Below are 55,662 nucleotides of genomic sequence, written 5' to 3'. Positions count from 1 at the left end.
CCTCCCGCACCCGCCCGGTCCAGTCCGCCCGTGTGTAGTCGACGACGGCCTCGGCGCCCAGGTCGCGCGCCAGGGCCCGTTTGGCCTCGCTGGAGGCGGCGGCCACGACCCGGGCTCCGGCCTCGACGGCCAACTGCACCAGCAGAGTGCCGGCCCCTCCGGCCGCCGACGAGACCAGGACCCACTCTCCTTCGCGGGGTGCTCCCAGCCGCCGCAGGCCGAGCGCGGTCACGCCGTCGTGCACCAGCGCGGCCGCCGTCTCGACGGCCAGCCCGTCGGGGACGGGCACGATCTCCTTCTCCCCCGCGACGACCCGTTCGGCGTATCCGGTGCCGGTGCGTACGGCCACACGCCGGCCGGTCCAGGCCGGGTCGACGCCGTCACCGACGGCCAGCACCTCTCCCGCCCCGCCGCCACCGGGCACATACGGCGGCGTGCGCGGGAAGATGTCCTGTCCCCACCCGGAGCGCAGCAGGGTGTCGAGGAAGATGACGTCGGCGGCGAGCATGCCGACGACGACCTGTCCGGGGCCGGGCACCGGATCGGGCAGGACCACCGGGGTCAGCACCTCGGGACCACCGAACGCGACGGCTTGGACGGCATGCATGAACAGCACCTCTCGTTGAGGACGGCGTCCCGGACAGCCTCCGACCTCAAGTCAGGTCGAGGTCAAGGGGAGTTGTCTGTTCTCCCCCTCGGGTCCGGGATTGACACCGCCGGTGCGTCAGTCCGGCCGAACCCGGTGTTGGCCCGGGCCCGCCGGGCGGTGCGAAGCTGTGGTCCCGGACCCGTCGGCATGTGACGAGAGGCATTCCCCGTGGACATCTTCAGTACGGCAGACGGTGCGGTCCGCGGGTTCCGGCCCTCCGAAGACGTCGTCGCCGTCCTCGGCATCCCCTATGCCGCCCCGCCGTTCGGTGCCGACCGCTTCCGGGAGCCGCGTCCGGTGACGCCGTGGAGCGGAGTGCGGGAGTGCGGGCGATTCGGTCCGGTCGCCCCGCAGTCGGCGGAACTCCCCGGGGCTCCGGTGTGGTCCCCCGGCGACGAGGACGTCCTCAGCGTCAACGTGTGGACACCGGCCTCGCGCAGTGGCCCCTTGCCGGTTCTGGTCTGGATACACGGCGGCGCCTACACCTTCGGCTCGTCGGCCCAGCCGGACTTCGACGGGTCGGTGCTGGCCCGCGCCGGACTGGTCGTGGTCACGCTCAACTACCGCATCGGTTTCGAGGGCTTCGGTCATGTCCCCGCGGACGGACGGACCGCCCGTCCGGACAACCGGGGGCTGCTCGACCAGGTGGCCGCTCTGCGGTGGGTGCGTGAGAACATCGCCGGCTTCGGCGGTGATCCCGGCAACGTCACCGTCGCCGGTCAGTCCTCCGGGGCGGCCTCGGTCGCCTGTCTGATGGTGATGGACCGGGCCCGCGGCCTGTTCCGCCGCGCCATCGCGCACAGCCCCGCCAGCCCCTGCTGCACGCGCGACATGGCGGCGGCCACCACCCGGGAGGTCGCTGCCGCCGCCGGCTGCCCGGCCACGTCGGCGGGCCTGCTGTCCGCCACTCCGCAGGCGCTGGTCGCCGCGGCCGACCGGGTGGTCGACGACTACCGGCGCGACCCCGCCTCCGGCTCCCGTCACTACGACCCCTCGCTCTACGCCCCCGTACTCGACGGCGACGTCCTGCCCACCGACCCGCTCACGGGAATGGCGGCCGGCGCGGCCCGGGACGTGGACCTGCTGGTCTGCCACACCACGCAGGAGTACTGGCTGCTGGACGCCGTCGGCAGCAGCGCCAAGGTCACCACGGAGCAACAACTCGCCCAATTCGCCGAAGACTTCGGCCTGCCCGACGGCCTGGTCGCCGGATACCGCGCCGCCATGCCGCAGGCTCCGGTCCTCGACGTCTACCTCGCCGTCTACGGCGACCTGCTGTTCGGCGAGTACAGCAACCGGCTCGCCGAACTCCACGCCCGGACCGGCGGCCGGACCTTCCTGTCCCGTTTCGACCGGCGGCGCACCGGCCCGCACGGTGTCGTGCGGGCCTGGCACTGTGCGGACGTTCCGTTCGCCTTCGGCAACCTGGACGACGAGCGCCTGTCCTTCCTCATCGGCGGCGCGCCCACCCCTGCCGACCGGGCACTGGCAGGCCGCATGGTGCGCGCCTGGGCCGGCTTCGCGGCCACCGGCGACCCGGGCTGGTCACCGGTGGGCGACTGCGCCACCGAGGTCAGGACGTGGACGGCCGACGGCGACACCGATGCCGACGACCGGTCCACCGACGGGATCAGGGCCCTGTGGGCCGAGGCCGACTTTCCGCTCCTTCGGCCGTGAGCGCGCCCGGGGCGGGCCCTTCTCCACGGCCGCCCGTCACCCGGCTCGGACGCGCGCCGTCCCCGGCAGTTCCAGGTGCTCGCCCTCGAACCGGGACCGTAGCGCGCGGTCGTGCGTGACCAGCACGATCGCGCCGGGAAACCCGGTCAGCGCCTCCTCCAGTTCCTCGACCAGCGCCGGTGACAGGTGGTTCGTCGGCTCGTCGAGCAGCAGGAGGTCGGCGGGCTCCGAGACCAGCCGGGCCAAATCCACGCGGCGGCGCTGTCCGTACGACAGCTCGCCGATGCGCAGGCGCAGTTCCGACGGGCGGAACAGCCCCAGGGCGAGCAGGGCGTCGGCGTGTTCGTCGGCGCAGCCCACGCGGCCCCGACCGAACGCCTCGGCCACCCTCCAGTCCGCCGGCCACGGCGTCTCCTCCTGGCGCAGATGACCCACCCGGGCCGGCACCCGCACCTCGCCCTCGTCCGGCCGTACTTCACCGGCGAGCAGCTTCAGCAGCGTCGTCTTGCCGGCGCCGTTGGGGCCGGTGACGAGGAGGCGTCCGCCGCGGCCGAGGCCGAGGGAGTCCAGGCACAGGCGATCCCCCACCCGCACGTGCGACAGGTGGACGACCGGCTGCTCCGGGGAAACGGTCCCGGTGCCCGCCGGGGGCTCTCCCGCCGCGGCGAGGCACGCCGTGAGGACGAGCGGGTCCGGCGGCGGTGCCACCGGGTTCCCGGTGAGCCGCTCGACCCGCTCACGGGCGTTGCGCACGCGGGACATCGCGCCGTGTGCGCGGCCTCGGGCCCGGAAGCCGCCGTGGCCGAAGTTGGCCGGCGACGCCTTGCGCGGGACGGCGTGGAGACGGACGGCGTGGCCGGCGGCCAGCCGCTCGTTGCGCGCCAGTTCGGAGCGCCACTCCTCGTACTCCTGGAGCCGGCGGCGACGCTCCGCCGCCTTCGCCGTGCGGTAGCCCCGGTAGCCGTCGCCGTAGCGGGTGACCCTTCCGGCCTCGGCCTCCAGGACGGTGGTGGTCAGGCGTTCCAGGAAGACCCGGTCGTGGGTGACCGCGAGCACCGTGCCGCGGTGTGCGCGCAGTTGGTTCTCCAGCCAGTGCACGGCCCGGTCGTCCAGGTCGTTCGTCGGCTCGTCCAGGAGCAGGATCTCCGGGCGGCCGGCGAGGACGCCCGCCAGCGCCAGCCGGGAGCGTTCGCCCCCGGAAAGGGTGCCGAGCCGGCGTTCCCGGCGGAGCGCGGGCAGTCCGAGGTGGTGCAGGGCGATGTCCACCCTGGAGTCGGCGTCGTAGCCGTCCCGGGCCTCGTAGCGTGCGAGCAGCGCGGCGTAGGCGGCGAGTGCCGCCGGGTCCTCGCCATTCCCGAGCCGCTGCTCGGCCCGGCGCAGTTCGGCCTCCAGCGCGCGCAGGTCGGCGAGGGCCAGGTCGACGGCGTCCTGGACGGTGGCGGTCGGGGGCAGGGGGATGGACTGCGGCAGGTAGCCGATCCCGCCGGCGGCGGTGACGGTCGTCGCGCCGCTGTCCGGGCGTTCCACACCCGCGGCGATCCTGAGGAGGGTGGACTTGCCGGCGCCGTTGTCACCGATCAGTCCGGCCTTCTCGCCCGGCTTCAGCGTGAAGGTGACCCGGTCCAGGACGGTGCGGCCGGGGTAGCGCTTGGTGACGTGGTCGAAGGTGAATTGTGAGGTGTGCAAGGCGGGGTCCCTCCTGGCCGTGTCCGTCGACGGTCCGGCCGGATCGGGGTGGGATGGCTGCGCGGCGGGGCGCGGCGACGGCGGAGCGGTGCTCCACGCCGTCGGCGCCGGTGATCTCACAGGGAACCCATGCGGAGGACGGTACGGCACGGCCCGCCCCTTGGCAAGACGATACGTCTCGCCTTGTTGATTGGACGGGTGGGCGGCGGGTGGGCAGCGGGCGCCCGCGGTCGTCGTGGGCGGGTCGGCCTACTCGGAGCGGGCGCGGGAACGCACTCGCGGCGCCCCGGACGGCTGCGTGCGGGTGAGGGCGACCGCGAGGACCGCGACTCCCATCACCGCGGACATCACGGTGAAGCCTGCCGCGAAGGTGGCGGCCTGCGCCGCCAGGCCCAGCGCGAGGGAGCCGAGTCCGGTGCCGGCGTCGTAGCCGATGTTCCACGCCACCGAGGCCGCGTGCCGGTTCTCCGTGCCCGCGAGGTCGAACGTCCGGACCAGGGTGAGGCTCTGGAGCCCTCCGTAGGCGGCTCCGAGCAGGAGCAGCCCGGTGAGCAGGGGAAGGGCGCTGGCGCTCGCCGAGCCGACGGCCACGGCGATCAGCGCCAGCCCTGCGCAGGCGGTGGCGGCCAGGAGGGCGGTGATCGGCCGCTGCGCGATGCGGTCGGCGAGTTCGCCGCAGCCCCAGCGGGCCACGGCGGCGGTGGCGGTGAGGGCGAGCAGCCCCGTGGCCGCGAGCGCGGGGCTGTCCGTGAACTGGGGCGCGAAGGTGAGCACCGCCCCGCCCGCCGCGGTGACCAGGAGCAGAACGGTGAGCGGGAGGAGGATGCGCCGCAGCACCGTGGTCGCGCGGCCGGGGTGCGGGGCGGGGCTCTCCTGGGCGGGCGGACCGTCCGTGCGGGCCTCGACGGTGCGGCCGAGGGACCGGGTCCAGGGCAGCGCCAGGACGGGGAGAACGCCGCAGGCGATGATCGCGGGCAGGGCGAAGGTCCCCATCAGCCAGGGGGCCGCCGGGGTGAGGACGACCTGGGGCAGCGCGACGGCGAGGCCGTAGAGGCCGATGGCCGCACCCTGACGGCCGCGCGGGGCCAGGGCGGCCGCGGCGGTGGCACCGCAGACGGTGACGATGCCGAAGCCCGCTCCGCGCAGTGCGGTCGTCACCAGGATGGGCACCAGGTGGTCGCTAAGGCTCTGCAGCAGGGCGGGCAGGCCGAGGAGGAGGGCGCCGAGGGCCAGGGTGCGGGGCCAGCCGATCGTGCGCAGCGTCGCCCTGACGCACAGTTGGGCCAGCACGGTGGCGCCCATCAGGACGGCCGTGACGAGTCCGGCACCGAACTCGTCGGCGCCCCCGGCGACGGCCCAGGCCGGTGAGACGGGCAGCAGGAGGGCGAGGCCCGCGAAGCAGAAGCCTCCCACCGTCAGGAGGTGGGGTATGCCCGGGGTCCGCAGGACGGATTCCGTCGCTCGTTCAGACATGGCTCTCGCAGACATGGATCTCGGCTGTCCTTGGTCGTCGGGGCTGTCGGGGCTGTCGGGGCGCACGCGGAACGCGACGCTCAGCCCGGGCCGGGCGGCAACTGGACGGTCATGACCAGGTGGCAGGCCGTGTCGCCCGCGCCGCGGTAGGTGTGGCTCACGTCGCCGTCGAAGGTGGCGGTCTGCCCCGCTTCGACGGCGTGCTCGACGCCGTCGACGACCAGGACCATGCGCCCCTCGGTGACGCTGACGGTTTCGACCACCCCGGCCTGGTGGGGGTGGCTCGGGTACCCCTCGCCGGGCTGGAGCTTCCAGCGCCAGACCTCGACGGGAGCCGGGCCGGAGGTCGTCAGCATCAGCCGGGCCTCGCTGCCCCGCGGCCCCGCCCACAGCGGCATCACGGTGTCGCCGGACACGACCCGGACGCGCTCCCGCGCCGGCCCCTCCATCAGGGCGGACACCGAGACCCCGAGGGTGTCGGCCAGCCTCACCAGGGTGGCGAAGTTCGGATTCCCCTGCGCCTTCTCCAGCGCGACCAGGGACCCCTTGCTGACCTTGGCGCGCCGGCCGAGTTCGTCCAGGGACAGTCCGGCGCGGGTGCGGGCCGCGCGGACGTTGTGCGCGAGCGTCCGCAGGGCCGCCTCGGTCTCGGCCATCGCTGTCGCCCTCCCGGGACCGGTCGGTGTGCTGCACCACACGGTCGCTCAGTTGACCCGCCGCGGTCGGTGCGATGTACGGTGCAGTCGTTCCACTGATGGTAGGGGATGCGCCGTCCCGTGACGGATGCGCCTCCCCGCCGCGACCGACTCCCGCGCCCGGAGGACCCTTCGATGTTCATCCAGCCCTGGGACGCCGCCCTGGACGATGCCGAGTGGCAGACCTCGATCGCCGACGGCCACGACTCCGGCCTGCTCGGCCTCAGGGCGACCACGCCCCCCTCGTCCCCGGCCGGGCCCGTACGGGCGGCGGTTGCTGCCCGGCGTCCGCGGCCTGCGCCGGGACGTGACCGGCATCCGGGCGAAGTAGGCGTACGACGCCCACAAGCCCGTCGAGCAGCGCGCCGGCACCGCCCGCGGGCTCACCGGGCGCGGTGAGGGACCCGACGTGCCCACCGCCGCGGCCCGGCAGCTCCGCCGCCTCGACCGCATCGGCCCCTGGCGGGCCTGACCCCGCACCCGCCCGCTCTTCCGGATCGGATCTCCTTCACCATGTGCACCTTCCGCCTCAGCCCCGCCGTCGCCGACGCCTTTCCCGGCACCCTCGTCGCCGTCGTCACCGCAACCGGTCTGCGCGGCCGCGAGCCCTGGCCCGCCACCGGCACCGCCCTGGAGGACCTGGAGCAGCGGCTCGCCGACGGCACCTGGGCCCCCGCCGACGAAAGCGACCCCCGTATCGAGGCATGGCACAGCGCCTACCGGAGCTTCGGCACCAACCCCCGTCGCGTCCGCCCCAGCGTGGACGCCCTCGGACGCCGCCTCGCGAAGAAGGGCTCCCTGCCCCGGATCAACCCGGCCGTCGACTCCTACAACTCCGTCTCCGTCCGTCACGGTCTTCCCGCCGGCGCCTTCGACCTCGACCACGTCACCGGTGACGTCGACATCCGTCACGCCGACGGCACGGAGACCTTCACGCCCCTCGGGGAACCGGGCACCGTCGAGCACCCGAGGGCGGGCGAGATCGTCTACATGGACACCACGGGGGTCCTCACCAGGCACTGGAACCACCGCGACGCCCACCGCACCCGCGTCACCGAGGACTCCGCGCGCGTCGCCTTCGTCCTCGAAACCCTCCGCGCCGCCTCCGACACCCACCTCGTCGAGACCGCCGCCGGTGAGCTGCGCGACCTGCTGATCCCGCACGCCGACCGGACCGAGGTGCACCTCCTCACCCCCGAGCGGCCGCACGCGGCCCTGTGAGCCGAGATCCTCCGGGGCCCTAGTAACTGTCGTACGTCGGCTCACCGTTGGTCCGGTAGACGCCGATGACGGTGCCGCCCTTCGTCGTCGAGACACGGACCGGCTCCAGCGCGGTGGGAACGGCTCCGCCGGCGAACAGCCGCTTGCCGGTCCCGATGATCACCGGGTGGATGGTCAGCCGGTACTCGTCGACGAGGTGGTGCCGCATGAGGGTCTGGGCCAGGTCACCACTGCCGACGACGAAGACGTCACCGCCGTCGGACGCCTTCAGCGCGCGTACGGCGTCGGCGGCGTCGCCCTCCAGCAGCGTGGAGTTCTGCCACTCGACGGACGTCAGGGTCCGGGAGGCCACGTACTTCCGCATGCCGTTCATCCGCGAGGTGAACGGATTGCCCGGATCGGCCGTCGGCCAGTAGGACGCGAAGATCTCATACGTCCTGCGGCCGAGCAGCATCGAGTCGCACTGCTCGTACCAGCCCGCGACGGCCGCACCCACCTCGTCGTCGTCGGCCGGCTTCTGCCAGCCACCGTGCTCGAAGCCTCCCTCGCCGTCCTCGTCCGGCCCGCCCGGCGCCTGCATGACGCCGTCCAGTGTCAGGAACGTGCAGACGATGATCCTGCGCATGGTGTGCTCCCTCCGTAGCGTGTACGAGGGGGCAGACCGCACGACCGCACGGAACTCATCGGTGGCCGGGCGCAAGCTCCCCGCTCTCCAGGCAACCTCCCCCGCCGTTCTCGAAGCGCTGGCCCGCACTCTCCGGCTCGACGAGGCCGAACGCGCCCACCTGCTCAACCTCGCCCATGCCGCGGACGGCTCGAACGTCCTCACGCGCCCGCCCCGCCGCACCCCGCAGTGGAAGGCGCACCGGAGCCTGCAGTGGGTCCTGGACGCCGTCACCGCCGGACCGGCCTTCGTCCGCAACGGCCGTATGGACGTGCTCGCCACGAACCGGCTGGCCCGCGCGCTGTACGACGACGTGTGCGCCACGCCGCACAACCAGGCGAACCCGGCCCGCTTCAACTTCCTCGACCCCGCCTCGCGCCGCTTCCACCCGGACCGGGACACGGCCGCCGACATCGCCGTGTCGATCCTGCGTACGGAGGCGGGCCGCAATCCGCACGACAAGGACCTCCACGACCTCGTCGGGGAGCTGTGCACCCGCAGTGACGACTTCCGCACCCGCTGGGGCGTCCACAACGTCCGCCACCACGGCACCGGGAGCAAGCTCTTCCACCACCACGCCGTCGGCGATCTCACGCTCGCCCACGAAGGGCCGGAGATGACCGCCGAACCGGGCCTCACCCTCACCGTCCAGACCGCCGAGCCGGGCTCGCACTCCGAGGAGTGCCTGCGTCTCCTCGCGACGTGGGCCGCCACCCGGGACGCCGTCGCGGCGGAAAAGTAGGTGCGCCCGGCACGGGGAGCCGTCAGGATGCCCGGTGTGACCGAGCTGCCGGGCGACGCCGTCCCCTCCCATGCCGTCCTCGACGCGTTCGGCGTCGAGGGGGTTCCTGTTCCGCTGCCGGGCGGGCAGGGGCGGAGCGTGCTCGTCGGCGGGGCCGTGTTCAAGCCCGCCGAGGGGTCCGACGACGAGGTCGAGTGGGCCGCCGCCCTGTTCGAGAGCCTGGCGCCGGACAGTGGCTTCCGGGTCCCGCTGCCGCTGCGGGCCGCGGACGGCCGGAGCGTCGTGGGGGGCTGGACGGCCAGTGAGTTCCTGACCGGCGAGCCCGGCCCGAGCGGGCACTGGGCCGGTGTGCTCGCGGCCGGCCGTGCCTTCCACGCCGCCCTTGGCGCGGTGCCCCGGCCCTCCTTCCTCAGCCGGGCCACGCATCCGTGGGCGGTGGGCGACCGGGTCGCGTGGGGCGAGCAGGACGTCGACGTGATCGATGATCTCGCCGCGTCGTTCTCGGTCCTGCGGGAGCTGCGGCGGCCGGTGCGGCAGGACGGCGCCCAGCTCGTTCACGGCGACCTCGCCGGCAATGTGCTCTTCGCCGAGGGCGAAGCGCCCGCGGTGATCGACTTCTCGCCGTTCTGGCGGCCTCCGGTGTTCGCGGAGGCCGTCGTGGTCGTGGACGGTCTGCTGTGGTTCGATCTTCCGCCCGGTCTGCTGACCGGTGGCGGCGGCACACCCGACTGGCAGCAGATGCTGATCCGCGCGCTGATCTTCCGGCTCGTGGCGCAGAGCGAACTGACGGGGCCGTCGGCACCGGCTCGGCCCGGTGAGCGGGAGCGGTACGCGAGGGCGGTCGACGCCGTGGTGCGGGCCGGCGACCCGGCCGGGCCGGCGGTCACGGTGCGCGACCGCCGGCTCCTCCGCCCGGGGCGCTGACGCCCCGGGACGGGGTCAGTTGGCGTTGACCAGGTCGTGGGCCGGCACCGTCACGGTCCGGGCGTCCGGCTTGCCGCCCAGCACGATCTTCCGCAGCGCGCTGTTGTTGCCGAGGTTGGTCTCCTTCAGCCGCTTCTCCGGGTTGGCCAGCACCTGGATGTAGTACGTGCCGTTGGGGACGTCCGTGATGTCGAAGGACTGGCCCGGCAGGTCCTGGGAGTAGGTGTCGCCGGAGCCGACGTCGAGCACCTCGCGGACGGAGATGGAGTTCTCCTCGCCGCAGGCGGTGGACAGGTCGGTGTTGAAGGGGTGCCAGTTGGCGTTCTTCACCGTGTAGTCGATGGCGTCGGTGTTGGCCAGGCAGAAGGCTTCCTTGCCGCTGCGCACGGCCTCCTTCTTGTCGGCCTTCAGCAGCCGGTAGCTGGCGAAGTCGGTGAAGTGCCAGTGCATGTGCCCGGGACGCGGGTCCCATTCCATGGTGCCGGTCGGGGTGTAGCCGACCTGCTTGCCCTTGGCGTCGTAGAAGTACTGGTAGGCGTCCATCTTGGCCTTGCCGGGCGTCCGGAAGCCGTCCACCACCAGTTGCGCCGGACCGGCGTTCCACACGTTGGCGCTGAAGGCGAGGTAGTCCTTGCCGGGGATGTCCTTCTCCCCGTCGGTGACGACGATGCCGTAGGCCGGCAGCGAGCGCAGGTCCGGCTTGGGGACGTCGGGGACGGAGGGGATGCCGGCGGGTCGCTTCGCCAGCGGCTGCAGTGCCAGGGCCTTGCGTGAGCCGTCGGTCTGCCCCCTCTTGTCGCCGACCGGCAGGGAACGCGCGGCCTGCTGCTTCTTCAGGGCCCACGGCAGGGCGGGCGGCGCCGCCTTGAGCGGCCCGTGGCCGGCGTTGTACGAGGGGCCGGCGCCGCTAGTGACCGGCGCGGCGGCCTGGGCGGGGGTCGGGGCGTGCCCGGGCCCGTGGCCCGCGTGCGCGGCCGGGGCCTGGTGGGCGGCCTCGTGACCGGCGTGCCCGCCCGCCGTCGCGGACCGGGCCGCCGCGGACTGGGCCGCCCACTCCTCGTCCTCGTAACTGCGTTCCACGACGGTCACCTTGACGGTGGCGGGCTTGTCGGCGATGCCGAAGAGGTCGCGGTACTTCTTGGCGACCCCGACCTTAGCGGTGTAGGTCCCGGCCGCCAGTGCGACGGGCTCGCTGTAGGAACCCCCGTAGGTGTTGGCCGCCCAGCCCTTCTCGACGCCCCACACCGAGCCGAGGGTGAACGGGTTGGTGGGGCAGCTCTCCGGATACTTCGAGGTGGCGGGCGCGTCGGGGCGTACCCGGCCGCTGGCGTTGTTCGGGCAGAAGTCCTCGGTACGGCCGAGGACCTTCTTGCCCGCCTTGTCGGTGATCGTGATCTCCGCGAAGCCGGGCAGCCCGGAGAAGTCCTTCACCGTGCCCTTCGGCAGGGTCCTGGCCTTGGCCTTGCCGCCCTCGTACACGGTCTGGGTGACGGTCACCGGGTCCTTGTACGACTTCCGGGTCACCTTCAGCTCCAGGGGCCTGCCCTCCGCGGTGAGGTAGGTGCCGAGGTCGAGGTAGACGCCCGGGTCCTCCTTCCAGGAGGTGAGCGTGAGCGAGCCGGTCGCGGCGACGAGGCTCAGCTTCGGCCCCGTCGCCGCCTTCGCCGGTTCCGCGGTGGCGGCCACGAGTGAGCCGGTCACGGCCATGGCGGCGACCGCCGTGGTGCCCACGAGCAGGGGGCGTCGCAGCCGGGTGGTGCGCGTTCTGGTCATCGATCCCTCGTCCTTCGGTGCTTGGGGGGTGCGGTGGGAAGGAAGCAGGCGGGCACTTCTGCTGTGCCCGCGCTGTGAGAGGGAGCGGTCGGACGTCCGGTTGTCCGGAGGGCGGGAAACCGTGGGAGGTTGGCCGGATCGCGGTGTGGTGGACGACATCAGGCTGAAGTCATGGAAAGCGGCCGACGGGTGACGGTCCATGGGGTAGGGAACGACCCCGGGCCGCTCGCGGGCGCTACGGCCGTGGTCTGGCTCCGAACACCCAGCGGTTGCCCCCCAGTGCGTCGTTCTGCTCGGGCAGTGGACCGCGTCCGTGCCGGCGGGTGAAGTCGAAGGGGCTGTGGACCGCCGTCGTCCAGCCCTTGTGCGCCAGGGCGGCCGCGGAGTCGGGTCGCGGTTCCAGGCTGAACAGGCCGAGCAGGTCGATGCCGAGTTGCTGGTGCGTCGCGGTGTAGAGCGGACTGTCGCGGTGTTCCAGCAGGTCCTTGTCGAGCTTGACCTCGTAGGCGAGGGCGCTTCCCCGCGCGCTCAGCCGGTCCACCGCACGTATGAGGTGCGTCTCGGCCGCGCTGGGCAGGTAGAACAGCAGCCCTTCGACCAGCCAGACGGTGGGCGCCGCAGGGTCGAAGCCGGCGTCGGTCAGCGCACCGGCCCAGTCGGCGCGCAGGTCGGCCGGGACCGGGACGCGCCGTGTTCTCGGTGCGGCCGACAGGGCGTCGAGCACCTGGTGCTTGAAGGCCAGCACGCCCTGCCTGTCTATCTCGTAGAGGACGCATCCGGGCGGCCAGTCCAGACGGAAGGCGCGTGTGTCCAGCCCCGCCCCGAGCAGCACCACCTGCCGGGCGCCGCCCGTGTGCAGCGAGTCGAGCAGGAAGTCGTCGAGGACCCTGGTCCGCAGGCCGAAGTAGCGGGCGAACCGCCCCCACAGCGGGTCCGAGTCCCCGTCCGGGACCTGTCGCAGACGGACGGGCCAGCCCGCGGACGCCGGGGCGGCGCGCACGAAGTGCTCGGCGTAGTCGTCCTGGGCCAGGCTGTCGGCCCGGTGGGTCTCGATCGCCCGGGCCGCGGCCACCAGGAGCGCGGTCACACCGACGCCTCCCGCCACGCCTTGCCCGTCGGTGTCTCGCTGTGCGGTGTCGGCCATGTCTTCTCCAGGTCGATGGCAGGTACGGGGCGGCGGCGCGGGCCGGTCGTCAGTCCCGTCGCCCGCCGGGGATCAGGACGGGTTTGACGACGTGGCCCGCGTCGCAGTCGTGCTCGGCCTCGTTGATGTCGGCGAGCGGGTAGGTGCGGATCAGTTGGTCGAAGGGGAACAGCCCGGCCTGCCACAGCGCCGTCAGCCGGGGGATCAGGAGCCCGGGGACCGCGTCCCCCTCGCAGATGTGCACCAGGGCGCGGCCCCGGTCCAGGGTTCCCGGTTCGAGTGGCAGCGCGGTGTGCAGCCGTGCCACCAGACCGAGACGGCCGGTGGGGCGCAGGGACCGGAGCGCCTCGTTGATCAGCCCGGCGGAGGCTGTGGTGTCCAGCGCGCAGGAGGCACCGCCGTCGGTCAGTCGTCGGATGCGTGCGGGCAGGTCGGCCGTCGCGGCGTGCAGCGGGATCGCGCGGAACCGTTCGGCCAGGGCCAGGCGTCCGGGGTGGCGGTCGACGGCCACCACCACCGCCCCGGCCGCCGTGGCCGCCATGACCGCGGCGAGCCCCACGGCGCCCGCGCCGAACACCGCGAGGGTGTCGCCGGGGCCGACGTCGAAGGAGTGGAAGACCGCGCCGGCCCCGGTGAGGAATCCGCAGCCGAGCGGCCCCAGCAGTGCCAGGGGCAGCGCGGGGTCGACGCGCACGGCGTTGCGGGCCGGGACGGTCGCGTACTCGGCGAACGAGGACTGGCCGAACCAGCGGGGGGCCAGCGCCCCTCCGGCCGCGTCGGTCAACCGGGAGGCCTGCCCCTCGCGTCCGCCGAAGAGGTTGAGGGAGGCGAACGAGTCGCAGTGGGCGGGGGCGGCGCCCAGGCAGGCACGGCAGTGGCCACAGGAGTCGAAGCTCAGCACGACGTGGTCGCCGGGGGCCAGGCCCGTGTCCGGACCGCCCGTCTCCACCACGACTCCCGCGCCTTCGTGTCCGAGTACGGCCGGCAGCGGGGAGCGGCCCGCCGAGCGGCGGACCGCGAGGTCGGTCCGGCACATCCCGCAGCCGGCGATCCGCACCACGACCTCCCCCGCGGCGGGACCCTCGTGCTGCGTCACCTCCTCCAGTTCGAACCGGGCCTCGTGGGAGCGCAGTACGGCCGCACGGAACTTCACGTCAGGTCTCCTCCGGGCGGTGCACGACGAAAGGTCTGAGGTTGCCCCGCAGGCCCCACGGCCCGCCCGCGACACCGACGCCGCTCTCCTTGGCGCCCGCGAAGGGCTGGGCGAGGGACAGTTCGGCGTGGTGGTTGATCCATGCCGTCCCGCACTCCAGGCGGTCCGCCACGGCCTCGGCCCGTTCGGGGTCGGCCGACCACACGGAGCCGCCCAGTGCGTAGCGGGTGGCGTTGGCGGCCTCGACGGCGTCGTCCACGCTGTCGTACGGCAGGACGGGCAGGACCGGGCCGAACTGCTCCTCCGTCACCACGGGGCTGTCGGGTGGCACGTCGGCCAGGACGGTGGGTGCGAAGAAGTACCCCGGCAAATCCGGACGGTGGCCTCCGGCGGCGGCCCGCGCACCGGCCGCGAGCGCCTGCGCGGTGCACCGCTCGACCTGGGAGAGCTGGGCGGCGTTGTTCAGCGGTCCCAGGTGGGTGGCCGGGTCGAGCCCCGGTCCGACCACGGCTGTCCTCGCCCGGTGCGCGAGGGCCTCGACCACCTGGGAGTAGAGCCGGACCGGGGCGTAGACGCGCTTGACCGCCATGCAGACCTGGCCGCAGTTGCGGAACGCGGCCCAGAACAGCCGGTCCGCGATCCGCTCCACGTCGACGTCCTCCAGGAGGACGGCCGCGTCGTTGCCGCCCAGCTCCAGGGTGACCCGGGCCAGCGAGGCCGCCGCGCCCGCGGCGACGGCCCGTCCCGTGGGCGCGGAGCCGGTGAAGGTGACGTGGCGGATGCCGGGGTGGGCCACGAGGCGGGCGCCGAGCGGTTCGTGACCGGTGACGATCGTGAGCACGCCCTCGGGCAGCGCACGCGCGACGACGTCCCCGAGCAGCCGCGTGGCGAGGGGTGTGTACGGAGAGGGTTTGAGGATCACCGTGTTGCCCGCGGCGAGTGCCGGCGCGAACTTCGCCGAGGCGAGCTGGAGGGGGAAGTTCCACGGGACGATCGCTGCTACGGGACCCAGTGACCGCCAGCGGACCTCACTGCGCACGGGCCGGCCGTCGGTGATCGGCTGCACGTCCTGGTCCAGCTCGGCGTAGTAGCGCAGCCTCGCGGCCGTACGGGCGACCTCCGCGGACGACTCGGCCAACGGCTTGCCCTGTTCGCGGGTGAGCAGCGGAGCGAGTGCTGCTCCGGCCGCCTCCACCGCGTCGGCCGCCGCGAGCAGCGCGGCGGTACGGGCGGCCCGGTCGGCCCGCCAGCCCCGCCAGGCGGTGTGCGCCCGCTCGACCAGGGCGTCCAGCGCGTCCGGGTGCTGGTCGGGTGCCTCGTCGAAGGCCTCGCCCGTCGCCGGGTCGACGACCGCGAAGCGCCGGTCACGGCCTGCGGACGCTCTTCGGAGCCGTGTTGTCGGCATGCCGGCCGCTCAGTTCGCGGGAGCGGCGGCCGTGTGTGCCCGGACGTGCTGGTCCATCTCCGCCCGGAAGGCGGCCACCAGGTGCGGCCGGATCCGTCCTGAGGTGCGGTCGCCCCCCTCGCAGACCGCGCCGCGCACTCCGACGATGTCGGTCCCGATACGTGCCAGCTCCGCGAGGTCGCCGCTCTTGACACTGCCCGCCAGTGCGGCGAGCAGGCCGGCCTCGTGGGCCTGTCGTACGAAGTCGGCGCAGAGCGGGGGCGGAACGTGGTCGAACAGCCGGGTCCCGTCCTTGACCGCGGTGTCGAGCATGGCGGCGTCGGAGCCGGAACGGCGGGCGATGTCGGGCAGTGCCAACGGGTTGACGCAGCCGATCCGGTGGGCGTCGGCGTAGCCCGACGCGACGACGAACGCGTCCGGACGGAAGTCCTTGACCGCCCGGACGACGCCGCGCATGACCTCGACGGCCTGCTCGGGCGTCGTGCATCCGTAGAGGCCGACCTTGATGTAGGTGGCTCCGGAGACGGCAGCGCCGAGCGCCGCCTGGGCGACCGTGCCGGGCTTGTAGGGGACGTCTCCCACGGTGGCGGACACCGGCGTGTCCGCCGGGACCGCCGCGCGGATCTCCCGGATGACCCACGGGTAGTTGGCCCCGAGGGAGCCTTCGTCGGGCTTCTTGACGTCGACGATGTCGAGGTGCTGGGCCGCCTTCGCGCATTCGAGGGCTTCCTCGACACCGTCCGGAGAGATGAGAAGCAACAAGGTGGGATCCTTCCCCTCCATGGACACCTGCCGGAGCAGGTGTGCGGATCCGCCCGGGTCCCGTGCGGTGGGCTCATCATTTCCGCGGCCGTCGGCGCGTGGCAGGGCGCGCGCAGTGACGCATGGGTCATTGCCCGGACCTTCTCGCGCCCCGCGCAACGCGCCGTCTGCGCGGCGGGCCCGCGGGGCCCGCGGCCGCGCTTCCCGGCGCTGCGCCAGGGAACCCCGGCAGGCTCCGGACGGCACCCTCTAGCGGCGGAGCGGCAGTTCGGCGAGGCCCTGCCAGCCCGTCCGGGTGAGGCCGACCACGTGCACGGTGTTGACCACGGCGGTAATCGGCAACTCGGCGGCGGTGCGCCGGCAGATCTCGGCGGCGGCCCGCGGAGGTGCGTCGAGAGCGACGGTGACGTGCACCGGGGGGCGGGGGCCGAACCGTCCGCCGTAGGGCACCTGCGCCGGGAAGGCCGTACGGACGGCGTCGGCCACCCGGTTCAGCCCGGGGACCGGCACACCGACGAACCCCGCGGTTCGTTCGAGCGCGGCCAGTGTGACGGGCACCGGGCCGGGCGGCAGGGCGGCCCGCAGCCGGTGCAGCTCCGGCTCTCCCACCTCGTCCGCGGGCAGCCAGGGGTAGAGCAGCGCGGCGTGCGCGGGCACGCCCGGCCGTACCACCGACGCGTCCACGGCGGCGGCCAGCCGCAGCAGCGGCTCGGCCTGCGGCAACAGCGCCAACACCGCCGTCGTCCCGGTCCGGGCCACCTCGTCCCCTCCCCGCGTCGCCGTCCGTCCTGTCGCTCCGACCCTACGGCTTGCGGGCGGGAAACTCGGGTGCGGTGGCAGTGCGACCGCCCTAGGCTGCGGCCGTCGGGCGGGCGTACCGCCGCACCGGTCCCCACCCGGGGCCGGCGACATTCCAGGTACGACCGTACGACCGTCATGGATCGAGGGTGCGCCGCGTATGACCAGTCAACTGTCCGCGATCTGCTTCACCACTTCCCTGCCCGCGGAGCTGGCACGGTTCTGGTCCGGTGTACTGGACTGGGAGTCGGCGGCAGGACCGGAGGGGGACGTCGCGCTGCTGCCTCCGGACGGCACCGGGTACCGCATCCGGTTCGTGCCGGGCCTGGCGCCGAAGACGGTCCAGAACCGGGCGCACTTCGACCTCACCAGCACGTCCCCGGAGGACCAGCGGCACACGGTGGCCAGGGCCCTGCGCCTGGGTGGGAAGCACATCGACGTGGGCCAGCGTCCCGAAGAAGGGCACGTGGTGCTCGCCGACCCGGACGGGAACGAGTTCTGCGTCCTGCCCGCGGGCAACGCCTTCCTCGCCGGCATCGGCCCGGTCGGAGCGCTGGCCTGCGACGGCACGCAGGCGGTCGGCTACTTCTGGAGCGAGGCGCTGCGGTGGCCGCTGGTCTGGGACCAGGACCAGGAGACCGCGATCCAGTCACCGGCCGGTGGCACGAAGATCACCTGGGGTGGTCCGCCGGTGGCGCCGCAGACGGGGGCCAACCGGCTCCGTCTCGAACTCGCGGTCCCCGGCGCCGGCTTCGACGCGGAGATCGACCGCCTGCTCGCGCTGGGCGCGACGCGTGCCGGCGATGACAGGACCGGCGACGGGGTGTTCCTCCTCGACCCGGACGCCAACGAGTTCACGCTGCACCCGCTCGGCTGAGGGGTCGCGCACGGGGTGCGTACGGTGTCGTCCCGCTTCACCGCTGCCGTCCCCGGGCCTTCCACTCGGGGGCCAGCACCGCCCAGACCTGCTTGTCGTGGCGCACGCCTTGGTACGGCCACGCCTCGCGCCGCACACCTTCGAGGGTCATGCCGAGCCGCTCGGCCACCGCGGCGCTGCGCGCGTTGTCCGCCCGGCAGTGCCACTCGGCCCGGTGCATGCGCCGGGTGGTGAAGGCCCAGTCCAGCAACTGGCCGCAGGCCCGCGTGATCAGCCCCCGGCCCTCGGCCGACGGCTCCAGCCAGCAGCCGATCTCACAGGTGCCGAAGGCCGCGTCGAACTGGGTGAACATCACGCCGCCGACCAGGACTTGTCCGTCCCAGAGACCGAACAGTCGGGCACCGTCGGCGGCCTGGCGAGCGGCATACCGTTCGAGGGTGGCCCGTGCTCCGTCGGTGTCGTCGGTGACGAAGGCGGGGCCGACCCAGGGACGGATGTGCTCACGGGCCCGGTCCAGGTGAGCCGCGAACTCCTCGGCCTGCCACACCTCCAGTGGACCGAGGCGAACAGAACCGGCCAGTGGCACCGAGAACATGAGGGCCTCCCTGTTCGCACGACAAGCGGGGTGTCAACGTACCGTCGCGGCATGCCACGCACCAAGGGAGATCACGAGGCCGGGTGGCGGGAGGTCTCAGCAGCGGTACGGAAGGTCGTGGCCCCCCGGCGGATCCGCGGGGCCGGCCCTGCGCGCCGTGGCCGCCGAACTCGGTGCTGCCCCCGGCCTGTTGACGCGATGCGTCCCCGTCAATCGCGACCTGGTCACCCACCCACGCCCTCGACCTGCTCGAACAGCGCACCCGGCGGGCCGCGGCGCAGGGACTCGGCGAACTGCCTCCGGGCGGCCCCGCGAACATCGCGGACGGGCCCGCACCGCCTGCGGGAGGCGGTGCGGGCCCGCGGTGCGAGTCCGACCGGACGGTGTCAGCCGAAGTGCCAGGAGAAGGCTCCGCCGTTGTTGGCGGCGACGGCGAACATCACGATCATGAGCACGATGTCGGCCACTCCGAGGCCGAGGGCCCACTTGGCCATGGCCGATCCGGTCTGCCGCAGCGCCACGGCGCCGAAGACGATCGCGAGTGGGCCCAGGACGATCGGCAGGATGAGCAGTCCGACGATGCCGCAGACCAGTCCGGCGATCGCCAGCCCGCTGGTCCTGCCGCCGTTGTGGGTTCCCGTTCTGCTGTAGGTCGACATGCCTTCTCCCGATCTGTCGTAGATCAGCCGGTTTCTCCTTCGATGGCCTTCGAGTTGCCCCTCGGAGCCGTTTCACACCTGCGGCACGGGCTTTCAACGGCGCCTGCCGGTGGTGAAGTCCGCGATTCCCACCCATGCGCTGCGGCTCTGCACGACGAGCCCACCACCGCGTCCCCGCAGCCGGCGGTCCGGTTTTGTCACTCGGAGCCGTAGTACAGCCGGAGGAACTCCTCCATCGCCGCGTCGACACCGGCGCGGTCGCCGGTGGCAAGCAGATCGAGCAGCAGGCCCCGGACGGTGGCGAGGCCCAGCCTGGCCCGGTTCCGCGCCGTGGCGGGCGGCGCCCCGGCCTCGGCCTCGGCCACCGCCAGGGGTTCGAGCCAGGAGTCCACCAGCCCGTCCAGGAACGGGGCCGCCTCGGGCCGGCCACGCAGGGCCTGCGCGCAGATCTCGAAGAAGAGCCGCTCCTGGCCGGCCGTCGCGGGATCCGTCAACTGCCGCCACAGCAACCGTGCGACGTCGGCGGGCGAGCGTCCTGGCTGCGCGCGCAGTCGGAGCAGCAGCTCCCGCTGGCGTCGCTCCGACGCCCGGACGATCTCGACGAGCAGCTGTTCCTTGGAGCCGAAGTAGTGGATCAGCATGCGGTGACTGACCCCGATCGCGGCACCGAGCCGGCGCAGACTCAGGTCGGCGATGCCGTGGGCCACGACGTGGTCCACGGCCGCGTCCACCAGATCTGCGCGCCGGTCGCCTCGCGCACCCTGTCCGACGGCGTCCGGCGCCGCCCCGGAATCGTCCCCTGCCCTCACGTCGCGAGCGTACCAATGGGTACGCATCGCGTGTACCGTGTGGTACATGAAGCCTGTCACCGTGTCGATCGGCGTGCCCCGGACACCCGAGCAGGTCTACGACTTCCTCGACGTCCTGGCGCACCACGAGCGGTTCACGGATCACTACCTGTCCGACTGGGGCTGCGGCGGCCCAGCCCGCGGGGTCGGCTCGCGCGTCACGGTCACCGCCTCACTGGGCGGCACGAAGACCGACGTCGACATCGAGGTCGTCGAGGCCGACGCGCCCCGGCGCATCGTCGAGCGCAACGTCAGCGCGGGCGGCCGGCGGCTGGCCCGGGGGATCTACGTCCTGGAGCCGCTGCGAGGGGGCGGGACACGTGTCTCGTTCACCTACGCATGGGTGCGTGCCCCGCTCTCCGATCGCCTGCTGGCCCCCGTCGTGCGTGCCACGATGCGACGGGCCAACCGTACGGCCATGCGCCGCCTGGCCGCCGAGCTGACCCGCCGCGGGTCCGCCGACGGGAGCTGACGGCGGCGAACTCGTGGCGGGTCCTGTTCAGTGGTGCCGGTCGACGACGGCCCGGACGACGGCGGCGACCTCCTCGCGGTCGGTGGGCCGCAGGTCGACGGAGTTGTGGATGGAGAATCCCTCGACCAGGGCGTCCAGGGCCCGCGCGGTGAGCGGGTCGAAGTGCCTGGCCAGGGAGGATCTGCTGGCCTGCATCCAGGAGCGCATGACGGCGCGCACCTCGGGGTGGCGGGTGGCGAAGGCGTAGAGCTCGTAGCTGAGCAGGAGATTGCGGTCGGTCCCCCAGACCTTGCCGCAGATGATCTCGACGACCGCCTCCTCGGCCTCCTGGCGGGTCCGCGCGGCCTCCAGCAGGGCGCCGTAGCGGGTGGAGACGGTCTCCGCGAGCCGGGTGAAGGCGTCGGTCAGCAGGTGCTGCATGTCGTCGAAGTAGTAGGTCAGTGACCCGAGCGGCACGCCGGCCGCCGCCGCGATCCTGCGGAAGGTCACCTTGAGGGCACCGTGTTCGGCGATGACGTCGAGCGCGGCGTCGAGAATGCGTTCGCGGCGCCGGGGGTCGTTGGGGCCACGGGTGCTGCCAGTCATCGCCGTTGTCCGCCTTGTCTTCTCGCCCGCCGAACCGGTGTGTACATTTGTGCATACTTGGTGGGTGCCGCGGGATCGTCGCCTGCCTGCCCCTCATTGTCTCCAACACCGGCGGAGCCCTTCCTTGACAGACCGCGCTGTGCACCGACGCCGCCGGGCGCTGTATCTCTTCTTCTTCCTCAACGGCACAGCCATGTCCTCCTGGGTCACGCGCACCCCGGACATCCGTGACCAACTGAGTGTGTCCACGGGGCAGATGGGACTGGTGCTGTTCGGTCTGTCCGTCGGCTCGATGACCGGCATCCTCTGTTCCGGCCGTTTCGTGTCGCGGTTCGGGACCAGGCCCGTGACGGCGCTCGCCACCCTGTTCGTCGTCGTGAGCGTGCTCGTCGTCGGCGCGGGCAGCGCCCTCGGCTCCGCGCCCCTGGTCACCGCGGGACTGTGCGTGTTCGGCGTGGGCGTCGGATCGGGCGAGGTGGCGATCAACGTGGACGGTGCCGACGTGGAGCGCATCACCGGTACGACGGTTCTGCCCACGCTGCACGGCTGCTTCAGCCTGGGCACCGTCATCGGCGCGCTGGCCGGCATGGCGGCCACCGCGGCGGCGTTTCCGGCCCACTGGCACCTGCTGGCGGTGGCCGCGGTGACCGCCGCGATCTTCGGGTACGCCATCGGTGCCGTTCCCGCCGGGACCGGGGTCCGGGCCGCGGCGCCCGCTGCGGACTCCCCGCGGCCCGCGGGACCGCAGGTGTGGAAGGACCGGCGGCTCCTGATGATCGGGGCCATCGTCCTGGCCATGGCTCTCGCCGAGGGCGCCGCAAACGACTGGCTGCCGCTGCTCATGGTCGACGGCCACGGTCTCGACGCCGCCGTCGGCTCGCTCGTCTACGTGGGGTTCGCGGCGGCCATGACGCTGGGACGCTTCAGCGGCACGTTCTTCCTCAGCCGTTACAGCCGGGCGGCCGTCGTGCGGGCCAGCGCGGTCTCCGGGGCCGTCGGTCTGTGTCTGGTCATCTTCTCCGACAACACCGTCGTGGCCGCGGCCGCCGTTCTGTTCTGGGGACTGGGCGCCTCCCTGGGCTTCCCGGTGGCCCTGTCGGCGGCGGGCGACTCGGGACCCGACGAGACCGCCCGGGTCGGCCTCGTGGCGACGATCGGCTACATCGCCTTCCTGGTGGGGCCGCCCACCCTCGGCTTCCTGGGCGACCACTACGGACTGCGTCCGGCGATGGTCGTGGTCCTGGCGTTCGTCGCCACGGCCGTCCTCGCGGCCCCGGCCGCCGGTACCCGTGTGTCCCGGCGCGGTGGGGCCGGTGCCGGAGTTCCCGCCGAACTCGCCGTGGAGCGGCCGGGGCAGCGCACCGAGGGGTGACCGCACAACCGGCACCCGCGCCGCCGAAGCCTCCTCGGGAGCAGGCGGTCACCCGCCGGCGAGTTAGGCTCGTGACCGAGCAGTGGTGTCACGCGGGAGGGGATGTCAGAAATGAGCGCGGTGGTCACGGCGGTCAGCAGCAACGGCACGTACTCGTTCACCAAACCGAACCGGGAGAGCATCACGCTGCTCGCCGGACTCGGCGTGGAGGGCGACGTCCACGCCGGTGTGACGGTCAAGCACCGTTCACGGGTCGCGCAGGATCCGACCCAGCCGAACCTGCGCCAGGTCCACCTCATGCACGAGGAACTCTTCGCCGAGGTCGGCGCGGAGGGGTTCGAGGTGACGCCCGGTGACCTCGGTGAGAACATCACCACCCGCGGCATCGATCTGCTGGGCCTGCCGGTCGGCACGGTGCTGCGCGTCGGCGAGGAGGCCGTGCTGGAGGTGACCGGCCTTCGCAACCCCTGCCTGCAGATCGACCACTTCAGGGACGGGCTGCTGAAGCAGGTCGTCGGCCGGGACGAGGCCGGCAACCTCGTGCGCAAGGCCGGAATCATGAGCATCGTGCAGCACGGTGGCACTGTGCGGCCCGGTGACGCGATCACCGTGGAACTCCCCAGCGAGCCGCACCGCCCCCTCGACCGGGTCTGACGGCCCCCGGCCGGGCCGTCAACCCCGACGATCGTCCGGGTCCGGTAGTGCCGTTCGGCCCGTGTCCGCGGCCCGCGGCGCTTCTGCCTTCGGGCTCGCGGGCGCTCCTCTGGTCGTTGTGCTGTTCACGCAGGCGACGGTACGGACGCCGGGCGGCGGCGCGCCACTGCCGGAAGTCCCATGCGCGCCGCCCCGGGCGGGACCGCGCGGTGCGGAGGCCCGGGGCGGACGCGGCTTCAGTTCTTGACGGCGACTCCGCAGACGGACACGTCGGCCGTGGGCTCCTCGGGCCGGTCCGCGTCCGGGCGCCAGGTGGCGGTGGACACGACGCCCGGCTCCACCAGGGTCAGCCCGTCGAAGTAGGCCGCGATGTCCTGCGGGGACCGCAGGTGGTACGTGTTGGCGGACTGCCCGTTGTACGCCTCGACCGCCCTGTTGAGCGCCTCGTTGCCGTCGGTGCCGTCGCTCAGGGCCAGGTAGCTGCCCGGGGGCAGCTCCGACAGCAGCGCGTTCACCAGGTCCCCGGGACGCTCGGCGTCGGAGATCTGCCCCATGATCCCCAGCATGGTCAGGGCGACCGGGCGGCTGAAGTCCAGGGTCTTGGCGGCCTCGGCCAGGATCCGTTGCGGGTCCCGCACATCGGCGTCGATGTAGGCGCAGGCACCCTCCGGGCTGCTGGTGAGCAGGGCCTGGGCGTGGGTGAGGACGAGGGGGTCGTTGTCCACGTACACGATGCGGCTCTCCGGCGCGATGCGCTGGGCCACCTCGTGCGTGTTGTCCGCCGTCGGCAGTCCGGTGCCGATGTCGAGGAACTGGCGGATGCCGGCCTCGCCCGCCAGGAACCGCACCGCGCGGGCCAGGAACCGCCGTTGCACCTGGGCGACGGCGGCGAACTCCGGAAACGTCGTCAGGATGACGTCGCCGGCCGCGCTGTCGACCGGGTAGTTGTCCTTGCCGCCCAGCAGGTAGTTCCAGACACGGGCGGAGTGCGGACGGTCGGTCTGCAGTCTGGCCCTGACTTCTTCACTCGGATGACTCATGGGCAAAGCTTCACACAGAGTTGACCATCTGGGGGTGAAGTGCCGCGCACCCGTACGGCATTGGGGTTCAGTCGGACGGCGCGGCCGGGGGCCGCAGGCCGAGCCACTGCTCGGCGTCCCAGGCCCGGAACCGCTCGACCTCGCCGAACCCCAGCTTCGCGGCGAGGCGCATGGAGGCGGTGTTGGCGGTCTGGGTGGTGAGCACCACCGGCTCGCCGGGAAGGACGCCGTCGAGCCAGTCGAGCGCCGCCGTGCACGCCTCGGCGGCATACCCGCGGCCCCAGGCCCGCGGCAGGAACAGGTAACCGAGGTCGACCATCCCCACGGCTGCCGGGCGTTGGTGCTCCGGCGCCCTCCTGAGCAGGACCTGACCGATCATCGCCCCGTCGAGCTCGACGACGAAGCACCCGGGCCACCGCCCCGGCACGGCGGGCATCTCACGCTCGAGCTCCTCGCGCGGTCGGGGCCCGCCGAGGTAGGTGTGCACCTGCGGCGACGCCAGCAGTTCGACGAACACCGGGCGGTCCCGGACCTCGGACGCACGGAGCAGGAGCCTCCCGGTCCTGATCGGCTCGGGCGGCCAGGCGACGGGCCCCAGGTCTGCCATGCGCGCAGGCTAACAGCCCCGGGACCCCGCCGGCCCGGGATCAACGCAGCCCGGCGAAGAGGTCGGTCTCCGGTACCGCCGCGCCCGTGGTGTCGCGGACGCGGACGAAGGTCTCCAGGCCCATCAGCTCGCCGAACCTCTCCTTGCCCATTCTGAGGAAGAAGATGTTCTCGCCCTGACTGGCGTGCGCGGCCAGCGCGTCGAACTTCTGGCCGCTGAACGCGGTGGTATCGACCCAGGTGGTGATCTCCTCGTCGGGCAGGCCGATCTCCGCCAGGGCGGCGGCCTCGGCGGGGTCCGGCTCCGGCATCTCCTCGCCGAACTCGCGCATGAGCTCGCCGAAACGCCCCGTCATCGAGCGGGGCGCCGTCGTCCAGTACACCTTCGGCGTCGAGTCGGTCAGCTCCAGCGCCGCCATCGTGATGCGGTGTGCCTGGATGTGGTCGGGATGGCCGTAGAAGCCGTTCTCGTCGTAGGTGACGACGACATCGGGCCGGTAGTGCCGCATGAGGTCCGCGAGCCGAGCGGCGCCTTCCGCCACCGGGGTCCGCCAGAAGGAGCCGGGGGCGTCGTTGCTCGGCCAGCCCGCCATCCCGGAGTCGGCGTAGTCCAGCAGTTCGAGGTCGCTCACCTTGAGGACGTCGCAGCTTGCTTGGAGTTCGCGGCGGCGCATCAGGGCGACGGCCGCCGGATCGTGCCCCGGGTCGCCCGGCTTGACACCCCCCGGCCCGTCACCGCACCCGCCGTCGGTACACGTCACCAGCACCGTGCGGATGCCCTCCGCCGCGTAGCGCGCCAGAACACCGCCCGTTCCGGTGGCCTCGTCGTCGGGGTGGGCGTGCACGGCCATGAGCGTCAAGGGTCGGTCCGTCATGAAGATGTTCCTCCTGCAGACATGCGTGTCGATACGGGGGACGCGTACGGCGGGCGTCCGGCTGTGCAACAGCGCGGGCCGTCCCCGCTGTTCCCGGACGGTGCCCTCCCATACGCGGGGTCCGCGGGTGCCTTCCCGCCGTGCGTCAGGGCGTGGACACGGCGGACCCCGTGGGGTCGTCGGGGCCGGGTGTGCGGGGAAGGGGCCCGACGGAGCTGCCCTCCCAGAGCAGGGCCCGCCACCCCTGGTCGGGCGATCCGGTGAGGACGACGATGCCCGTGTTGGCCAGGGGGTGCTCGGCCGCGTAGGCGACGTCCACGTTGTCCGCCCGGGCGGCCACCCACATGCGGATCGCGGCTCCGTGGCTGACCAGCGCCGCCGTCTCCGCACCGTCCCGGTGTGCCTCGGCGACGACGGCGTCGAACCGGCCCAGCGCCTCCACCCCGTTCTCGCCTCCGGGCATACGGAGCCGCACGTCCCCAGCGGACCAGGCGAAGGCGGTGTGCATGTAGAGGTGCGCCGCCTCGTCGTCCCCGCGCATCTCCAGGTCACCGGCGGTCAGTTCCCGGATGCCGGACCGGACCCGCACCTCCAGCCCGGTCGCGGCGGCCAGGGGCGCGGCGGTCAGCTGGGTGCGCACGAGTGTCGACGCGTACAGCGCGTCGATCTCCTCGGCGGCCAGTGCGCCGGGCAGCGCCGCGGCCTGCTCCTGGCCCAGGGAGGTCAGGCCGGGGCCGGGCTCGGCGGTGTCCAGGAGGTGCTTGAGGTTGGACGGGGTCTGGCCGTGCCTGATGAGCAGGAGACGCATGCTGGGGGACTTTCCGGAGGACGACGGGACCTCCCCACTGTGCCACGCCCGGCCCGCGCCCGGGCCTCACCAGTCGTGGACGGTGCCGTCGCGCAGGCGGTTCACGGGCAGGTAGGCGGGCTCGTAGGGGAAGCGGGACGCGGCCTCGTCGTCGAGCTCCACCCCGAGGCCGGGGGCGTCGCCGGGGTGCAGGAGGCCGTCCTCGAAGCGGTAGGAGGTGCGGAACACCTCGAGCGTCTGCGGGGCGTGCCGCATGTACTCCTGGATGCCGAAGTTGTGCACGGCGAGGTCGAGGTGGAGGGCGGCCGCCATGCCCACGGGTGAGATGTCGGTCGGGCCGTGCATGCCGGACCTGACACCGTGGACGGCGGCCATGTCGAGCAGTTTGCGCACGGCCGTGATGCCGCCGGTGTGCGTCACCGCCGAGCGGACGTAGTCGATCAGGCGTTCCTGGAGCAGCGTGGTGTAGTCGTGGACGGAGTTGAACACCTCGCCGATGGCCAGCGGGGTGGTCGTGTGCTCCCGGACCAGCCGCAGTGCGCGCTGGTCCTCGCCGGGGGTCGCGTCCTCCAGCCAGAACAGGTCGTAGGGTTCGAGGTCCTTGCCGAGCCGCGCGGCCTGGATGGGCGTCATGCGGTGGTGCCCGTCGTGCAGCAGCGGAAGCTCCGGGCCGAAGGTGTGCCGTACGGCTTCGAACACGGTGGGCATGTGGCGCAGGTAGGCGCGGGTGTCCCAGGTCTCCTCGGTGGGCCTCGGGTGAGCGGCGCGGGTACGCCGGGCGGGCTCGTAGTCGTAGCGCTCGCCCTCCCCGGCGGCGGAGGCGGCGACGCCGTACACGGAGTCGAGGCCGGGGATGCCGCTCTGGATGCGGACGGCACGGAACCCGTCGGCCAGGTGCTCGCGCACGGAGTCGAGCAGCTCGGGTATGTCCCGGCCGGAGGCGTGCCCGTAGGCCAGCGCGCCCGTGCGGCACGCGCCGCCGAGGAGCTGGTAGACCGGCATGCCCGCCGCCTTGCCCTTGATGTCCCACAGGGCGGTGTCCACGGCGGCGACGGCCGCCATCGTGACCGGGCCCCGGCGCCAGTACGCGCCCCGGTACAGGTACTGCCAGGTGTCCTCGATGGCGTGCGCGTCCCGGCCGAGCAGCAGGGGGGCCACGTGCTCGCGCAGGTAGGCCTCGACGGCCAGCTCACGACCGTTGAGGGTGGCGTCCCCGAGGCCGGTGAGGCCGTCCTCGGTGGTGATGCGCAGGGTGACGAAGTTGCGGCCGGGGCTGGTGACGACGACGTCGGCAGCGGTGATCTTCACGTAGGTCTCGTCCTCGGGGGTCTCGGCGACGGCGGTCGGGGCGGGTGGTGCCGGTCCCGGCCACCCTTTTACGCGGGGCCGCCGCCGTCAACGGGGTGCCTCCGGTCCCGGCTGCCCGTCCGGCCGCACGAGAGGACGCACGAGCAGGGTGCCGCCCTCGGCGGCCGCGGGCGCCCGACGCAGGCCGGTGGGCGGCACGGCCGGCCGGTGGCGATGCGGCCGGCCGTGCCGCGCCGTCAGCAGCGGGGAGACGGCCGGAGTGCGCCGACCAGCCCGGCGGCGGTCTGCGCCCCGAACAGTCGCGCCCCGCCTTCGCAGTCGATGCGTCGCAGCCCGCGGGTGCGGTGAGGACCGAGACAGACCGCTGCGGCGAGGCCGACCGTGTCCCCGCCCGCGACGACGACGTCCGCTACGGCGTCCTGCCAGGCCCGCCGGACGGGCTCCGGCGCCGACGCGCAGGTGAGCGCCGATCAGCAGTACGTCGGCGAGGTCGCTGCCGGGTTGCAGCACCTTGCGGTGGGCGGGGCGGACGGGGCCCGGCCAGAGCGCCGACGTCCACGGCCCCGTCGGCACTGGCGGCGAAGCTGAAGGCCGGCCGGCGCCGACCAGCGGGGAGAGGTGTGGAGGCGTGGAGGCGTGGAGGCGTGGAGGCGTTCGAGGGCGTCGTCGTCCAGGGGCCGGTCGCTGACGATGCGGGGCCGCGGAACTCGGGGTCGACTGCGCCGACGGTGGTGGCCCCGCCGTCACGGCCCGGTGCGCGCAGGTCGCGGTGGCGGGCACCGATGATCGGTGTCCGCCGGAGCCGCCGCCGCGACGCGGTTCACGCCCCCTCCCCCGGCGCCCCCTCCCCCGGCGCCCCGTCGTCCGTGGTCCCCGTGCGCCGGAGCCGGTCGGTGCGCCGGGTGACGGTGTCGACGCGGTCGGCCAGCTCGGGGTGGTGCGCGCCGAGGTGTGCGCGGGCGCCGGAGAGCGGCCCGATGAGACCGGCGGCGTCGTCGCGGCCCAGCGCCTGGACGAGCGGGGCACGGGCATCGGCCGGGAGGCCCGTCAGTGCGGTGATCTGACCGGCGAGTTGGCGCAGGTCCGCGGCGTTGCCACGGGCCCAGGAGGTGACCGCCCGGTCGGCGGCGCGGCGCTCCCGGGTGGCCTGGACGCGCTCCTCCCCGGTGCTGCCGGGGGCGCCGGGCCGCAGGCGCAGGTACCGGCGTTCGGCGGCCTGGCGGCTGGCGACGCCGAGCGGGCGGGCCAGGTCGGCCCAGCTCGCCCCCGCCTCGCGGGCGGTTTCGATCAGTCCCGTCTCCCACCCGGCGAGCTGGTCGCGCACCTCCCGCAGGAGCAGCAGTGCGGCGAGGGCCTGGTCGGGGCTGATCTCGCCGCCGGGCTGTCCGCCCTGCCGCGGTGCCTGGGCGCCGTGGACGGCCTCCTCGATCGCCGCCAGCGCCGCCTGTGCGGCGAGGAAGGACACGGGGCGGGGTGCGGTTTCCCGCGGGTCTTCGGCCATGGTCACCTCCCGACCTTGGCGTCGTCCGACTGACGACGCCAGCAGTTGTCATCGTTTCGATGACATGCTACAAGAAGAAGCAAGAACCAGCGCATGAGCGGAACTGCTCGAACTGGAGGTGTTTCACGATGCTGATGCGCACCGACCCCTTCCGTGAGCTCGACCGGCTCACCCAGCAGTTGCTCCCCGGCACGTCCGGAACCTGGTCGCGGCCGTCGGCGATGCCCATGGACGCCTACCGCGACGGGGACGTGTACGTGATCGCCCTCGACCTCCCCGGTGTCGACCGGGACGCGATCGACATCGACGTCGAGCGGAACATGCTGACGGTCCGGGCCGAGCGCCGTCCCGCGGCCGGCGGCGACGCGGTGCAGATGGAACTCGCGGAACGCTCCTTCGGCGTGTTCTCACGCCAGGTGATGCTCGCGGACACCCTCGACACCGAACACATCAGTGCCGACTACGACGCGGGCGTCCTCACCCTGCGCGTCCCGATCGCCGAGCGGGCCAAGCCGCGCAAGATCTCGATCGGCGCCGGCACGGAGCCCAAGGAGATCTCCGGCTGAGCCGGAGACCGTACCCCCCGGCGGGCCGAGGACGGGACGTCCACGCACCCCCGTCCTCCGCCCGCCCCCCCGGCACGAGACGGGGACGTGCGTTCCCGCAGCCGGCCGACCAGGCCAGGCCATCACCACCCCGCATCCCAGAAAGGCGCCCTTCACCGATGCAGTCCAAGGCGGCGCCGGCGACGGTTCCCACCGAGCCGGCCATGTCGTACGTCCAGATGCTGGAGCAGGTCCGTTACCACGGCGCCTATCCCACCCGGGAGCGGGCCGAGGAGGTCGTCTCCACCGTTCTGGCCGCCCTCGGCCGTCGCATCACCGGCGAGGAACGGGTCGAACTGGCCGCCCGTCTCCCGCGTGAGGCGGCGCGGATCTTCGCCGCCCAGATCCCGGAATCCGATCCGATGACCGGCTGGGGCTTCGTCAGGGACCTCGCCACGCGCACCGGCGGCACCCTCGCCACCACGCGCTGGGACGTCGGCTCGGTCCTGGGCGTCGTCGCCCGCCTCGCCGGCCCCGTCCTGCTCGACCGCGTTCTCGCCCACCTGCCCTCCGGCTACGCGATCCTCTTCGGCCGAGCGGAACTCACCCAGGCGGCCTGACCCCCGCCGCGCCCTCGGCGGGCGCCGGCCCGCGCAACACCGCACGGGCGGGCGCCCGCCGAGGGCGGTGGCGCGATGCACCGGGGATCGCGGGCCACACCGTGCGCGACGAAATCCGCTGAACCGAAGGAGATCAACTGATCGGCGCAACCATGAATCGTTTCGCCGGGTGAACGGTGCCGGCGAGCACCGAACCGGGCGGCGGGAGCTGTGACTCTGGGCGTCGCAACGACAACGGATCGACGAGCACCGGCACTCCGGGCCGGCGATCCCCAACCGCCAGGAGTTCCCTTGTCTCTTCGTCGCATCGTGACCAGCGCCTTCGCCTCGCTCTCGCTGGCACTGGCCTCCGTGGGCGCCCTCGCCCTGAGCGCCGGTCCGGCCGCCGCGAACCCCTGCGGCTTCTACGAGACCTCCTCCGACGCCTACTACAACCACTGCACCTCGGACGGCTCCCACATCGTCATCGAGATCGACGACTGGGGTCCCAACAGCGAGCGATGCGTGGGTCCCGGCGTGACCTGGATCGGTTCCGCCTCCGACATCGACGGCGCCTGGTACACCGGCCGCACCTGCTGAGCCGGAAGGGCCGCCGTGCGGGGAAGAGGTGAAGAATTCCGGCACGGCCCCGGGCCCGGCTCCCGGCGTGGGAAGACTGCAAGCACCCGATCGGCGCCCCGAACAGACGGGGCGCCGACCCACGTTGGGAGGCCATCACCCATGTTCACCCCGATAGGGAGAAGCGTACGGCGGGCGGCGCTCGCGCTCTCGGCCGCCGCTGCCCTCGTCCTCGGCACGACCGCCGCGCACGGCGCACCGGCGGACCCGGCCCCCGCGAAGCAGGGGCCGACCTCGGTGGCCTACGTCGAGGTCAACAACAACAGCATGCTCAACGTCGGCAAGTACACCCTGGCGAACGGGGGCGGCAACGTCTTCGACGTCGCCGTGATCTTCGCGGCGAACATCAACTACGACACCGGCACGCGGACGGCGTACCTGCACTTCAACGAGAACGTGCAACGCGTCCTCGACAACGTTGCCACCGAGGTGCGGCCGTTGCAGCAGAAGGGCATCAAGGTCCTCCTGTCGGTGCTCGGCAACCACCAGGGTGCCGGATTCGCCAACTTCACCTCCCAGCAGGCGGCTTCGGCGTTCGCCAAGCAGCTCTCGGACGCCGTGGCCGAGTACGGCCTCGACGGCGTCGACTTCGACGACGAATACGCCGAGTACGGCAACAACGGCACCGCCCAGCCCAACGACAGTTCGTTCGTGCACCTGGTGACGGCACTGCGCGCGAACATGCCGGACAAGATCATCAGCCTCTACAACATCGGCCCGGCCGCCTCACGCCTGTCCTACGGCGGTGTCGACGTCTCCTCCGCGTTCGACTACGCCTGGAACCCGTACTACGGCACCTGGCAGGTCCCCGGCGTCGGACTGCCCAAGGCGAAGCTGTCGCCGGCGGCCGTCGAGATCGGCCGGACCTCCCCGGCCACGGCGGCAGGCCTCGCCCGTCGCACCGTCGACGAGGGGTACGGCGTCTACCTGACGTACAACCTCGACGGCAGCGACCGCAGTGCCGACGTCTCGGCGTTCACCAGGGAGCTGTACGGCAGCGAGGCGCTCTACACGCCGTAGCCGGAGGGGCTCCGGGGCCCCTCCGGGACGCGGGGGGGGCCGGTGTCCATCAGTTCCTCACGGGGGCGGGCGGCACATGCGGCCCGACGCGGACCACGGCCGGTACGGCCTGGACGCCTGCCGGGGTCGAGTCCGACTTCGACGAGTCGCTGCGGTTCGCGCGGGAGGTCACCCGGCGGGGCGCCGAGCAACCGCCGGCCGCCGCCCGGGCCGTACGCCCGGGCGGCGGCCGGAGCCGGAAAAGAAGTGGACCGCACGAGCCGCCGTGTGTAGCGTGCGCCGGACCGTGACGCCGCCCGAGGAGGTGAGACCCGTGAACACCGTATCGACATGGGTGCTCCCCCTTCCCGTCATGGCCGGCGGCTGACGCAGGTGTCGCCGGGAGCGCCTCGACCACAAGGCACTCCCGAAGGGCAACACCATGGAATCAGGGCAGTTCACCGCGGGCCCGTCGTCCGACGACTCGGCCGGGCCCGACTTCGACGTGATCATTGCCGGCTGCGGGCCGACCGGAGCGATGCTGGCCGCCGAGCTTCGGCTGCACGACGTTCGCGTGCTCGTGCTGGAGCAGGAGACCGAGCCGGCGTCGTTCGTCCGCGTCGTCGCCCTCCACGCGCGCAGCCTCGAGCTGATGGCCATGCGCGGTCTGCTGGACCGTCTCCTCCGGCACGGACGACGGCGCCCCCTCGGCGGAGTCTTCGCCTCCCTCCCCGCACCCGCGCCCGAGGGCCTCAACTCGGATTACGCCTACCTGCTGGGCATCCCGCAGCCGGTCGTCGTACGGCTCCTCGAGGAACACGCGGCCGGCCTGGGCGCACGGATCCGGCACGGGGCCGCGGTCGCCGGTTTCGAGCAGGACGAGGAGGGCGTGACCGTGGCCACGGCCGACGGCGAGCGGCTGCGGGCGCGCTACCTCGTCGGCTGTGACGGCGGGCGCAGCACGGTGCGCAAGCGGCTGGGCGTCGGCTTCCCCGGCGAGCCCTCGCGCCAGGAGACGCTGATGGGCGAGATGCGGGTGAGCGCGCCGCCCGAGGAGATCTCCGCGGCGGTGGCCGCCGTACGCGAGACCCAACGGCGTTTCTGGCTGCGGCCGTTCGGCGAGGGGATCTACAGCGTGGTGGTTCCCGCCACCGCGGGGGGCACTCGCGCGCAGCCGCCCACCCTGGAGGACTTCCGGCAGGGTTTGCGCGCCGTCGCCGGGACGGACTTCGGCGTGCACTCCCCGCGCTGGCTGTCCCGTTTCGGGGACGCCACCCGGCTGGCCGAGCGCTATCGGGCCGGGCGGGTGCTGCTCGCGGGCGACGCGGCGCACATCCATCCGCCCATCGGCGGCCAGGGACTCAACCTCGGCGTCCAGGACGCGGTCAACCTCGGCTGGAAACTGGCCGCGCAGATCCGCGGCTGGGCGCCGGACACCCTGCTGGACACCTATGAGAGCGAACGCCGGCCGGTCGCCGAGGAGGTGCTGGACAACACCCGCGCCCAGACGGAACTGCTCTCCACCGAGCCGGGTCCGCGGGCGGTGCGGCGGCTCCTCACGGAACTGACGGACATCGACGAGGTGAACCGCCGTCTCGTCGAGAAGATCACCGCGATCGGCATCCGTTACGACTTCGGTGCGGGCCCCGGCCCGGTCGGCCGGCGCGTGCGGGACATCGAGGTGGCACAGGGCCGCCTCTACGACCTGTTGCGCCGCGGGCGCGGCCTGCTGCTCGACCGCACGGGACGCCTGACCCCGGGCGGCTGGTCGGACCGGGTCGATCACCTCGCCGACCCCACCGCCGCGCTGGACCTTCCGTGCGTCCTGCTGCGCCCCGACGGCCACGTCGCATGGACCGGCGACGACCAGCGGGACCTGGACGGCCACCTCTCCCGCTGGTTCGGCCGTCCCGCCGGCTGAGGCGACCCGGCGCCGGAGACCGGGGCGATTTCGGTGCCCCGGCGCCCTCCCATGGGTACGGAACCGGGCAACAACGCCTCGACGAGAGAGTGGACATGACTGGACAGCACCCCGCTCACCAACCACCTCAGCGCGTCGGCGTCGTCGCCGAGTCCCTGCCCGGGGAGACCCGCGTCGCCGCGACACCCTCGACGGTGCGCCTGCTGCTCGGCCTCGGCTACGAGGTCGTGGTCGAGCCGGGGGCCGGCGCCGCCTCCGGCTTCGGCGACGACGCCTACGCCGAGGCGGGGGCGGGGATCGGCGAGGCATGGACGGCGGACGTCGTCCTGAAGGTCAACGCGCCGACCGCCGAGGAGACCGCCCGGCTGCGCGCCGGGGCGGCCCTGGTGGCCCTGCTCGCCCCGGCGCAGCGGCCGGAGTTGCTGGAAGCGCTCGCCGCCCGTGCCGTCACCGCGTTCGCGCTCGACGCGGTGCCGCGGATCTCGCGGGCGCAGTCGATGGACGTGCTCAGTTCCATGGCGAACATCGCCGGGTACCGGGCGGTCATCGAGGCCGCGCACGTCTTCGGGCGCTTCTTCACCGGTCAGGTCACGGCGGCGGGCAAGGTGCCGCCGGCGAAGGTCCTCGTCGCCGGGGCCGGTGTCGCGGGGCTCGCCGCCATCGGTGCCGCCTCCAGTCTGGGCGCGATCGTCCGCGCCACCGACCCCCGGCCCGAAGTCGCCGACCAGGTACGGTCGTTGGGCGGCGAATACCTCGCGGTGGACGTGGCCCACCAGGAGAGCGCCGACGGCTACGCCCGGACGACCTCGGCCGACTACGACCGGGCCGCGGCCGAGCTGTACCACGAGCAGGCCCGCGACGTGGACGTCGTCGTCACCACCGCCCTGATCCCCGGGAGGCCGGCCCCGCGGCTGCTGACGGCCGCCGACGTGGCGGCGATGAGACCCGGCAGCGTCGTCGTCGACATGGCCGCCGCCCAGGGCGGCAACGTCGAGGGGACCGTCGCGGGCCGGAGTGTGGTGACCGACAACGGCGTGACGATCATCGGCTACACGGATCTGGCGGCCCGGCTGCCCGCCCAGGCGTCGCAGCTCTTCGGCACCAACCTGGTCAACCTGCTCCGGCTGCTCACCCCCGGCAGGGACGGCCGGCTCGTCCTCGACTTCGACGACGTGGTGCAGCGGGCCGTGACCGTGGTCCGTGCGGGCACGGTCACCTGGCCTCCCCCGCCGGTCGCCGTGTCGGCGGACCCGCCCGCCACCGCGCCCGCGGCGCCCTCCGCCGCACCGGTGAAGACCGGGCCCCGGCTCACCGCGGCCGGGCGCTCCGGCCTGGTCGGCCTCGCCATGGCGGCGACCTTCCTGATCGTCGCCTTCGCTCCGGCGCAGCTCGCGGAGAACTTCACGGTGTTCGCGCTGGCGGTGGTCATCGGCTACTACGTGATCGGCAAGGTGCACCACTCCCTGCACACGCCGCTGATGTCGGTGACCAACGCCATCTCTGGGATCGTGGTGATCGGCGCCCTGGTGCAGATCGGGCACGAGAGCGTGCTCGTCACGGTGCTGTCCTTCGTGGCGATCCTGCTGACGAGTGTGAACGTCTTCGGCGGGTTCGCCGTCACCCGGCGCATGCTGTCCATGTTCTCGAAGGGCGGCCCGCGATGACGTCCCTGACCGCCTCGCGCGCCGCCGACCTGGTCGCGGCCCTGCTGTTCGTCCTGAGTCTCGCCGGTCTCTCCCAGCACCGGACCTCACGCGCCGGTGTCGTCCACGGCATCGCCGGAATGGCGCTCGCCCTGGTGGCGACCGTCGTGGTCGCGGCGCAGCGCGTCTCCGCCGGTGCGGTGGCGCTGATCCTGCTGGCCACCGCGATCGGCGCCGCGCTGGGCCTGTGGCGGGCGCGGCGCGTGGAGATGACGCAGATGCCGGAGCTGATCGCGGTACTGCACAGCTTCGTCGGCCTCGCGGCCGTCCTGGTGGGCTGGAACAGCTATCTGGAGGTCGAGGCCCACGGCTCGCGGGGCCGGATCGCCGCCGACCTGATCGGCATCCACCACGTCGAGGTGTTCGTCGGCGTCTTCATCGGCGCCGTCACCTTCACCGGCTCCGTGGTCGCGTATCTGAAGCTGTCCGCGCGGATCAGGTCCCGGCCCCTGATGCTGCCCGGCAAGAACGCGCTCAACCTGGGGGCACTGGGCGCCTTCGTGGTGCTGACGGTCTGGTTCACCCTCCGTCCGGGCCTTGTGCCGATGGTGGCGGTCACGGTGCTGGCGCTCGCGCTGGGCTGGCACCTGGTGGCTTCCATCGGTGGCGGCGACATGCCCGTCGTCGTCTCGATGCTCAACAGCTACTCCGGCTGGGCCGCGGCGGCGGCCGGGTTCCTGCTGGACAACAACCTGCTCATCGTGACCGGGGCGCTGGTCGGCTCCTCCGGTGCGTATCTGAGCTACATCATGTGCCAGGCGATGAACCGGTCCTTCCTCTCCGTCATCGCGGGCGGCTTCGGCATCGAGGCCGCGCCGGGCGGCGGCGAGGCACAGGGCGAGCACCGGGAGATCCGGGCGCACGAGGCGGCCGAGCTGCTCGCCGGGGCCCGGTCCGTGGTGATCACCCCGGGCTACGGCATGGCCGTGGCGCAGGCCCAGCATCCGGTCGCGGAGCTGACGCGGCGGCTGCGCGAGCGCGGGACCGAGGTGCGCTTCGGCGTCCACCCGGTCGCCGGACGGCTGCCGGGGCACATGAACGTGCTGCTGGCCGAGGCGAAGGTGCCGTACGACATCGTGCTGGAGATGGACGAGATCAACGACGACTTCGCGGACACGTCGGTCGTCCTGGTCATCGGGGCGAACGACACGGTCAACCCCTCGGCGGCCGAGGACCCCGCCAGCCCGATCGCGGGGATGCCCGTGCTGCGGGTCTGGGAGGCGGAGCGGGTGGTCGTGTTCAAGCGCTCGATGGCCTCCGGTTACGCGGGCGTGCAGAACCCGCTGTTCTTCCGGGACAACAGCAGCATGCTCTTCGGCGACGCCAGGCAGAGCGTCGAGGAGATCCTGCGGGCACTGGGTGACGGGCCCGGGCCGGGCCCCACGGCCCCCGAGCAGGGGGTGACGGCGACGCGGTGACCGGGTCCGGAGCGGCGGACGGGTTCAGGCTCCGTCCAGCCACTGGGCCAGTGCGGCGGCCTCGCTGTGGTCCGCGTCCTTGGTGGCCGTCAGCAGGGTGACCTTGCCGTGTGCCGCCAGGTCGCGCAGCCGCCGCAGCGCGGCCTCGTGGTCGGAGTCCTCCAGCTCGGCGTAGTAGCGGCGCCGGAACTCGTCGTACCGCTGGGGGTCGTGGTGGTACCAGCGGCGCAGGTCGGCCGAGGGGGCGACGTCGCGCAGCCACTCGTCCAGCTCGGCCCGCTCCTTGCTCATGCCGCGGGGCCACAGGCGGTCGACGAGCACCCGCTTGCCGTCCTGCGGCGTGGCTTCCTCGTAGATTCTCCGGTATGCGACCCGTGCGGTCATGATCCACCCTTCCTCGGCGACCTGGACGGCCTTCCCTCGGGCCCGCGGTGCTCTCAGTGTCCGCGCCTCCGGTTCCAGTGAACCGCCTCGGCCCGGTCAAACACCGCGGTGGCGGCCGCGTCAGGCCCGCGCGGGCGGCCAGCCGGCCAGTCCCTCCCCGTCGGGGGGCTGGGCGACGGCCTGCTCCACGGAGTCGTGGAAGGAGTAGACCGTCCCCAGTCCGCCGAGGGCGAAGACGTGCAGGAGCCGCCGGTCGGAACAGGCGATCCGCAACGAGCCGTGGTGGCTGCGGATGCGCTTGGTCACCCCCACGATCATGCCGAGGCCCATGGAGTCGAGGAAGGGGGTGCCGCACAGGTCGAGGACGAAGTGCCGGTGTCCCTCGGCCAGGCGGCGGCCCACCTCGGCCCGGACGAGGGGCGCGAAGGCGATGTCGATCTCGTCGTCGGCCCTGACGACCGTCCAGCCGTTCGTCACCCGGCAGCCGACCCGCGCGTGCGGCCCTGTGACGCCCTGCTCACTCACGTACCGCTCCCCTGAGCTGTCCGATTTGCCCTTCTCGTCCAGGAGAAGCGATACGGACCCGGTGTGGCAAGGTTCCGGTTTTCAGATGGTGAGAGACAGGCCCCGGGAGACGCGCCCCGCGGTGTCGAGCAGCGTGGCCACGGCGTCGTCGAGGCAGGCCGCGCGGCCGACGTCCACGGAGATGCCGAGCGATCCGACGGTCTCGCCCCGCCGGACGGGCACCGCCACGCACGCGGTGCCCAGCCGGTACTCCTCGATGTCGGTCACGGCCGGCCCGTGCGAGGAGGCGTCGAGGCGCCGCAGCAGTTCGGCGCGGTGGGTGACGGTGCGCGGGGTGAGGTCGTTCAGCGCGTGCCGGGAGAGGTAGTCGGCACGGGCGTCCGCGTCCAGCTCGCGCAGCACGCTCTTGCCGAGCGCGGTGGCGTGCCCCGCGTCCTCGAAACCGACCCACAGATCGACGCGGGGCGCCTTGGGACCGTCCACGATCTCCGCGACCCGGATCTCGCCCTCCTCGTAGAGGGTCAGGTAGGCCGCGGCCGACAGGCCGTCCCGCAGTTCCATGAGCGTGGGACGGACCCTGCTCAGCGCCGCCTGGTGCCGGCTCCCGGCGTGCAGGGCTCCCACCTTCTCCCCGAGGACGAACGTGCCGTCCTCGAGTCTGCGCAGGTAGCCGTCGTGCACCATGGTGCGCAGCAGGTGGTAGGCGGTGCCCGGGGCCAGCCCCGTCTCGCGCGCCAGTTGCTTGGCCGGCACGCCGCCGCCGTGGGCGCTCACGGCTTCCATCAGCCGGAAGGCCCGCCGCACCGAGGCGATGAGCGTGGGGCCCTGCTGACCGCTCATTCCTCCACCCTGCGCCCCGCCGCGACCGTCCGGCAAGTGGGTGGGCTACGGCTTGATGCCGACCCCGGCCCACAGACTGACCTGGGCGTCGGTGGGGGCGTCGGCACCGAGGGGCCGGTCCGGTCGCCAGCGGTGACCCACGGTGACGCCGGGGTCGAGGAGGTCGAGCCCGGCGAAGAAGCGGGTGACGTCCTGCTGGGGGCGGAACTGCACCGGCGTACCCGCGCCGGTGTAGATGTCCGTGACCTTCTCCCAGGTGGGCGGGTCGAAGTCCGGCGTGCAGTGGCTCAGCGCGAGGGCGCTGCCGGACGGGAGGGCGGCCATGAGCCGTTCGACGATGCCGTACGGGTCGCGGGCGTCGGTGATGAAGTGCATCAGCGCGTTCAGGGACAGGGCGACCGGCTGGGAGAGGTCGAGCACGTCGGCCAGTTCGGGCGCTTCGAGCAGCGTGTCCGGGTCGTTGACGTCGGCCTCTATGTAGGTGGTACGGCCCTGCGGGGTGCTGCGCATGAGGCGTTCGGCGTACTTCAGCACGAGCGGGTCGTTGTCGGCGTAGACCACCCGGGCCTCGGGGACCACGGACTGTGCCACCTGGTGCACGTTCGGCTCGGTGGGGATGCCGGTGCCGATGTCCAGCCACTGGCGGATGCCGTGCTCCTGCGCCAGTACCCGCGTGGCGCGGTGCATGAAGGCACGGTTCTCCCGGGCACAGGTGAAGATGCCGGGGTAGGCCTCGGCGACCGCTTCGGCGGCCTGCTTGTCGACCGGGAAGTGGTCCTTGCCGCCTAGGTAGTAGTCGTACATGCGGGCCGAGTGCGGCCTGCTGGTGTCGAGCCCGCGTGCGGCGTGGGTGCTGCTGCTCATGCTGTTCCCTCCGGAAGACCGGCCGTGAGGTGGTCGGCCATGCCCTGCTTGACCCCCTGGACGAACGCACCGATCTCTTCGGGCGTGTAGATGAGAGCGGGGCCGGCCGGGTCCGTCGACTGGCGCACCGCGACCCGGCCGTCGGCGAGTTGCTTGGTCTCCACGCACTGGCCGCCGTTGGGCCCGCTCCACGGGCGTTCCCAGCCCTGCTCGCCGAGGTCGCAGGCCGGCATCCCGTTGTAGACGGTGACTTCGGTGGTGCTCATGAGTACTCCTTGCGCATGCGGTTCAGGAGTGCCCTGCTCTCCCGTGTCGAGGTGAGCAGCGACATCCGGTTGTGCGCCTCCAGATGCGCGACGACGTCCTCCCGTTCGTCCAGGTACATCGACGCGGAGAGGATCTCGCTGTAGACGACGTCGGGCAGCTCGGGCTCCTCGAACCGGAAGTAGGTGAAGGGGGCGCAGGCCCCGACGTGGGCGCCGACGGCGAAGGGCAGGATGTCGATGCTGACGTGCTCCAGCTCGGACACCTCCAGGAGCCGGTCGATCTGCTCGCGCATCACGTCCGGTCCGCCGACGGCCCGGTGCAGGACCGCCTCCTCCATGACCACCCAGAGGGTGGGCGCGTTGTCCCGCTCCAACAGGCTCTGCCTGCGCAGCCGCAGGTCCACCCGGCGCTCCAACTCGTCCTCGGAGCCGTTCGGGAAGCCTCCGCTCAGTACGGCGCGGGCGTAGGCCGGAGTCTGGAGAAGCCCCGTGACGTAGTGGGGTTCGTAGGTGCGCAGCGTGCCGGCGCCGGTCTCCAGGCTGACGTAGGCGGTGAACCAGGTGGGCAGCACGTCGCGGTAGGCGTGCCACCAGCCCGGTTTGTTGGCCTGCTCGGCGAGCGCGACGAACTCGTCTATCTCCTGCTGGGAGCTGCCGTAGGTCTGCAGGAGCTTCTCGACGTAGAGCGGTTTGAGGGCGACTTCGGCCTTCTCCAGCCGGCGGATCGTCAGGGGCGTCACCCGGAGCGCCTTGGCCGCGTCGGCCAGTGAGGCGCCCGCGTCCTGCCGCATGTCCTGGAGCCTGCGTCCCAGGATCATGCGCAGCACCGTCGGGGCGCTGGTGCCCGCGCCGGACCGAGCTTCACTCACGCCCCCACCTCCTGATGGGCTGTCACCGGCGCCATTGTGACAGCGACTTGGCGACGACACCAGACTGAACGGGTCTTCCTGAAATTATCAGGGATTCGGTTGCAGCCTGAACTGGGCGGCGAGCATAGTGGCGTCTGTGAGCCCGTACGACCGACCGCCCTCCCGTCCGCGCCCGCCCAGGCCCGCTCCCCCCAACGCGCCCGTCCTCACCGGAAGGCGATCACCGTGACCCCCCACACGAGCCCTTCGCCCGGTCTGTTACCGCCGGCACATCCGGACCGGCAGCACTGGTTCGAGCTTCCCTCGCTCCGCATCAGCGTGCGGACGGCACGTGACACGGTCCGCCGGCGGCTGCGCGACTGGGGGCTCCCCGGCGACGTCTGCACCGACGCGGTGCTGCTCGTCTCGGAACTGGCGACCAACGCCGTGATCCACTCGGGCAGCACACGCATGGTGTGCGGCCTGTCGGCCTCGCGCCGGCGCCTGCGGATCGAGATGCACGACGACGGGCACGTGCCGGCCGGCAAGGCCGGTTCCCGCTCCGCCACCCTCGAGGAGAGCGGACGGGGGCTCCTGATCGTGCAGCAGCTCGCGGACTCCTGGGGCACCGCCCGGTCCGACCGCACCGGCGGCAACACCGTCTGGGCGGTTCTCCCCGTCGAGCCCTGACACCCCGCCGGGACGTTCCTGACGCCCTCCCCCCGCGTGCCTGGGTGTCCATGAGTACGGGATGAGTATCCGCGCTCATGTCCCGGCGTGTGCCGGGGGCCACACTCCCAGGCATGACGAACCTCCCGCCTCCGGCCGAGGAGTTGCGGCTCCTCGACGCCGAGCTGCGGCAACTCGACCTGCGCCGTGCCGTCCTGCTGCGGCGCCGTGAGTGGCTGGTCCACACGCTGCGCACCGGCGCCGCCCGGCCACCCGGCCAGGGTGCGGGGGCCATGCCGTGGGGCGATCCGCCGCGCGCCGGGGCGGCCGGTGCCGCACCGCGTCCGGAGACCTCCGCGTCCGGCGTGCAGAACGTCCTGCTGGTCCTCGGCGGTCTGCTGCTGACGGTCGCGGCGATCGCGTTCACGCTGGTCAGTTGGGGCCACCTGGGGATCACGGGACGCGCGCTGGTGCTCGGCGCGCTGACCGTCGCGGCGCTGGGGGCGCCCGTGGTGCTGCTGCGGCGCGGACTGCGGTCGACCGCCGAGGCCGTGTCCGCCCTGGGGACCGCCCTGACCGTCCTCGACTCCTACGCGCTGCACGAGGTGGCGTTCACGGGCGTGGGCGGTGCCGGGTACACGGCGGCGGCGTCCGCCGTGCTGGCCGGGCTGTGGGCCGCGTACGGCTTGCTGACGGCGGCTCCCGCCCTGGTCGGGAAGGCGGCGGGGGACGGCTCGGCGGGTGCGGGCGCACGCCCCAGACTCCGCCACCCCCTCCCGCTCGCCGTGGCGACGGCCCACCTTCCCCTGCTCCTGTGGGCCCTCGCCGCCGGCGCGGGTCCGCACACGGTCACGGCCGTGCTGCTCGCGACCGCCGCCGGCGGCACGGCCGTCGCCCTGCGGGCGGCCCCGGTGCCGGTGCGGGTCGTCGCCGTGACCGGCGCACTGGGCACGGGCGTCGCCGGTGTCCTGGCGGCCGGATGGCTCTGCTGGAACGCCTCCGACCCCGGTACGGCCGCTCGGGCGGCGGCGCTCCTGGCCGGGGCGGCGGCCATCGCCCTGGTCTCCGGCCGATCCGTCCCCCACGCGGACGCCGCCAGGGGCGCCGCCCTGGCCGCGGGCCTGTGCCTGGTCGCGGCAGCGGGCGGGGTGCTGCGGGTCTCGGTGCCGGGCGAGTGGATCGTGCCGGGGTGCCTGGCCTGCGCGATCGCTCTCCTGGCGGTGGACCGGACGCCGCTGCGCCGGCCGCTGCGGCAGGGCCTGGTGCTCGCATCGGCGGCCGTCCAGGGCGTCGCGGTGCTGTGGGCGCTCCCCCTGGTTGCCGGGACCCTCCTCGGTCCGGTGGCCCGGAGTACGCGGCCGTGGTCCGGCCGGCCGGGGAGTGTCCGGGAGGCCGTGTTCTCGGCGGTGCCCTGGCCGCCGTACGCGAGCACCGTGCCGCTCGTCCTCGCCGCCGTGGCCGCCGTGCTGCTGGTCGCCGGTCGGAACACCGCCCGGCACCGCGCCGCCGTCGCGGTGGTGGCGCTCGGGCTCGGCTGGGCGGCCGTCCTCGTGCTGCCGGTGGTGCTCCGACTGCCGTACGAGGCAGGGCTGGTGGCGCAGGGCACGGTGGTCGCGGCGGCGCTGGGCCTCGCGGGGTGGACCGGCCGTGCCGAGCAGCGGCCGAGTCCGCCGGCCCTCACCGCCCTGCTGCTGGCGCTCGTCACCTCGGTCGGCCTCGCCTTCCTCGCGCTGGCCTCCGAGTCCGCGACGCTCGGTGTCCTGGCGTCGCTGACGGTCCTGTTCGGGGTGGCCGGCCGCCGCCCCGGGCTCGCCCCGTTCACCGTGCCGGCCGCCCTCGGCCACGCCACGGCACTGGCCTGCGCGGCCGGTGCGTCCGCCGGCTGGCCACCGCAGCACACGGCGCTGCTGGTGCTGGCCGTCCCCGCCGTCGCCGTCCTCCTCACCTCCCGTACGGGTGGCTCGGGCACGACCGTGCCGGCCGAGGCGGCGGGCGCGGCCGCGGGACTGCTGGCCCTCGCCCTCGCCGTGACCGATCCGCCGGTGCTGGCCGTGGTGCTCTCCCTCTGCGGTGTCCTCACGGCCGCCACCGCGCTGCGTCCGCAACGGCGGCCGGCCGGGTACGTGGCCGCCGCGCTGTTCCTGCTGGCCGCCTGGGTGCGCCTGACGGCCTGGGACGTCACCACGCCGGAGGCCTACACCCTGCCGGTGACCGGGCCCACGCTGGTCGTCGGGTGGCTGCGCCGACGCCGCGACCCGGCCGCCTCCTCGTGGACGGCGTACGGGGCGGCGCTGGCCGTCACCCTGGTGCCGAGTCTGCTCGCCGCCTGGGACGACCGGCACTGGCTGCGGCCCCTGCTGCTCGGTGTCGCCGCGCTCGTGGTGACCCTGACTGGGGCGCGGCACCGGCTGCAGGCGCCGCTGGTCCTCGGTGCGGGCGTGCTCGCGCTCGTCACGCTGCACGAGCTGGCCCCGTACCTCGCGCAGGTCGTCGGCGCGCTGCCCCGGTGGGTGCCGCCCGCCCTCGCCGGTCTGCTGCTGCTCGTGCTCGGGGCCACCTACGAGCAACGGCTGCGGGACGCACGGCGGCTGAGGGACGCGCTCGGGCGGTTGCGCTGACCCCGCCGCGCCCACAAGTGAGGGACCCGGTGTCGAACCGGTGCAGCTTTGCGGCCGGGGTCATGGAACCCGGACGAGGCCGCACATCTTGCCGCGGGCCGCCGATCGGCTTCGTGATAACACGAGGTGATCGATTCGAAAGGCCTACGACTCATGGGTATCTTCAGCCGGCGCCAGACCGCCGTCGCCGAGCCGACCACGGCAGCCGACCGCGACTGGCCCGCCGCACGGCCCGCCACAGCGGTGGCCGCGCTCGACCCGGCCCTTCGCGCGCTGACCGGGCACTGGACCATCGACCGCCCCCACAGCCGGATCGGGTTCTCCGTGCGGCACGCCATGGTCACCACGGTCCGGGGCGCCTTCACGGACTACGACAGCAGGCTCTACTTCGACGGGGCCCGCCCCAGCGAGTCGCGGGCCGAGATCGTCATCCGTGTCGCCGGCGTCGACACCGGCGTGGAGCAGCGGGACGCCCACCTCGTCGGCAAGGACTTCTTCGACGTCCGCCGCTACCCCGAGATGACCTTCCGCAGCACCTCCACCACCCACGAGGCGGCGGAGAGCTTCCGCATGACGGGCGACCTCACCATCCGCGACACGACCCGGCCCGTCGAGCTGCAACTCGACTACCTCGGCTCGGTCGTGGACCCGTTCGGCTACGAGCGGGCCGGCTTCGACGGCACCACCACCATCGACCGCAGGGACTGGGGCCTGGTCTACAACCAGCGGCTCGAAGCCGGCGGCAGCATGGTGAGCGAGAAGGTCCGCCTGCAGTTCGACATCTCCGCGATCCGCACCACCTGAACCGCCCCTCGCCGGACCGTCCCTACAGGGCGGGCGGGGGCGGGTCCGCCAGGGCGGCGGTGAAGCGGGCCGCGAGCGCGGCGGCCGCCGCACGCAGTTCCGCGCCGCCCTCGACGCGGAACGCGAACGGCACCCCGGCGAGCCACTCCTGCGCGTACATGTCCGGGTTGCGGGTGCTGCCGACGAGGACGCAGCCCTCGCCCAGGGGTTCGAGCCGGCCCATGGGCGGGCGTATCCAGGGGGCGACCTCGGCCTGCGGGGCGTCGAAGACCACCCGGGTGGTGAACCGCCAGCCGCTGCCCAGGTTCTCCTCCAGGACCGCCACCGGGTCGAAGGCCGCCGGTGGCTCGAACCCGTGCGGGGTCGGCCGGGCCCGGCCGATCCGGTCGGCCCGGTAGGTGCGGACGGCGGCCGCGCGGTGGGAGTGGCACAGCAGGTACCAGCGCCCGTGACGCACGACGAGGGCCCACGGGTCCACCTCCTCGTCCCACGTGTTCCCTGCCTCGCTGCGGTAGGTGAGCAGCACGCGGCGCCGGTGTGCGACGGCTTCGACGAGGCTGCTGGTGACGGCCGGATCGGGGTGTGCCGCGGCCGGGTCGGGGGCGGCGGACGCGTACTCCCGCAGTAGTGCCGCCTGCCGGCCGACGCTCTCCGGCAGCGCCTTGACCACCTTGCCCAGGGCGGTCCCGACCAGGTCGTCGGTGTCCGCCGTGGCCGGCCGGCCGCTCAGCGCCGCCATGACGAGGCCGAGCGCCTCGGCCTGCGTGAAGTGCACGGGGGGCAGCCGTGTCCCGCGCCCCAGCCGGTAGCCGCCGTGCGGTCCGCGGGACGACTCCACCGGGACGCCCGCCTCCCTCAGGATCTCGACGTACCGCCGCGCCGCCCGTTCCGTCACGCCCAGCCGCCCGGCGAGTTCACCCGCCGTCGTGGCGGGGCGCGTCCGGAGGATCTCCAGGGCGCGCAGGGCTCGCGCGGTGGGGCTGACGTCGTTCGGCACGGACACAGGCTAGTTCGCGCCGTGGACACGCGGGAGGGGGGCCGATGACCGAACCGGCAGTGGATTGTCCGGATCTCCTCCTACGGTGGGCCACTCAGCACAACGGAAGGGAACCGATCATGGACATCCTGCTCATCGGCGGCCTGTGGCTGGACGGATCCGTGTGGGACGGTGTGGCGTCCTCGCTGGAATCGCTCGGCCACCGCCCGGTGCCGCTGACCCTCCCGGGGCAGGGCGACGGTGCGGCGTCCGCGACGCTCGACGACCAGGTGGCGGCGGTACTGGCGGCGGTCGACTCGGCGTCCGGCAGGCCCATGGTGGTGGGGCACTCCGCGGCCTGCACCCTGGCCTGGCTGGCCGCCGACCGGCGCCCGGAACGACTGGCCAAGGTCGCGCTCATCGGCGGCATCCCGACGCCGGACGGGCAGCCGTACGCCGATTTCTTCGAGGTCAGGGACGGTGCGATGGCCTTTCCGGGCTGGGAGCCCTTCCAGGGGCCGGACGCCGCGGACCTCGACGAGGAGGCGAGGCGTGCGATGGCGGCGGCCGCGGTCCCGGTGCCCGAGGCCGTGGCCAGGGGCGTGGTGCGGCTGACCGACGAGCGCCGGTTCGACGTGCCGGTCGTGCTCGTGTGTCCGGAGTTCACGCCCGCCCAGGCACGGAAGTGGATCGAGGCCGGGGACGTTCCGGAACTCGCCGCGGCCGGGCACGTCGACTTCGCGGACATCGACTCGGGCCACTGGCCCATGATCACCCAGCCCGCCGAACTGGCCCGGATCCTGGCCGCGGCGGCGCAGACCGTCTGATTCCGGGAAGGACCGGCGCCCGGTCCGGCGGAGGCCCGGTGCGCGGCCGCTCCCGGCGGCGCGCCCGGCACCGCCGTCGCCGGCGGGCAGCCGGACTCAGTGGAGGCAGAGGCAGAACGGGTGGCCGGCCGGGTCGGCGTAGACCCGCCAGTTGGCGCCCTCGCGGATCTGGTCCGTCCGCTCCAGGACGGTCGCGCCGAGTGCGAGCGCCCGCTTCTCCTCGCCCTCCAGGTCGTCGACGTCGAAGTCCAGGTGGAGCTGCTGGGGGCGGTCCTGGCCGGGCCACTGGGGCGCCTGGTACCCGTCCACGCGCTGGCAGGCCAGCGGTGTTCCCTCGAAGCCGTGCACCTCGACCCAGTCGCCGTCGTCCGGATCGGCGACCACCCGACCGCCGAGCAGCTCCGCGTAGAACTCCGCGAGCCTTGCCGGGTCGGCGCAGTCCAGCGCCACCGCCTGCAGCTTTCGAATCACGTCCGCCACTCCTCGCTCTCCGGGCGCTTGCGCCGCGCCCCGCTGCTCCGGAGGCTACCCGGGGCGGGGGCCGCCATGCGCGCGGACGGCCCCGTCGGGCTCTGTCCTCACCCCCGTGCGGGCACCGGGTGATGCCGCCTCAGGTCACGTCCAGGTCGGCGTACAGCATGTCGTGGTCGGAGTGCGGGGTGCGGACCACCCGGTGTCCGCGGGGGGCGATGCCGCGCAGGAAGACGTAGTCGAACTTGCTGCGCCAGTCCGTGGTCGGCTCGCAGGTGCCTGCGGGCGCGGGGTGGCACCGCGGGTCGGCGTCCGTGGCCAGTGCCCACATGGGGTCGAGTTCGGCGGCGTCCGGTACGGCGTTGAAGTCGCCGAGGACCACGGCCCGGTCGTGCCGGGCGACTTCGGCGGCCAGTACGCGGACCTGGTCCTCGCGGAACTCCTCCTGCCGCCGTTGGGCGAGGTGCGTGTCGAGGACCCGGACGGACCGCCCGCCCACCTCGGTGGTGACCGCGAGGTACCCGCGGTCCTCGGAGCCGCCTTCGGGGTACTCGACGGTGACCCGGTCGGTGATCGGCGCCGCCGACAGGATGGCCTGGCCGAAGCCGCCCGGATTCCACGGCGCTCCCCCGCAACGGCCCCAGTTCCGCAGGACCGAGCCGTGGGCGACGTGGTAGACGAGGCCGTGGAAGACCTCCAGATAGTCCCGGATCCGGTCGACGTCGCGGGCGCACGCCTCCTGCATGCCGATGACCTGGGGCGCGTGCGCTGCTATCTCGGCGGCCCGGTCCAGGTTGCTCGCGTCGCAGGGGTTGCACAGGTTCCACGTCATGACGCGGTTCGGTACGACGTCCCTGACGGCCTCGACGGGCAGTGACCTGCCGGACGGCGCGCCGCCGGGGGCGCTGGGCCCCACCAGTGCCACGCAGGCCAGCGCCACGGCGCCTACCAGCAATCGCGAGCCGCGCCTGTGGAGCACCGCCGCCTCCTCGGTGTGGACGTGTGGACACACTCGGCAACCGACAACTGCCGTTCCCACGGACGAGGTTATGGCACGCGGGCGCGGGCCCCGGCGCCGCGGTGCCGTCCCGCGCACCGGCCGGGCACCGGCCGCGCACCGCCTATGCTCGGTGCCATGGACACCGAGGCGGTGCGGTCGTTCGTCCGGGCGGCCGAGCTGGGACAGCTTCGGCACGCGGCCGGCGAACTCGGCGTGACGCAGCAGGCGGTCTCGAAGCGGATCGCGGCCCTGGAGCGCGCGCTCGGCGTCCGGTTGTTCACGCGGACCGCCCGGGGCGTCGAGCTGACCCTCGACGGACAGGCCTTCCTGCCGCACGCCCGGGCCGTCGTCGCGGACGTCGACCGCGCCGTCGCCGCGATCCGGCGGGGTTCGCGGGCGCTGCGCGTCGACGTGCTCGGGCTGCGGAGCGCGCAGGCCGTCGTCCTGCACGACTACTGGCGCTCGCATCCCGGATGCGAACTCGACGTGGTGACACTCAAGGTGGACGACCCGCGTCTGGCGGTGGCCGCCGTGCAGGCGGGCGACGTCGACGCCTCCTTCCGCTCGGTCACCGACCCGGCCGCGCTGCCGCGCGAGGTGCGGATGATCCACGCGTTCCACTCCCCGCTGGAACTCGTGGTGGGACCGCGGCACCCGCTCGCCCCCGCCCGCGCCGTGACACCGGACCGGCTGCGCGGGCACCGGATCCGGGTGCCCGGCATCGCGCCGGGCAGCGAGTGGGCGGACTTCTACGACCAGCTCACCGCGGCCTTCGGCCTCCGCGTGGACGCCACGGGTCCGAACTTCGGCAACGAGGTACTCCTCGACGTCCTCGCCGACTCCGGCGACGTCGCCACCCTCGTGGGTTCGCGGGACCGGTACGTCTGGCCGGCCGGCCACGACCTGCGCCGCATCCCGATCGTGCGTCCGACGCTCGCCTACCCGCTCTCGCTCCTGCTCCCCCGCGAGAATCCGCACCCCGGTCTGGACGCCGTCGTCAAACACTTCGCGAGCCTGGCCCCCCTGCCCGAGGACACCTGGCTCCCCTCCTGGGCGACCGCGCCGTGGCGCGGCCACGGCCCCGGCACGGGGCGCGCCCCGCACTGACCGCACCCGGAGAACGGCCCGGCGGGTGACGCTACGGGCCGACGAGCGCCTCGACGATGCGCATCAGTCGCTCCCCGGCCCGGTCGACGCTTCCGTTCTGCGTGCTGACCTGGGCTCCTTCGAGCACGAAGGTGATCTGGGCCGCGACCTGCTCGGGGTCGGGCAGCCCGGCCTCGGTGCACATGCCGACCAGTCTGCGGGTCTGCCGGGCCTTGTGCTCCTCGATCACCCGTCGCGCGGGGTGGGAGCGGTCGGGCAGCTCGGCGAGCGAGTTGACGAAGGGGCAGCCCCGGTACGACAGCGACGGCAGGCCGTCGGCGACGAAGCGGGCGAGCCCCAGGATCTGCTCCCGGGGCCGGCCGGGGTGTTCGGCCTCGACGCGGTCGAAGGCCGCCTGGTACTCGGCGGCCAGGATCCGCAGCCACTCGGCGACCAGCGCGTCCTTGGTCTCGAAGTGCCGGTAGATCGCCATCTTGGTGGTCTCGGCCCGGTCGGCGATGGCCTGGACGCCGACGCGCTGGATGCCCTCGCGCTGGAAGAGCTCCTCGGCCGCGTCGAGGATGCGCTCCCGAGGCGGCAGCTTCGCCACTCTGCCCGGCCTTGCGGCGGTCGATGTCATCCCTGCTCCGTGACGTGCGGTCGATGGGGTCCTGCACCGCCTGTTACGGTACCAGTCCGTCCCAGACGATACCGAACGGTATCGGACGGGACTCATGAGTACCGTTCGTCGACCCGAGGAGTGACAGTGAGGGTGTCCGAGTACGTGCGCCACGACGCGGTGGGGCTGGCGGAGCTGATGGCCAGGGGCGAGGTGTCGCCCGCCGAGGTCGAGTCGGCCGCACGCGAGGCGATACGGAGGACCGGCCCGGCGACCGGCGCCGTCGTGGAGACCTGGCCGGCCGACGACCGGCCCGTGCCCGGCAGCACGCCGCTGGCCGGAGTGCCGTTCCTGATCAAGGACTTCGGGATCTCCATGGCGGGCCGGCGCACGGAGATGGGCAGCAGGCTCGCGGCCGGGCACGTCGCCCGCTCCGACTCGTTCCTGATGCGGCGCCTGCGCCGCGCCGGGCTGGTGACCCTCGGGCGCACCGCGTCGCCGGAGCTGGCCTACAGCATCACCACGGAACCGGCGCTGTACGGCCCGGTCCGCAACCCGTGGGACACCGGCCGCGGCGCCGGCGGCTCCAGCGGCGGCGCGGGAGCGGCCGTCGCGGCCGGTGCGGTCCCGCTCGCCCACGCCACCGACGCGGCGGGCTCGCTGCGGATCCCCGCCGCCCACAACGGCCTCTTCGGGCTGAAGCCCACCCGTGGCCGGGTCTCCCTCGGTCCCGCCCTCGACGAGGGGTTCAACGGGCTGGCCGTCCAGGGCGGCGTCAGCCGGACCGTGCGGGACAGCGCGGCCCTGCTCGACCTGGTGCGCGGTCCGGAACCGGGTGACCCCTACTTCGCCGAGCAGCCGCCCCGCCCCTACGCGCAGGAGGTCACCCGCCCTCCGGGCCCGCTGCGGATCGGGGTCCTGGCCCAGGCCTGGGGCGGACGGCGGACGGCCGCCCCGGTGGCCGACGCGCTGGACGGTACGGTGCGGCTGCTCGCATCCCTCGGGCACCGCACGGAGGAGGTCACGGTCGGCCTCGGCGTCGGCTGGGAGGAGTTCGTGCTGGCCAACGCCCGCCTGTCGACGGCGAATCTCGCGGCCTCGGTCGACGACCTGGCCGCCGCCCTCGGCCGGCCCGTCGACTCCTCGACCCTGGAGCCGTCGACACTGGCCGCCCACCGGTACGGACACGAGGTCAGCGGCCCCCAGTTCGCCGCCGCCCTCGCCGTCCGCAACCGCGTAGCCCGGGCCCTGGCCCGCTTCTTCGGCACCCACGACCTGCTGCTCACCCCGACCCTGCCGGAACTCCCCCCGCTGCTGGGCGCCTACGGCGAGGGCGCTCAGGCGCTCGACGGCCTCGGCTGGATCGAGCGGCTCAACGACCGCTCGCCGTTCACGATGGCGTTCAACGTGGCGGGCACGCCCGCCATGTCGGTGCCGCTGGCGGCGGACGCCGGGACGGGTCTGCCGATCGGCATGCAGTTCGCCGCCGGTTACGGGCGCGAGGACCTCCTGTTCCGTCTCGCCGGACAGCTCGAGAGGGCCCAGCCGTGGGCGGGCCGGACCCCGGAGGTGTGGGCGGGCACCCGCTGACGGCCGGGCGCGGAAAATCCGGTTGCCTTCCGGACGCCGGTGGAGTTGTCTCGGGGACATGAACGTCATCGGCCGAAGCACCTTCGCGACCGCGCGAGCGACCAGCTCGCCGGTTGCCGCCGTCTGACCTTCCCCCTTTCCCACCGGCGACCGGAAACGGTTCGTCGGTGGTCCACGTGGCGTCCCGCCACCTTCGCCTCGGTGCGAGGACCGCGCGGTTCCGTTCTCCGGTGCCCCTCCCGCCCCGAGCGAAGGAGTCACCCCATGGACACCGAGCACGTCGTCCGCACGTTCGTCGAGTACTACGAGGACCGCGGCCACCGCCGGATCACCGGCTCGACGCTGCTGCCCGAGCCGGGCGACCCCGTGCTGTTCACCAGCGCCGGCATGCACCCGCTCACCCCGTACCTGGAGGGCCGCCCCCATCCGCTGGGCCGGCGGCTGGTCAACGTGCAGCGCTGTCTGCGCACCACGGACCTGGACGAGGTCGGAGACCGCACCCATCTGACCGTGTTCCAGATGCTCGGCACCTGGTCGCTGGGCGACTACGAGGGTTCGACGAGTCTGGACTGGGCCCACCGCCTGCTCACCGAGGGACTGGGCGTCGACCCGGGTCTGCTGCACGCCACCGTGTACGGGGGCGGCGAGCAGGTCGGGCCGGACACCGAGTCCCTGCGGCTGTGGCAGGAGCGCGGTGTTCCCGTGGAGCTGACCGAGGACGACAACTGGTGGTCCAACGGACCGGTGGGCCCGTGCGGTCCCGACTCGGAGATCTTCCTGTGGAGCGGCGACGCCCCGCCCCGCTCCACGCCCACCGGCGACGACCGCTGGGTGGAGGTGTGGAACCACGTGATGATGCGCCACCGCCGGCTGGCGGACGGCCGTCTCGTGCCGCTTCCCCGGCGCAACATCGACACGGGCATGGGCCTGGAACGGCTGGTCTCGCTGCTGCAGGGCAGGCCGTCGGTGTTCGACTGCGACGTCTTCGAGCCGTGGCGGCGGGTGCTGCCGTCCCTGTGGCCGCTGGACGAGCCGTCGTTCCGGGTGGTCTGCGACCACCTGCGGTCGGCCGTGGTGGTCGTCGGCGACGGGGTGCGCCCGGCCAACACCGGCCAGGGCTACGTGCTGCGCCGCCTGCTGCGACGGCTGCTCACCGTGCTGTGGCGGGACGACCCCTCGCGCGGGCTCGGCGACCTGCCGGACGAGTTGGTCACCCACACCTCGGACCACTTCCGCCAGACCGTGGACCCCGGCCTCGTACGGCGGCTGCTGGTGGAGGAGGAGCGCCGGTTCCGGCGGCTGCTGGAACGCGGCCGCAACGTGCTCTCCCGGCCCCGCTTCCGGGGGCCGCTGGGAGAGGAGGACTTCCACTACCTCCACGACACGCACGGTCTGCCGCGTGAGCTGGTGACGAGCCTGCGCGAGGCGGAGGACCCGCGGGGGGACGGCGTGCGGTCCGTGGGGCCGTGACGCCCCGCCGGCCCGTGCGGTGGGCGGGCGGCGGGGACGCGCGTGAGGACACCGGCGCGCGGGGCAGACCTCACTAACATCCGGAGGGCGGCATTCCCCTACTCGGACGGCCGACAGGCCCTCTCCCCCACGCCGGCGACCCCACCGGCCCGTCCTAGGAGCAAGCGTGCGCCAGCTCGACCTCGTGGTGATCGTGGTCTATCTGATCGGGATCGCCTGGATCGGCCTGCGGAAGGCCGGCCGCCAGAAGTCCTCGAAGGACTACTTCGTCGGTGAGGGCCACATGCCGTGGTGGGCGGTCTCCTTCTCCGTCGTGGCCACCGAGACCAGTGTGCTGACGGTGATCAGCGTCCCCGGCGGCGCCTACAGCGGCCAGGCCTTCGGCAACGTCGAACTCGCCCTGGGCTACGTCCTGGGACGCGTCGTCGTGGCCACCGTCCTGATCCCCCTCTACAAGCGCGGCGGCTTCGTGAGCGCCTACCAGTACCTGGGCGACCGGTTCGGTCCGAAGCTGCAGGGGCTCGCGTCGGTGACCTTCGTGTTCACCCGGTTGCTGGCCGAGGGGGTGCGGCTGTTCGCCTCCGCCATCCCGATCAAGCTGCTGCTCGACGAGTTCGGCGTGCACGCGAGCTACCGCGTCGTCATCGTCGTGATCACGCTGATCACCGTCGTCTACACCTACCTGGGCGGGATCAAGGCGGTCATCTGGACCGACGCCATCCAGATGATCCTCTACCTCGGCGGCGCGGTCCTCGCCGTCGCGGTGCTGTCCGCGCACGTCGGCGGCGACGGCTACGCACGCGCCCTGGACGCCGGACGGTTCACGCTCTTCGACACCGACTTCGGCCTCGCCCACATCCTCACCAGCCCGTTCGCCCTGCCCACGGCCATCGTCGGCGGCGCCGTCTTCGCCATGGCGTCGCACGGCTCCGACCAGCTCATCGTCCAGCGGGTGCTGGCGACCCGGACGCTGCGCGAGGGCCAGAAGGCCATGATCGCCTCCGGCGTCTTCGTCACCGTCCAGTTCGCCGCCTTCTCGCTCGTCGGCGCGCTGCTGTGGTCGTACAACGAGGGCAAGTCCTTCTCGGAGCTGGGGCTGTCCAGTTCCGACAACCTCTATCCGGAGTTCATCCTGCACGGGCTGCCCGTCGTGGTCTCGGGTCTGCTCGTGGCCGGCATCCTGGGCGCCGCGATGGGCTCGCTGTCCTCGGCGCTCAACTCGATGTCGAACTCGACGGTCGCCGACATCATCCACAGCTTCTTCCGCACCACGCCGTCCGAGCAAACGCTGCTGCGGCTGGCCCGCTGGACGACGCTGGTGTGGGCGACGCTCATGGCCGTCTTCGCCTGCGCGTTCAGCACGAGCACGGGCAACGTGTACCTGACCGGTCTGACCATCGCGGGCTACACCTACGGCGCGCTGCTCGGCGCGTTCCTGCTGGGACGGCTCGTCGCACGGGCCGGCGAGGCCGACGCCGTCGTGGCCTTCCTGGTCACCGTCGGCGTGATGACGTACGTCGTGCGCGGGGTGAGGATCGACGTCACCACGGGCGGGTCCACGGTGTCCCAGACGATCGCGGCCCAGTGGCTGGTGCCCCTCGGCGTGCTGGTCACCCTCGTCGTCGGCGGCGCGCTGAGCCTGTTCCACCGGGCGCCTGAGCCGGGGAGGAGCGCGGCGGCCGCCGAGGGGCCGGAGGCCGGACCCGGCCGGGTGACCACGACGGCCGACCGCACCTGACCCCGCCCGGCCCGCCCACCCCCCCCAAGGAGTACATCGTGCGTGTGATCGGCCTGATGTCGGGCACGTCCTACGACGCCGTGGAGGCGGCCGCCGCGGATCTCCAACTGAGCGGCGAGGCACTGGAGATGCGCCCGCTCGGTCATCTGTCCGCCCCCTACCCCGACGGGTTGCGCGACCTGATCGCCGGCAGCCTGCCGCCGTCGGCGGTGACGGCCCGCACCGTCGCCGAGCTGGACACCGGCATCGGGCAGGCGTTCGCCGACGTGGCCGTGCGGGCCGTGCGCGAGCTGTGCGGGGGCGGCGCCGACCTGGTGGTCTCGCACGGGCAGACCCTGTACCACTGGGTCGAGGACGGCACCGTGCGCGGCACCCTCCAGCTCGGCCAGCCCGCCTGGGTCGCCGAGGCCACGGGCCTGCCCGTCGTCTCCGACCTGCGCAGCAGGGATGTCGCCGCCGGCGGCCAGGGCGCGCCGCTGGTGGCCATGCTCGACGCCCTCGTCCTGGCGGGGCTGCCCGGCGTGCCGGCGGCCCTGAACCTCGGCGGGATCGCCAACGTCACCGTCGTCGCCCCCGGCGCCCGGCCGCTGGCCTTCGACACCGGGCCCGCGAACGCCCTGATGGACGCCGCCGTACGGCACTTCACCGGCGGCGCCGCCCAGTACGACGAGGACGGGCGCGGGGCCGGTGCGGGCCGGGTCGATCCGGCGCTGCTGCGCGTGCTGCTGGACGACCCCTACTACGGCAGGGCGGCACCGAAGAGCACCGGCAAGGAGCACTTCCACCTGCCGTACCTGCTGCGGGCGCTCGCGGCGGCGCCCGTGGCGCGGACCGAGGACGTCCTGGCGACGCTGGCCCGGCTCACCGCCGTGACGGTGGCCGACGCCTGCCGCGCGCACGGCGTCACCCGGCTCGTCCTGTCGGGCGGCGGCACGCACAACCCCGTGCTGACGGGCATGCTCGCCGAAGAGCTGCCCGGGGTGTCCCTCGGCCCCAGCGACGCGCTCGGGCTGCCGTCGGACGCCAAGGAGGCGCCGGCCTTCGCCCTGTTGGGGTTCCTGACCGTCAACGGCCTGCCGGGAGCGGTGCCTTCGGGTACGGGGGCGCGCCGGGCGGCCCTGCTCGGCACCGTGACGCCGGGGCGGGGGCCGTTGCGCCTGCCCGAACCGGCCGGCGAGCCCCCCCCCGTTACCGTTTTCGCGGCTCCGCAATGGAGCCTCCGGCCTTCGGGTCCGGCATGACTTCCCCCTCCTGTTGTTGATGATCCGGGGGGTGGT

55 protein-coding genes (1 of these 55 only partly in view) are annotated in these 55,662 nt (G+C 73.3%); 24 read left to right on the top strand and 31 right to left on the bottom strand.

Annotation, left to right across the window (positions count from 1 at the left end; genetic code table 11):
* On the bottom strand, positions 1-607 hold the 5' portion of the coding sequence (locus IG88_RS43895) for a zinc-binding dehydrogenase (protein ID WP_031048330.1). 386 nt of this gene lie to the left of the window's left edge; 607 of the gene's 993 nt are visible here — the first part of the coding sequence; the start codon lies at positions 605-607; its stop codon lies off the left edge, out of view.
* A 210-nt stretch (positions 608-817) separates the two neighbouring features.
* Here IG88_RS43895 and IG88_RS0130720 point away from each other — a divergent pair, with 210 nt between their 5' ends.
* Positions 818-2,326 (top strand): carboxylesterase/lipase family protein, encoded by a 1,509-nt coding sequence (locus tag IG88_RS0130720; RefSeq protein ID WP_031048327.1) that lies wholly within the window; start codon positions 818-820, stop codon positions 2,324-2,326.
* A 36-nt stretch (positions 2,327-2,362) separates the two neighbouring features.
* Here IG88_RS0130720 and IG88_RS0130715 read toward each other — a convergent pair whose 3' ends face one another.
* The 3 genes from IG88_RS0130715 to IG88_RS0130705 all read right to left on the bottom strand — a co-directional run bounded on the left by IG88_RS0130715 (position 2,363) and on the right by IG88_RS0130705 (position 6,141).
* Entirely contained in the window at positions 2,363-4,012 is a 1,650-nt protein-coding gene (locus tag IG88_RS0130715; protein ID WP_031048324.1) for a TlrC/CarA/OleB/SrmB family ABC-F type ribosomal protection protein, read from the bottom strand.
* A 249-nt stretch (positions 4,013-4,261) separates the two neighbouring features.
* Complete coding sequence (locus IG88_RS0130710) at positions 4,262-5,485, bottom strand: MFS transporter (protein WP_031048322.1); 1,224 nt, start codon at positions 5,483-5,485, stop codon at positions 4,262-4,264.
* 80 nt (positions 5,486-5,565) lie between these two features.
* Positions 5,566-6,141, bottom strand: coding sequence for a helix-turn-helix domain-containing protein (locus IG88_RS0130705; protein WP_031048318.1), 576 nt, complete (start codon positions 6,139-6,141; stop codon positions 5,566-5,568).
* A gap of 552 nt (positions 6,142-6,693) precedes the next feature.
* Here IG88_RS0130705 and IG88_RS0130700 point away from each other — a divergent pair.
* Positions 6,694-7,401: a B3/4 domain-containing protein gene (locus IG88_RS0130700; RefSeq protein ID WP_031048315.1), complete on the top strand. Its 708-nt coding sequence runs from the start codon at positions 6,694-6,696 to the stop codon at positions 7,399-7,401.
* A gap of 19 nt (positions 7,402-7,420) precedes the next feature.
* Here the strand turns inward: IG88_RS0130700 and IG88_RS0130695 are convergent, their stop codons facing one another.
* On the bottom strand, positions 7,421-8,026 hold the full coding sequence (locus IG88_RS0130695; RefSeq protein ID WP_031048313.1) for a dihydrofolate reductase family protein: 606 nt from the start codon (positions 8,024-8,026) through the stop codon (positions 7,421-7,423).
* A gap of 61 nt (positions 8,027-8,087) precedes the next feature.
* Between IG88_RS0130695 and IG88_RS0130690 the strand changes: the two genes are divergently transcribed.
* The gene (locus IG88_RS0130690) at positions 8,088-8,807 is read left to right on the top strand and encodes a transcriptional regulator (RefSeq protein WP_234332379.1); all 720 of its coding nucleotides are present in this window, start codon (positions 8,088-8,090) and stop codon (positions 8,805-8,807) included.
* Between the two features lie 27 nt (positions 8,808-8,834).
* Entirely contained in the window at positions 8,835-9,731 is an 897-nt protein-coding gene (locus IG88_RS0130685; RefSeq protein WP_051852131.1) for an aminoglycoside phosphotransferase, read from the top strand.
* 15 nt (positions 9,732-9,746) lie between these two features.
* Here the strand turns inward: IG88_RS0130685 and IG88_RS0130680 are convergent, their stop codons facing one another.
* The 6 genes from IG88_RS0130680 to IG88_RS0130655 form a co-directional block, all read right to left on the bottom strand.
* On the bottom strand, positions 9,747-11,504 hold the full coding sequence (locus tag IG88_RS0130680; protein ID WP_031048305.1) for a lysyl oxidase family protein: 1,758 nt from the start codon (positions 11,502-11,504) through the stop codon (positions 9,747-9,749).
* Between the two features lie 235 nt (positions 11,505-11,739).
* On the bottom strand, positions 11,740-12,648 hold the full coding sequence (locus IG88_RS0130675; protein WP_031048303.1) for a class I SAM-dependent methyltransferase: 909 nt from the start codon (positions 12,646-12,648) through the stop codon (positions 11,740-11,742).
* A 49-nt stretch (positions 12,649-12,697) separates the two neighbouring features.
* Complete coding sequence (locus IG88_RS0130670; protein WP_031048299.1) at positions 12,698-13,801, bottom strand: alcohol dehydrogenase catalytic domain-containing protein; 1,104 nt, start codon at positions 13,799-13,801, stop codon at positions 12,698-12,700.
* Between the two features lies 1 nt (position 13,802).
* Positions 13,803-15,206, bottom strand: coding sequence for an aldehyde dehydrogenase family protein (locus tag IG88_RS0130665; RefSeq protein ID WP_031048296.1), 1,404 nt, complete (start codon positions 15,204-15,206; stop codon positions 13,803-13,805).
* A gap of 9 nt (positions 15,207-15,215) precedes the next feature.
* Positions 15,216-15,968, bottom strand: coding sequence for a (5-formylfuran-3-yl)methyl phosphate synthase (locus tag IG88_RS0130660; RefSeq protein ID WP_031048294.1), 753 nt, complete (start codon positions 15,966-15,968; stop codon positions 15,216-15,218).
* Positions 15,969-16,217: 249 nt separating this feature from the next.
* Positions 16,218-16,727 (bottom strand): 2'-5' RNA ligase family protein, encoded by a 510-nt coding sequence (locus tag IG88_RS0130655; RefSeq protein WP_031048291.1) that lies wholly within the window; start codon positions 16,725-16,727, stop codon positions 16,218-16,220.
* A 199-nt stretch (positions 16,728-16,926) separates the two neighbouring features.
* Here IG88_RS0130655 and IG88_RS0130650 point away from each other — a divergent pair, with 199 nt between their 5' ends.
* Positions 16,927-17,643 carry a VOC family protein gene (locus IG88_RS0130650; RefSeq protein ID WP_031048289.1) on the top strand — a complete coding sequence of 239 codons (717 nt, stop codon included), beginning with the start codon at positions 16,927-16,929 and terminating at the stop codon, positions 17,641-17,643.
* Between the two features lie 37 nt (positions 17,644-17,680).
* Here IG88_RS0130650 and IG88_RS0130645 read toward each other — a convergent pair whose 3' ends face one another.
* From IG88_RS0130645 to IG88_RS39240, 3 genes are all read right to left on the bottom strand, one after another.
* Positions 17,681-18,238 carry a GNAT family N-acetyltransferase gene (locus IG88_RS0130645; protein WP_031048286.1) on the bottom strand — a complete coding sequence of 186 codons (558 nt, stop codon included), beginning with the start codon at positions 18,236-18,238 and terminating at the stop codon, positions 17,681-17,683.
* A gap of 386 nt (positions 18,239-18,624) precedes the next feature.
* Entirely contained in the window at positions 18,625-18,897 is a 273-nt protein-coding gene (locus IG88_RS0130640; RefSeq protein WP_031048283.1) for a DUF4190 domain-containing protein, read from the bottom strand.
* Positions 18,898-19,094: 197 nt separating this feature from the next.
* The gene (locus IG88_RS39240; protein WP_234332378.1) at positions 19,095-19,706 is read right to left on the bottom strand and encodes a TetR/AcrR family transcriptional regulator; all 612 of its coding nucleotides are present in this window, start codon (positions 19,704-19,706) and stop codon (positions 19,095-19,097) included.
* Between the two features lie 46 nt (positions 19,707-19,752).
* On the opposite strand from IG88_RS39240, the gene IG88_RS0130630 reads away from it, so the two are divergent.
* The gene (locus IG88_RS0130630) at positions 19,753-20,217 is read left to right on the top strand and encodes an SRPBCC family protein (RefSeq protein ID WP_031048279.1); all 465 of its coding nucleotides are present in this window, start codon (positions 19,753-19,755) and stop codon (positions 20,215-20,217) included.
* A 27-nt stretch (positions 20,218-20,244) separates the two neighbouring features.
* On the opposite strand, the gene IG88_RS0130625 is transcribed toward IG88_RS0130630, so the two are convergent.
* On the bottom strand, positions 20,245-20,802 hold the full coding sequence (locus tag IG88_RS0130625; protein WP_031048276.1) for a TetR/AcrR family transcriptional regulator: 558 nt from the start codon (positions 20,800-20,802) through the stop codon (positions 20,245-20,247).
* 82 nt (positions 20,803-20,884) lie between these two features.
* Here IG88_RS0130625 and IG88_RS0130620 point away from each other — a divergent pair, with 82 nt between their 5' ends.
* Positions 20,885-22,174 carry an MFS transporter gene (locus IG88_RS0130620; RefSeq protein ID WP_324609016.1) on the top strand — a complete coding sequence of 430 codons (1,290 nt, stop codon included), beginning with the start codon at positions 20,885-20,887 and terminating at the stop codon, positions 22,172-22,174.
* A gap of 111 nt (positions 22,175-22,285) precedes the next feature.
* Entirely contained in the window at positions 22,286-22,828 is a 543-nt protein-coding gene (locus tag IG88_RS0130615; RefSeq protein WP_031048270.1) for an MOSC domain-containing protein, read from the top strand.
* A gap of 236 nt (positions 22,829-23,064) precedes the next feature.
* On the opposite strand, the gene IG88_RS0130610 is transcribed toward IG88_RS0130615, so the two are convergent.
* The 6 genes from IG88_RS0130610 to IG88_RS0130585 form a co-directional block, all read right to left on the bottom strand.
* Positions 23,065-23,868 carry an SAM-dependent methyltransferase gene (locus tag IG88_RS0130610; RefSeq protein WP_031048268.1) on the bottom strand — a complete coding sequence of 268 codons (804 nt, stop codon included), beginning with the start codon at positions 23,866-23,868 and terminating at the stop codon, positions 23,065-23,067.
* 67 nt (positions 23,869-23,935) lie between these two features.
* Complete coding sequence (locus tag IG88_RS0130605; protein ID WP_031048265.1) at positions 23,936-24,475, bottom strand: GNAT family N-acetyltransferase; 540 nt, start codon at positions 24,473-24,475, stop codon at positions 23,936-23,938.
* Positions 24,476-24,515: 40 nt separating this feature from the next.
* Positions 24,516-25,349, bottom strand: coding sequence for a PIG-L family deacetylase (locus IG88_RS0130600; protein WP_031048261.1), 834 nt, complete (start codon positions 25,347-25,349; stop codon positions 24,516-24,518).
* A 145-nt stretch (positions 25,350-25,494) separates the two neighbouring features.
* Entirely contained in the window at positions 25,495-26,157 is a 663-nt protein-coding gene (locus tag IG88_RS0130595; RefSeq protein WP_031048259.1) for a histidine phosphatase family protein, read from the bottom strand.
* Between the two features lie 66 nt (positions 26,158-26,223).
* Positions 26,224-27,465: a D-mannonate dehydratase ManD gene (manD, locus tag IG88_RS0130590; RefSeq protein ID WP_031048256.1), complete on the bottom strand. Its 1,242-nt coding sequence runs from the start codon at positions 27,463-27,465 to the stop codon at positions 26,224-26,226.
* Positions 27,466-28,285: 820 nt separating this feature from the next.
* Positions 28,286-28,966, bottom strand: coding sequence for a hypothetical protein (locus tag IG88_RS0130585; protein WP_051852130.1), 681 nt, complete (start codon positions 28,964-28,966; stop codon positions 28,286-28,288).
* Positions 28,967-29,094: 128 nt separating this feature from the next.
* On the opposite strand from IG88_RS0130585, the gene IG88_RS0130580 reads away from it, so the two are divergent.
* The 7 genes from IG88_RS0130580 to pntB all read left to right on the top strand — a co-directional run bounded on the left by IG88_RS0130580 (position 29,095) and on the right by pntB (position 36,790).
* Positions 29,095-29,532, top strand: coding sequence for an Hsp20/alpha crystallin family protein (locus IG88_RS0130580; RefSeq protein WP_031048252.1), 438 nt, complete (start codon positions 29,095-29,097; stop codon positions 29,530-29,532).
* Positions 29,533-29,690: 158 nt separating this feature from the next.
* On the top strand, positions 29,691-30,131 hold the full coding sequence (locus tag IG88_RS0130575; RefSeq protein WP_031048251.1) for a DUF2267 domain-containing protein: 441 nt from the start codon (positions 29,691-29,693) through the stop codon (positions 30,129-30,131).
* Between the two features lie 291 nt (positions 30,132-30,422).
* Entirely contained in the window at positions 30,423-30,710 is a 288-nt protein-coding gene (locus IG88_RS43890) for a DUF6355 family natural product biosynthesis protein (RefSeq protein ID WP_031048248.1), read from the top strand.
* A 141-nt stretch (positions 30,711-30,851) separates the two neighbouring features.
* Positions 30,852-31,769: an endo-beta-N-acetylglucosaminidase H gene (locus tag IG88_RS0130565; RefSeq protein ID WP_031048245.1), complete on the top strand. Its 918-nt coding sequence runs from the start codon at positions 30,852-30,854 to the stop codon at positions 31,767-31,769.
* Positions 31,770-32,190: 421 nt separating this feature from the next.
* The gene (locus IG88_RS0130560; RefSeq protein ID WP_031048240.1) at positions 32,191-33,669 is read left to right on the top strand and encodes an FAD-dependent monooxygenase; all 1,479 of its coding nucleotides are present in this window, start codon (positions 32,191-32,193) and stop codon (positions 33,667-33,669) included.
* A gap of 95 nt (positions 33,670-33,764) precedes the next feature.
* Positions 33,765-35,333 (top strand): Re/Si-specific NAD(P)(+) transhydrogenase subunit alpha, encoded by a 1,569-nt coding sequence (locus tag IG88_RS0130555; protein WP_031048237.1) that lies wholly within the window; start codon positions 33,765-33,767, stop codon positions 35,331-35,333.
* Positions 35,330-36,790 (top strand): Re/Si-specific NAD(P)(+) transhydrogenase subunit beta, encoded by a 1,461-nt coding sequence (gene pntB / locus IG88_RS0130550; RefSeq protein WP_031048235.1) that lies wholly within the window; start codon positions 35,330-35,332, stop codon positions 36,788-36,790. Before IG88_RS0130555 ends, pntB begins: the two co-directional genes overlap by 4 nt.
* Before the next feature lie 24 nt (positions 36,791-36,814).
* Here the strand turns inward: pntB and IG88_RS0130545 are convergent, their stop codons facing one another.
* The 6 genes from IG88_RS0130545 to IG88_RS0130520 all read right to left on the bottom strand — a co-directional run bounded on the left by IG88_RS0130545 (position 36,815) and on the right by IG88_RS0130520 (position 40,538).
* A complete protein-coding gene (locus IG88_RS0130545; RefSeq protein WP_031048232.1) occupies positions 36,815-37,174 on the bottom strand; it encodes a DUF488 domain-containing protein in 360 nt (119 codons plus the stop codon).
* A 120-nt stretch (positions 37,175-37,294) separates the two neighbouring features.
* On the bottom strand, positions 37,295-37,699 hold the full coding sequence (locus IG88_RS39235) for an STAS domain-containing protein (RefSeq protein WP_031048230.1): 405 nt from the start codon (positions 37,697-37,699) through the stop codon (positions 37,295-37,297).
* Positions 37,700-37,780: 81 nt separating this feature from the next.
* On the bottom strand, positions 37,781-38,539 hold the full coding sequence (locus tag IG88_RS0130535) for an IclR family transcriptional regulator (RefSeq protein WP_031048228.1): 759 nt from the start codon (positions 38,537-38,539) through the stop codon (positions 37,781-37,783).
* A gap of 45 nt (positions 38,540-38,584) precedes the next feature.
* Complete coding sequence (locus IG88_RS0130530; protein WP_031048226.1) at positions 38,585-39,403, bottom strand: SAM-dependent methyltransferase; 819 nt, start codon at positions 39,401-39,403, stop codon at positions 38,585-38,587.
* On the bottom strand, positions 39,400-39,669 hold the full coding sequence (locus IG88_RS0130525; RefSeq protein ID WP_030400445.1) for a DUF397 domain-containing protein: 270 nt from the start codon (positions 39,667-39,669) through the stop codon (positions 39,400-39,402). The genes IG88_RS0130530 and IG88_RS0130525 overlap by 4 nt, the downstream gene beginning before the upstream one ends.
* On the bottom strand, positions 39,666-40,538 hold the full coding sequence (locus IG88_RS0130520; protein WP_031048222.1) for a helix-turn-helix domain-containing protein: 873 nt from the start codon (positions 40,536-40,538) through the stop codon (positions 39,666-39,668). The genes IG88_RS0130525 and IG88_RS0130520 overlap by 4 nt, the downstream gene beginning before the upstream one ends.
* Before the next feature lie 225 nt (positions 40,539-40,763).
* Here IG88_RS0130520 and IG88_RS0130515 point away from each other — a divergent pair, with 225 nt between their 5' ends.
* The 3 genes from IG88_RS0130515 (at position 40,764) to IG88_RS0130505 (ending at position 44,608) form a co-directional block, all read left to right on the top strand.
* Positions 40,764-41,207: an ATP-binding protein gene (locus IG88_RS0130515; RefSeq protein WP_031048220.1), complete on the top strand. Its 444-nt coding sequence runs from the start codon at positions 40,764-40,766 to the stop codon at positions 41,205-41,207.
* 113 nt (positions 41,208-41,320) lie between these two features.
* The gene (locus IG88_RS0130510; protein ID WP_037837046.1) at positions 41,321-43,804 is read left to right on the top strand and encodes an SCO7613 C-terminal domain-containing membrane protein; all 2,484 of its coding nucleotides are present in this window, start codon (positions 41,321-41,323) and stop codon (positions 43,802-43,804) included.
* A gap of 153 nt (positions 43,805-43,957) precedes the next feature.
* Positions 43,958-44,608: a YceI family protein gene (locus tag IG88_RS0130505; RefSeq protein ID WP_031048218.1), complete on the top strand. Its 651-nt coding sequence runs from the start codon at positions 43,958-43,960 to the stop codon at positions 44,606-44,608.
* A gap of 22 nt (positions 44,609-44,630) precedes the next feature.
* Here IG88_RS0130505 and IG88_RS0130500 read toward each other — a convergent pair whose 3' ends face one another.
* Complete coding sequence (locus IG88_RS0130500; protein WP_031048215.1) at positions 44,631-45,605, bottom strand: helix-turn-helix transcriptional regulator; 975 nt, start codon at positions 45,603-45,605, stop codon at positions 44,631-44,633.
* A gap of 119 nt (positions 45,606-45,724) precedes the next feature.
* Here IG88_RS0130500 and IG88_RS0130495 point away from each other — a divergent pair, with 119 nt between their 5' ends.
* A complete protein-coding gene (locus IG88_RS0130495; RefSeq protein WP_031048212.1) occupies positions 45,725-46,411 on the top strand; it encodes an alpha/beta fold hydrolase in 687 nt (228 codons plus the stop codon).
* A 96-nt stretch (positions 46,412-46,507) separates the two neighbouring features.
* On the opposite strand, the gene IG88_RS0130490 is transcribed toward IG88_RS0130495, so the two are convergent.
* Both IG88_RS0130490 and IG88_RS0130485 read right to left on the bottom strand, forming a co-directional pair.
* Positions 46,508-46,882, bottom strand: coding sequence for a VOC family protein (locus tag IG88_RS0130490; RefSeq protein WP_031048209.1), 375 nt, complete (start codon positions 46,880-46,882; stop codon positions 46,508-46,510).
* 139 nt (positions 46,883-47,021) lie between these two features.
* Positions 47,022-47,921: an endonuclease/exonuclease/phosphatase family protein gene (locus tag IG88_RS0130485; RefSeq protein WP_063760656.1), complete on the bottom strand. Its 900-nt coding sequence runs from the start codon at positions 47,919-47,921 to the stop codon at positions 47,022-47,024.
* Positions 47,922-48,017: 96 nt separating this feature from the next.
* Here IG88_RS0130485 and IG88_RS0130480 point away from each other — a divergent pair, with 96 nt between their 5' ends.
* Positions 48,018-48,989 carry a LysR family transcriptional regulator gene (locus tag IG88_RS0130480; protein ID WP_051852129.1) on the top strand — a complete coding sequence of 324 codons (972 nt, stop codon included), beginning with the start codon at positions 48,018-48,020 and terminating at the stop codon, positions 48,987-48,989.
* 31 nt (positions 48,990-49,020) lie between these two features.
* On the opposite strand, the gene IG88_RS0130475 is transcribed toward IG88_RS0130480, so the two are convergent.
* Entirely contained in the window at positions 49,021-49,608 is a 588-nt protein-coding gene (locus IG88_RS0130475) for a TetR/AcrR family transcriptional regulator (protein ID WP_031048199.1), read from the bottom strand.
* 126 nt (positions 49,609-49,734) lie between these two features.
* Here IG88_RS0130475 and IG88_RS0130470 point away from each other — a divergent pair, with 126 nt between their 5' ends.
* The 4 genes from IG88_RS0130470 to IG88_RS0130455 all read left to right on the top strand — a co-directional run bounded on the left by IG88_RS0130470 (position 49,735) and on the right by IG88_RS0130455 (position 55,626).
* Positions 49,735-51,177, top strand: coding sequence for an amidase (locus IG88_RS0130470; protein WP_031048198.1), 1,443 nt, complete (start codon positions 49,735-49,737; stop codon positions 51,175-51,177).
* A gap of 264 nt (positions 51,178-51,441) precedes the next feature.
* The gene (locus IG88_RS0130465) at positions 51,442-52,647 is read left to right on the top strand and encodes an alanine--tRNA ligase-related protein (RefSeq protein WP_031048195.1); all 1,206 of its coding nucleotides are present in this window, start codon (positions 51,442-51,444) and stop codon (positions 52,645-52,647) included.
* 166 nt (positions 52,648-52,813) lie between these two features.
* The gene (locus IG88_RS0130460) at positions 52,814-54,385 is read left to right on the top strand and encodes a sodium:solute symporter (protein ID WP_031048193.1); all 1,572 of its coding nucleotides are present in this window, start codon (positions 52,814-52,816) and stop codon (positions 54,383-54,385) included.
* Between the two features lie 38 nt (positions 54,386-54,423).
* Entirely contained in the window at positions 54,424-55,626 is a 1,203-nt protein-coding gene (locus IG88_RS0130455; RefSeq protein ID WP_051852128.1) for an anhydro-N-acetylmuramic acid kinase, read from the top strand.
* Positions 55,627-55,662 lie beyond the last annotated feature (36 nt).

It is taken from the genome of Streptomyces sp. NRRL F-5650 (assembly GCF_000721365.1).
Lineage (GTDB): Bacteria > Actinomycetota > Actinomycetes > Streptomycetales > Streptomycetaceae > Streptomyces > Streptomyces ardesiacus.
The sequence above is the reverse complement of the archived record's forward strand: the minus strand, read 5'-3'. Positions and strand labels throughout refer to the sequence as shown.

Bases quoted from the DNA above. Each gene is read 5' to 3' on its own strand.
- IG88_RS0130505 (WP_031048218.1), top strand. From the start codon at position 43,958: ATGGGTATCTTCAGCCGGCGCCAGACCGCCGTCGCCGAGCCGACCACG.
- IG88_RS0130525 (WP_030400445.1), bottom strand. From the start codon at position 39,669: ATGAGCACCACCGAAGTCACCGTCTACAACGGGATGCCGGCCTGCGAC.
- IG88_RS0130630 (WP_031048279.1), top strand. From the start codon at position 19,753: ATGAAGCCTGTCACCGTGTCGATCGGCGTGCCCCGGACACCCGAGCAG.
- IG88_RS0130565 (WP_031048245.1), top strand. From the start codon at position 30,852: ATGTTCACCCCGATAGGGAGAAGCGTACGGCGGGCGGCGCTCGCGCTC.
- IG88_RS0130510 (WP_037837046.1), top strand. From the start codon at position 41,321: ATGACGAACCTCCCGCCTCCGGCCGAGGAGTTGCGGCTCCTCGACGCC.
- IG88_RS0130560 (WP_031048240.1), top strand. From the start codon at position 32,191: ATGGAATCAGGGCAGTTCACCGCGGGCCCGTCGTCCGACGACTCGGCC.
- IG88_RS0130610 (WP_031048268.1), bottom strand. From the start codon at position 23,868: ATGAGTCATCCGAGTGAAGAAGTCAGGGCCAGACTGCAGACCGACCGT.
- IG88_RS0130555 (WP_031048237.1), top strand. From the start codon at position 33,765: ATGACTGGACAGCACCCCGCTCACCAACCACCTCAGCGCGTCGGCGTC.
- IG88_RS0130530 (WP_031048226.1), bottom strand. From the start codon at position 39,403: ATGAGCAGCAGCACCCACGCCGCACGCGGGCTCGACACCAGCAGGCCG.
- IG88_RS0130585 (WP_051852130.1), bottom strand. From the start codon at position 28,966: ATGGCCGAAGACCCGCGGGAAACCGCACCCCGCCCCGTGTCCTTCCTC.
- IG88_RS0130710 (WP_031048322.1), bottom strand. From the start codon at position 5,485: ATGTCTGAACGAGCGACGGAATCCGTCCTGCGGACCCCGGGCATACCC.
- IG88_RS0130465 (WP_031048195.1), top strand. From the start codon at position 51,442: ATGGACACCGAGCACGTCGTCCGCACGTTCGTCGAGTACTACGAGGAC.
- IG88_RS0130615 (WP_031048270.1), top strand. From the start codon at position 22,286: ATGAGCGCGGTGGTCACGGCGGTCAGCAGCAACGGCACGTACTCGTTC.
- IG88_RS0130650 (WP_031048289.1), top strand. From the start codon at position 16,927: ATGACCAGTCAACTGTCCGCGATCTGCTTCACCACTTCCCTGCCCGCG.
- IG88_RS0130580 (WP_031048252.1), top strand. From the start codon at position 29,095: ATGCTGATGCGCACCGACCCCTTCCGTGAGCTCGACCGGCTCACCCAG.
- IG88_RS0130680 (WP_031048305.1), bottom strand. From the start codon at position 11,504: ATGACCAGAACGCGCACCACCCGGCTGCGACGCCCCCTGCTCGTGGGC.
- IG88_RS0130480 (WP_051852129.1), top strand. From the start codon at position 48,018: ATGGACACCGAGGCGGTGCGGTCGTTCGTCCGGGCGGCCGAGCTGGGA.
- IG88_RS0130665 (WP_031048296.1), bottom strand. From the start codon at position 15,206: ATGCCGACAACACGGCTCCGAAGAGCGTCCGCAGGCCGTGACCGGCGC.
- IG88_RS0130640 (WP_031048283.1), bottom strand. From the start codon at position 18,897: ATGTCGACCTACAGCAGAACGGGAACCCACAACGGCGGCAGGACCAGC.
- IG88_RS0130535 (WP_031048228.1), bottom strand. From the start codon at position 38,539: ATGAGCGGTCAGCAGGGCCCCACGCTCATCGCCTCGGTGCGGCGGGCC.
- IG88_RS0130645 (WP_031048286.1), bottom strand. From the start codon at position 18,238: ATGTTCTCGGTGCCACTGGCCGGTTCTGTTCGCCTCGGTCCACTGGAG.
- IG88_RS0130625 (WP_031048276.1), bottom strand. From the start codon at position 20,802: ATGACTGGCAGCACCCGTGGCCCCAACGACCCCCGGCGCCGCGAACGC.
- IG88_RS0130595 (WP_031048259.1), bottom strand. From the start codon at position 26,157: ATGCGTCTCCTGCTCATCAGGCACGGCCAGACCCCGTCCAACCTCAAG.
- IG88_RS0130495 (WP_031048212.1), top strand. From the start codon at position 45,725: ATGGACATCCTGCTCATCGGCGGCCTGTGGCTGGACGGATCCGTGTGG.
- IG88_RS0130475 (WP_031048199.1), bottom strand. From the start codon at position 49,608: ATGACATCGACCGCCGCAAGGCCGGGCAGAGTGGCGAAGCTGCCGCCT.
- IG88_RS0130600 (WP_031048261.1), bottom strand. From the start codon at position 25,349: ATGACGGACCGACCCTTGACGCTCATGGCCGTGCACGCCCACCCCGAC.
- IG88_RS0130575 (WP_031048251.1), top strand. From the start codon at position 29,691: ATGCAGTCCAAGGCGGCGCCGGCGACGGTTCCCACCGAGCCGGCCATG.
- IG88_RS0130605 (WP_031048265.1), bottom strand. From the start codon at position 24,475: ATGGCAGACCTGGGGCCCGTCGCCTGGCCGCCCGAGCCGATCAGGACC.
- IG88_RS0130675 (WP_031048303.1), bottom strand. From the start codon at position 12,648: ATGGCCGACACCGCACAGCGAGACACCGACGGGCAAGGCGTGGCGGGA.
- IG88_RS0130545 (WP_031048232.1), bottom strand. From the start codon at position 37,174: ATGACCGCACGGGTCGCATACCGGAGAATCTACGAGGAAGCCACGCCG.
- IG88_RS0130705 (WP_031048318.1), bottom strand. From the start codon at position 6,141: ATGGCCGAGACCGAGGCGGCCCTGCGGACGCTCGCGCACAACGTCCGC.
- IG88_RS0130700 (WP_031048315.1), top strand. From the start codon at position 6,694: ATGTGCACCTTCCGCCTCAGCCCCGCCGTCGCCGACGCCTTTCCCGGC.
- pntB (WP_031048235.1), top strand. From the start codon at position 35,330: ATGACGTCCCTGACCGCCTCGCGCGCCGCCGACCTGGTCGCGGCCCTG.
- IG88_RS0130685 (WP_051852131.1), top strand. From the start codon at position 8,835: ATGCCCGGTGTGACCGAGCTGCCGGGCGACGCCGTCCCCTCCCATGCC.
- IG88_RS0130695 (WP_031048313.1), bottom strand. From the start codon at position 8,026: ATGCGCAGGATCATCGTCTGCACGTTCCTGACACTGGACGGCGTCATG.